Origin of the sequence: Pseudidiomarina atlantica (assembly GCF_000753735.1) — a bacterium.
Taxonomy (GTDB): Bacteria; Pseudomonadota; Gammaproteobacteria; order Enterobacterales; family Alteromonadaceae; genus Pseudidiomarina; species Pseudidiomarina atlantica.
Genome location: NZ_JPIN01000001.1, coordinates 514,321 through 568,556 on the forward strand (window position 1 = coordinate 514,321; position 54,236 = coordinate 568,556).

Genomic DNA, 54,236 nt, shown 5'->3' on the forward strand with positions numbered 1-54,236 from the left:
TCCCAATGCAGTAACCGATGGGCCGGCATATCGCTGGTGCCATCGTTCAACGCGGTCACCACAAAGTCACCGACATTCATACGATAAAAACCAGGCGCTTGGCCGAGTTGATGATCATCTGCTTGAGCTGTGCTAACGAGCACTGAACTCGCAGCCAATGCGCTTAGCAAAGCCGTTTTCGATAGTTTCATTGCATCCTCCAATCGTAAGTGCTGCTTTTGCAGCGTGCTGATTAGGTATGGTCGATCGCGCAAAAAAGTTCAAAGTTGCGGATAACGGGCTGCCACCTGAGCACGCAGTTGTTGCGCAAATACCTCGTCAGTCAACTGCGCTAACAGCTCAAAATAAAGATCGGCACTGTCCCGTCGCCCTTGGGTAGCGAGTTCATTCACGTAAGTAAACCAGAGAAAGTACAGGCCATGTGGATATTGCTGACGAATACGATCGTCAATTTGCTGTGCCCATAACAGGCCGCACGCATAATGAATCTCAATCGGGTCGCTGGTGCTTGCGCACTTCTCTTCAGCGCTACGCACGCGATGTTGCAAGTAGATGCCGTTGGCATAAATGGAGCGCAAATAACTGAGTGCCATAAACTCCGCCGCCCCCTCATGGATCCATGCTTGGTCGGTAGTGAACTGTCCACCTTGATACAGATGCGCAATTTCATGCGCTACGAACCATAGTGTATCTTCCACAAAATAAGGTGCCGTGGCTCGCTCCGCCATACTGTGCCCGTACCAGTGCAGCATCATTTGATTGCCAATCACCCCGCCTTGATAACCAAAGCGGCCGTTATCTGTCGGGCTAAAGGATGCCAATAACATGGGTTGCTGCTCCAATAACGGCAGGCGCTGATTAAAGAATGCTTTCATGGGTGGCACATCGCGCGCCAACCGCTGCTTTAGACTGTCTGGCAAGATCGGGTCGATAATGGTCTGCAAACCATCATCTAATGCCTCACGGGGCGCTTGGGGGCCAACATAGACCACCACTCCATCGCTCGCTTCTTCGCGCCATTGTAGTTCGCCACGCGCACTCTCGCCCGGCAACCGAATATAATCGCTCAACGGCGCCTGCATCGAGAAGTCATAAGTGAAGCGCAAGGCACTCGAACAGCTTTCTGGGCAGACTTTAAAACGCCCACTAAACCAGCCAACACCGCCGTCTGAAAACGGCGCAAAAGGTGCATAATCTTTACGTAACATGACGTAGCTAGGGGTGAGCTGAAACGCTACGCTGTTAAAGCTATTGCCGTCGACGCGTGCGATATATTCTTGATCCGTCTCGCTGTCGATCGCTAAGTAATAATCTGGCTCTAGCGGCTGCCAGCGTTTAATGCGGGAATGATCTGAATTGCGTACAAAAGTGGCGCGTTGCACCGGTTCGTCGAACTTGTACGAAACGAACCATTCGTTATCAGCGGTGCGACTCATCGCCACCACAACGTTCGCCACCGAGTTTTCTTTCAACCACGCGGCGGCCAACCAAATACCTATGGCGCAACCAAGCAGAATGAGTAACACAGGTTTTTTATGCATCTTCAACAACCTTTATCAGCACCCTTCAAGCATAGGTGTTCTGAGGTAGGTTGCCTAGTGCTTTTGCCGGTCAATTTTGCTCAACAGGAAAATCTTGCTCGCACGGAATACCGTTATCATTATCGTCGAGATGAGTCTCAGGACAGTTGGAGAGAAAGAACATGGCTTCTTCTTTTGATTTCATCTGATAGCAGTATTGACGACCATCACAGCGAAAATTGGGGTCGCGCTTATAAACTGCACCCTGCACCCCTTGAACAATTTCTTTGATCAAACCGCGCTCTTCGCCGCGTTTCTCAGCTTCTTGATTGAGGTGATAATTCCAAGCAGCAAGCGCCAAAATCGCTAGTAATATCCACTTTTTCATTAATGTGTCTCCGCGCGACAACTTTGATGTGGAATCCGACAGTGCGAATGCACTGCTTTTTAACTAGCCTAGCGTAAGTTAGCCAGATGTAAATCATTAATTCTATTAGGTGATAATGTTTTATTTTTGTTTATTTCTACTGCGAATCACTAAACTGATGGCAAATAAAATGATCGCGCTGGCAAGTATAAAACGTGAAGTTATCGGCTCATTCACGAATAACAAACCTCCGAGCGCAGCAATGAGCGGGACAGAAAGCTGTGCCACCGCAGCGGTACTGACACGTAACAGTGGTAAGGCGCGAAACCATAGAGCGTAGCCTACCGCTGAAGTCAGACTGCCGGATACGCCGGCCAGCAACCAACCGTAAATTCCGCCACTGGCAGTCCAGTCACCCCAAAATAACGACGGTACGGCCAACAGCAGCGCCCGTTGAAAATGGATCTGAGTATCTAAGAGCGGAGTGCTGGAGCCGCGTCCAACGGTACTGTAGGCTCCCCAAGCACTGCCCGCCAACAACATCATGGCGACCGCCACGGCGGATAAAGGGTCGGCAAACTGCGGCCAGACTAAATAGGTAAAACCGGCCAATGCCAAGGCGATGCCACCAAGCTCAATTACGGCAAAACGCTCACCACGCCAAGCCGCTATCAACAACATACTGAGCTGCACCGCGGTAAACAGAATCAGCGCGCCGACGCCAGTCGCTAGTTCGATGTAGGCAAAGGCGAATGCGTAGGCATAAAGCAACAACCACAATGCGCCCCACCAGGGCAGCTTTCGCCTTGCTAAGTATGGTTGTTCGGCCCTTGACTTACCTTGCTGCCAGCGCACCAATAACCACAATGTGATGGCCCCCGTAAGCAAGCGCACTAGGCTGAAATTGACTGGATCCATGGCATGGTCAGCCAGTGCCCAGCGACACAAGATCGAGTTGCCGGCGAAAGCAATCAGCGCTAACAGGGTAAAGCCGATAGTCTTTAGGAGTGGCGATTGCGGCATGGTGCACCTATTCAATTGCGGGCAATAAAAAACCCAGCAACTTCGCAGTTACTGGGTTTTTGTTATCACGTTTTAAACTCGCTGCTTACCAGCCAGTTTTCTCGCGTAATGCTTTACCGATGTCAGCTAGGCTGCGAACCGTTTTCACGCCAGCTGCTTCAAGTGCGGCGAATTTCTCGTCAGCAGTACCTTTACCGCCAGAGATGATCGCACCAGCGTGGCCCATACGCTTACCAGGAGGAGCTGTTACACCCGCAATGTAAGAAACCACTGGCTTGCTTACATTGTGCTTGATGTATTCTGCAGCTTCTTCTTCAGCAGTACCACCGATTTCACCGATCATAACGATAGCTTCGGTTTCTGGATCTTTTTCGAACAACTCAAGGATGTCGATAAAGTTTGAACCAGGAATTGGGTCACCACCGATACCGACACAAGTCGATTGACCGAAGCCTTCGTCAGTGGTTTGCTTAACCGCTTCATAAGTCAAAGTACCTGAACGCGACACGATACCCACTTTACCTTTCTTGTGGATGTGACCTGGCATGATACCGATCTTGCACTCGTCTGGGGTGATAACGCCCGGGCAGTTTGGACCGATCATACGCACGCCTTTGTGCGTTAAGTATTCTTTCACGTAAAGCATATCCAAAGTTGGAATGCCTTCAGTGATACATACGATCAATTCGATACCAGCGTCCGCCGCTTCGACAATTGAATCTTTGCAGAAAGGTGCAGGTACGTAGATAACAGATGCAGTTGCACCAGTCGCTTCAACCGCTTCACGCACAGTGTTGAAAACTGGCAAGCCTAGGTGCGTTTGACCACCTTTACCTGGCGTCACACCGCCTACCATTTGCGTACCGTAAGCGATCGCTTGCTCAGAGTGGAAAGTACCCTGACCACCAGTGAAACCCTGGCAGATAACTTTGGTGTTTTTATCGATCAAGATAGACATTATTGACCTCCTGCCGCAGCAACCACTTTATCAGCAGCGTCAGACAAGCTTTCTGCTGCGATAATGTTCAGGCCACTTTCTGCTAATTTCTGACGACCTAACTCTGCGTTGTTACCTTCAAGGCGTACAACTACAGGTACTTTCACGCCAACTTCTTCAACCGCGCCCATGATGCCCTCGGCAATCATGTCACAACGGACGATACCGCCGAAGATGTTCACTAGAACCGCTTTTACTGCATCGTCAGAAAGGATGATTTTGAATGCTTCGGTCACACGCTCTTTAGTCGCGCCGCCACCAACATCCAAGAAGTTCGCTGGCTCGCCGCCGGCAAGCTTAACGATGTCCATGGTACCCATCGCTAGACCAGCACCATTGACCATACAGCCGATGTTACCGTCAAGTGCAACGTAGTTCAGTTCCCACTTCGCCGCTTGTGCTTCACGCTCGTCTTCTTGCGAAGGATCGTGCATTTCACGGATTTTTGGCTGACGATAAAGGGCGTTGCTGTCGATGTTGATTTTGCCGTCCAAGCAGTGCAGGTTGCCTTGCTCGGTGATCACCAACGGGTTGATTTCAAGCAAAGCGAAGTCGTACTGTTCGAACATTTTCGCCAGACCCAAGAAGATCTTGGTGAACTGCTTCACTTGCTCTGGGTTAAGACCCAATTTGAAACCAAGTTCGCGACCTTGGAAAGGCTGTGCCCCGACGGTTGGGTCGATCACGGCTTTCAAGATTTTTTCAGGTGTTTCTTCAGCAACTTTCTCGATTTCAACACCACCTTCGGTTGACGCCATGAACACGATTTTACGTGTCGCACGGTCAACAACTGCGCCTAAGTACAGTTCTGAAGCGATATCAGTGAGGCTCTCAACCAAGATTTTCGCAACTGGCTGACCATTCGCGTCTGTTTGATACGTCACTAGGTTTTTACCTAGCCAGTTGTCGGCAAACGCGTGCACTTCGTCAAGGCTAGAAACAAGTTTTACACCGCCCGCTTTACCGCGGCCACCGGCGTGGACTTGCGCTTTGACAACCCAACGCTCACCGCCAATTTTTTTAGCGGCTTCAACGGCTTCGTCTGCAGTGTCAACTGCGAAGCCTTCAGATACTGGCAAACCGAACTCTCTAAAGAGTTGTTTAGCCTGATACTCATGCAAATTCATGATGATCTTCCGATTCGTTTGAACAACAAAAGCAGCGTCGCGCTGCTTACCCGAAAATTCGCGCGTATTTTACAGTTTTGCGCGCAAAAAAGACAGCCGCATGTGCAATTGTCATGACATCGCAACATGCGGCTTCAGTCTATTTAGATGTCCAACAACAAGCGTTGTGGATCTTCTAACAGTTCTTTGATGGTAACCAAGAAGCCGACTGACTCCTTACCATCGATAATGCGGTGGTCGTATGACAACGCCAAATACATCATTGGCAAGATCTCGACTTTACCATCCACTGCCATTGGGCGGTCTTGGATTTTATGCATGCCTAAGATCGCACTTTGTGGTGGGTTCAAAATTGGCGTTGATAGCAGTGAACCGAACACACCACCATTGGTGATAGTAAAGTTACCGCCTTGCATATCTTCCATCGTCAACTTGCCGTCACGACCTTTAATCGCAAGGTCACGGATGCCATTTTCGATTTCCGCGATGCTCATTTTGTCGGTATCACGCAACACTGGGGTCACCAGGCCACGCGGCGTCGACACAGCAATGCTGATATCGAAATAGTTGTGGTACACGATATCGTCGCCATCAATTGACGCGTTCACTTCTGGGAAACGCTTAAGAGCTTCTGTCACAGCCTTCACGTAGAAGCCCATGAAACCTAACCGGGTGTCGTGACGCTTCTCAAATTCGTCTTTGTACTTCGAACGCAAGTCCATGATTGGCTTCATGTTAACTTCGTTAAAGGTAGTCAGCATTGCGGTCGCGTTCTTCGCTTCAAGCAAACGCTTGGCGATGGTCTTACGCAGACGTGTCATAGGCACACGCTTCTGCTCGCGATCACCGGCAACGGCTGGAGCTGAGCTCTCGCTCTTGGCTGCTGCAGGCGCCTCTTTCTTGCCACCGTCTTTGACGTGCTTCTCAACGTCTTCTTTGGTGACTCGTCCGCCTTTACCAGTGCCCTTAACGTCAGATGCTTTAAGGTCGTGCTCTGCGAGTAAACGACGTACGGCAGGACCTGCGACTTCGCTATCACCGTCGTCATCCTTGCTATCGTCATTCGAAGACGCAGCAGATTTGTCAGCAGTGTCGGTGTCGTCGGCAGCTGCGCCGGCTTCAACAATACCGATAACGTCATCAGCGCCCACGGTTGCGCCCTCTTCCTGCTTAATTTCAGCAAGCACACCATCTGCTGGAGCCACAACTTCAAGCACGACTTTATCGGTTTCAATGTCGACTAGGTTTTGGTCACGGGTGACTTTCTCGCCCGCTTTCACGTGCCAAGTAGCGATAGTTGCGTCGGCAACTGATTCTGGTAACTGTGGTACTTTAACTTCAAGCTTTTCGCCGCTACCCGATTTTGCTGCTGGCTTGTCGTCAGCTTTTTTGTCGTCTGACTTTTTCTCTGCAGATTTCTCTGACGCTTCAGATTTTTTGTCATCTGATTTAGCTGCGCCGTCACCTTTCTCGAGCTTACCGATAACTTCATCAGCGCCAACAGTTGCGCCTTCTTCAGCGATAATTTCGCCAATCACACCATCTTCAGGTGCAACCACTTCGAGGACAACTTTGTCGGTTTCAATATCGACCAGATTTTGATCGCGCGATACTTTATCACCTGGCTTAACGTGCCAAGTAGCGACTGTCGCGTCAGCAACAGATTCAGGTAGTTGTGGAACTTTAATATCAATAGCCATGGTCAATTATCACCTATTTAATGGTTAGCGCGTCATCGACTAATTTTTGCTGCTGTTTGTTGTGCTCAGACAAATAACCTACTGCTGGTGCAGCCGATGCTTCACGGCCAGCATAAGTTAAGTCTGCGCCCTTCGGAATTGCCGCTCTAAAGTGATGCTGGCTGCTATACCAGGCACCTTGGTTTTGCGGCTCTTCTTGGCACCAAACAAAATCTTTCACATGCTTGTATTCTTTCAAAATCTCAGCCACTTCTTCAGCTGGGAACGGATACAACTGCTCGATACGAATAATAGCAACATCTGTTTGCTCGCGCTCACGACGCTCCTTCAACAGATCGTAGTACACTTTGCCGGAGCAGAAGATGACCCGCTTCACTTTTTTCGCATCTAAGCTGTCAATTTCGCCAATCGCATTCTGGAACACGCCATCGGTCATTTCATCTAAATCAGAAACTGCCAATGGATGACGCAACAACGACTTCGGAGTCATCACGATAAGCGGACGACGCACCGGGCGTAATTGCTGACGGCGTAACATATGGAACACCTGAGCTGGTGTCGTTGGTACACACACCGACCAGTTGTGATCCGCAGACAGCTGCAAGAACCGCTCTAAACGCGCTGAGCTGTGCTCTGGACCTTGTCCCTCGTAGCCATGTGGTAACAACATGGTCAAGCCGCACAAACGACCCCATTTTTGTTCACCTGAGCTAAGGAACTGGTCAATTACCACTTGCGCGCCATTCACGAAGTCACCAAACTGCGCTTCCCAAAGCACGAGAGCTTTTGGCTCAGCTGTTGCATAACCATATTCGAACGCAACGACGGCGGCTTCCGACAACACCGAATCATAAATTTCGATCGGCCCTTGGCCTTCGCGAATGTTATTCAGCGGCATATAAGTCGATGCATCTTTTTGATTATGCAACACCGCATGGCGATGGAAGAATGTACCGCGTCCACTGTCTTGACCGGTCATACGAATATGAATGCCTTGGTCAACCAAACTGGCGTAGGCCAAAGTTTCGGCAAAGCCCCAGTCGGCTTTCTTCTCACCTTTTGCCATTTTCAGGCGCTCGTCATAAACTTTTTTCACCCGCGAGTGCAGTTTATAACCTTCAGGCACGGTGCTCATGGCAATACCAAGCTCTTCGAGCTGGGCCTTGCTAATTTTCGCATCGTACTCAACATCCCATTCGTTACCAATGTACTTCGACCAGTCGCTCGAGTGAGCCTTCATTTCACGCCACTCGTCGACCACGATTTCGCCTTTATCGAGCTGGTCACGATACGCGCTAACGAGCAACTCTTCTTGGTCGCTGTTAATAACGCCAGCTTCAGCAAGACGCTGCGCATAAATGCTGCGCGCAACCGGATGCTTCTTCACTTTCGCGTACATGAGCGGCTGCGTGGCGCTTGGCTCGTCGGCTTCGTTATGGCCGTGGCGGCGATAACAAACTAAATCGATCATCACGTCACGCTTGAATTCGTTACGGAAATCAATCGCTAACTGCGTGACAAATACCACCGCCTCTGGGTCATCCGCATTGACGTGAAAAATCGGCGCCTGAACCATTTTAGCGATGTCCGTACAGTACTGCGTCGAACGCGTGTCTTCACGCTTTGAAGTGGTGAAACCAACTTGGTTGTTGACGACGATGCGAATCGAACCACCGCACTGGAACGCGCGTGTTTGCGACATGTTGAAGGTTTCTTGCACGATACCTTGACCCGCAATCGCTGAGTCACCGTGAATGGTAATTGGCAATACTTTCGAGCCGTCTTTGTCGCCCAAGCGATCCATCCGCGCGCGCACTGACCCCATCACTACCGGATTGACGATCTCTAGGTGCGACGGGTTGAATGCTAATGCTAAGTGAACATCACCGCCTGGCGTGGCAAAGTCAGATGAGAAGCCCATATGGTACTTTACGTCACCTGACCCTTTGTTAGTGGCATGCTTACCGGCAAACTCGTCAAACAAATCTTGTGGTTTTTTACCGAGCACGTTTACCAATACGTTCAAGCGACCACGGTGCGCCATACCAATAACAGCTTCTTTCGTACCTTGTTCGCCGGCACGACTAATCAGCGCTTTCAGCATTGGAATCAAGCTATCGCCACCTTCCAACGAGAAGCGCTTGGCACCTGGGAATTTCGAGCCAAGGTATTTTTCCAGACCATCGGCAGCGATCAACTCTTTGAGGATCTTCTGCTGATGCTCCTTACTGAATTCTGGACGCCCGCGCACACCTTCGAGTCGTTGTTGAATCCAACGCTTCTCTTCGGTCGAAACAATGTGCATATATTCGGCACCGACCGAACCACAATAGATTTGCTCGAGCAATTTATGGATCTCACCAAGCTTCATGGTTTCTTGCCCTACGGCAAGTGATCCGACATTAAATTCTTTGTCGTAATCATCTTTTGAAAGCTCATGGTGCTCAAGTGACAAGTCAGGAACTTGCTCTTGCTTCCACAAATCGAGTGGATCAAGGTTCGCGTGCTGATGACCGCGGAAGCGGTAAGCATTGATCAGCTGCAGCACTCGCACTTGTTTCTGATCGGGGGCACCGGCAACTACCGTTCCTGCTTGCTTTAGCTTGTTCTTAGCAAGGGTTCGGAATTGCTCACGAATTTCACTGTGCTTGGTGTCTTGGCCGCTACCTTCACGCGGCAACTGGTCGAAAAACTTTCGCCATTCATCACCAACAGCAGTAGGGTCATCGAGGTACACTTCGAAAAGCTCCTCGACATAGGCCATATTACCACCCGCCAGGTGGGAAGATTCTAGCCAGGCTTGCATTACGCCGTCTTGCATCGCTGTTCCTTCACACTCGTTTCATAAAAAAATAGCCATCCAAGCTGGATGGCTATTTCGATACAGCTTGGCCATTACTATAGCAAATCAACGCGATAGTATTAAATCGCGCGACTCAATAGCATGGATTTGATGTGTCCAATAGCCTTGGTTGGATTCAAACCTTTCGGGCAAACGTTCACACAGTTCATGATACCGTGGCAACGGAAGACACTAAAGGCATCATCCAAATCGTCTAAGCGTTGTTCGGTTGCAGTGTCGCGACTATCGATCAAGAAACGATAGGCATGCAACAAGCCTGCAGGACCGATGAACTTATCTGGGTTCCACCAGAACGACGGGCATGAGGTTGAACAACATGCACACAAAATGCACTCGTACAAACCATCAAGCTTCGCACGCTCTTCTGGCGACTGCAAACGCTCACGCGCAGGTGGCGTTTTGTCGTCGTTAATCAAAAACGGTTTGATCTTCTCGTACTGCTTGTAGAACTGAGTCATGTCTACAATCAAATCACGAATCACCGGCAAACCAGGCAACGGACGAATCACAACTTTGTTGCCTTTCAAGGCAGACAATGGCGTGATACAGGCCAAACCGTTCTTGCCGTTCATGTTCAAACCGTCAGAACCACACACACCTTCACGGCATGAGCGACGGAATGCTAACGTTGGATCTTGCTCTTTTAGTTTCAACAGCAAGTCCAGCACCATCATGTCCTGCTTCTCTTCGAGTTCGAGAGTGTAGTCCTTCATGTAGGGTGCGTTATCAACATCCGGGTTGTAACGATAAACTGATATGCTCAACTTCTTCATCGTTGTCACCTAACCTTAGTAAGTCCGCGCTTTCGGCGGGAATGCTTCACGCAGCTTCGGCTGCATATTCACTTCGCGCTTCACCACTGATTCGTCAACCGGACGATACACTGAGTGTACTAACCAATTTTCATCGTCACGATCGGGGTAGTCGGCACGGCTATGCGCACCACGACTCTCGGTACGGAAGTTCGCTGAAACGGCGGTCGAGTATGCGGTTTCCATCAAGTTATCAAGCTCTAAGCACTCGATACGTTGGGTGTTAAACTCAGCACTCGTATCGTCAAGGCGCGCGTTTTTCAGACGTTCACGGATTTCTTTCAGCTCCGCTAAGCCCTCTTTCATTGCTTCGCCTTCACGGAAGACCGAGAAGTTCAACTGCATACATTGCTGCAAATCTTTCTTGATTTGCACTGGATCTTCGCCTTTTTGCGTTGATTCCCAACGGTTGGTCCGCGCGAGAGCTGCATCGATATCGTCTTGACTTGCTTCACGTGCTTCGGTGTTCGCGGCCAGCGCTTCACCCAAGTGCAAACCAGTTGCACGGCCGAACACGACCAAGTCAAGCAACGAGTTGCCGCCTAAACGGTTAGCGCCGTGTACCGATACGCAAGCAATCTCACCACAGGCAAACAGACCTTGGATTGGTGTTGCTTTGCCGTCAGCATCGATTTGCAGGGCTTGTCCATTCACATCCGTTGGAATACCACCCATCATGTAGTGACAGGTTGGAATCACTGGAATTGGCTCTTCCGCTGGGTCGACGTGGGCAAAGGTCTTCGCCAAGTCACAAACGCCTGGCAGGCGACTTTCGAGAACGTCACGACCGAGGTGGTCAAGTTTCAATTTCAAGTGTGGTCCCCATGGGCCATCACAACCACGGCCTTCACGAATTTCCGTCATCATTGAACGGGCAACCACGTCACGTGATGCCAAATCTTTCGCGTTTGGCGCGTAACGCTCCATGAAGCGCTCGCCATCTTTATTCAATAGGTAACCACCTTCACCACGGCAACCTTCAGTTACCAAGGTACCGGCACCGGCGATACCGGTTGGGTGGAACTGCCACATTTCCATGTCTTGTACTGGCACACCAGCACGTAGCGCCATACCAACGCCGTCACCGGTGTTGATGTGGGCATTCGTGGTTGAAGCGTAGATACGCCCTGCACCACCAGTGGCAAGAACGACCGCCTTGGCTTTCACAAAGAACACTTCACCGGTTTCGATGTTCATGGTGGTTACACCCACCACAGCACCGTCTTGGTTCTTCACCAAGTCAAGCGCATACCATTCAGAAAATACCGTGGTTTTGTTTTTGACGTTTTGCTGGTAGAGCAAGTGCAACAACGCATGACCGGTACGGTCAGCTGCTGCAGCGGTACGTGCCGCCTGCTCGCCACCAAAGGCTTTTGACTGGCCACCAAATGGACGCTGATAAACTTTACCGTTCTCAAAACGTGAGAATGGCAAGCCCATGTTTTCCAGTTCCAAAATGGCTTCTGGACCGGTTTTACACATGTATTCAATCGCGTCTTGGTCACCGATGTAGTCCGAACCTTTAACGGTATCGAACATGTGCCATTCCCAATTGTCTTCGTGCGCATTACCTAAGGCTACAGTGATACCACCTTGCGCAGATACGGTGTGCGAACGGGTTGGGAAGACTTTTGACATCAGCGCACAGGTCATGCCTGACTGAGAAATTTGCAGTGCTGCGCGCATGCCCGCGCCACCAGCACCAATGACTACTGCATCATATTCGAGTGTTTGAACGCTCACTTACACACCCTCCACAGGCCACACTACGAGTAGGCCAGTTAGCCAGTACACGATAAGTGCAACACATACTACGAATTGAATGAAAGCTCGTAAGCCAGAATTTTTCACGTAATCCGTTAGCACTTGCCAGATACCAATCCAGCCGTGAATTAACACTGACGTTAGCGCCAACATGGTGAAAATTTTCATACCTAAGTGCGCGAACAAGTTGGTCCACACGGCATAGTTGATGGTTTCTGCTGAAACCAAAAAGCTCACCATGAAAATGGTATACAACGCCATGATAATGGCGCTTGCACGTAGCAGGATGAAGTCGTGCGTACCGCTACGGCCGAAAGTTGAAGCTACTTTTACCATAACCACACCCCTGCTAAGACTGACAGAATGATTGCTAACACGAAGACGATTTGTGCGCTAACACGGCCTGACTTCAACTCTTCGAAGTAGCCCATGTCCATAAACATGTGGCGCACGCCGGCCAATAAGTGATAGCCAAGTGCAGTTAAGATACCCCAAGCGATAAACTTAGCAATGAAGCTGGTGAATAACTCATGCACCATTGCAAAGCCTTCGTTCGACTGCAGTGACGTAGCTAACGCCCACACCAACAATCCGACTGAAATCAACATGATCACGCCAGAAATTCGATGCAGAATGGAACTAAGTCCCGCAGCGGGGAGACTAATGGTTGTAAGGTCTAAATTTACAGGTCTTTGTTTTTTCACGATTGTTGTGCCTTTTAGAAAAGCATTGTTAACATGCTCGGAACTTCAAACATCCTCGTCCTAGAACATTGGTGAGAGGACCCTGTGAGATCGCTGCCAAAGTATATAAGCCAGAGCCAAGGATTACAATTCTCTGACCGCGACTTTCCTAAGAAAAACGTGAATTTTTTCGCTTTAGATCAAGTAAATCGATTCAGCGTTTTTCCGCAACCCTACCTTAGTCGAATACCCAAAATTTGGATCTCCCCGTATAACGGTGGAACGAAATTTTTTTCTCGCGCGAGTGTCATCCAATCGCAACAACTTTGCGTAACAATGCCACGTTTACTTGATCGAGCGCAGCTTCGCTGGCTTATCTAAACGGCCGTTTGAATTGACAGTTGCGGTTAAGATCAAGTAAATTACAGCGCCTTAATTAAGTGATGAAGCAGACTAGAACAAGGAGATTTCCTTATGGCTGATCGTAAAGCCACCCTGCAGATTGACGGCCAATCCATTGAACTACCAGTGTTATCTGGTACAGCCGGCTATGATGTAATTGACGTGCGTACTTTAGGAAAACACGGGTACTTCACGTTTGATCCAGGTTTTTTAGCAACCGGTTCATGCGAATCTAAGATCACCTACATTGACGGTGAAAAAGGCATTCTACTGCACCGCGGATATCCTATTGATCAGCTAGCAACACAAGCCGATTACCTCGAAGTATGTTACATGCTGCTGCATGGCGAAGCGCCAACTGCGGAGCAATACGATAACTTCAAGAGCACCATTACCAAGCACACCATGGTGCACCAAGGTTTACACAATTTCTTTAATGGTTTCCGTCGTGATGCTCACCCAATGGCCATGTTATGTGCCGTTACCGGTGCGTTGTCGTCGTTCTATCATGACGACTTAGACATCCACGATGAAAAACAACGTCTGCGCAGCGCGTACCGTTTAATTGCCAAAATGCCAACCATCGCAGCGATGGCATACAAGTTCAGCATTGGTCAGCCGTTTGTTTATCCGAAAAATGATCTGTCGTACTCAGAAAACTTTTTGAACATGATGTTCTCGGTACCGGCTGAAGATTACAAAGTAAATCCGATTATCGCGAAAGCGATGGATCGTATCTTCACGCTGCATGCCGACCACGAACAGAACGCCTCAACTTCAACTGTGCGTTTGGCGGGCTCTTCAGGCGCCAACCCATATGCGTGTATCGCCGCAGGTGTTGCCTCATTGTGGGGTCCAGCACACGGTGGTGCGAACGAAGCATGTTTGCGTATGTTGAAACAAATCGGTTCGGTCGACAACATTCCTAAGTACATCGAGAAAGCCAAAGACAAGAACGATCCATTCCGTCTGATGGGCTTCGGTCACCGCGTCTATAAGAACTTTGACCCGCGTGCGACCGTGATGCGTGAGAGCGCGCACGAAGTACTGAAAGAACTGAAAATTCAAGATCCATTACTTGATGTCGCAATGGAACTTGAGCGCATTGCACTTGAAGATGAATACTTCGTTGAGAAGAAACTCTATCCAAACGTAGACTTCTACTCAGGTATCATTTTGAAAGCAATCGGTATTCCGACCAACATGTTTACCGTGATCTTTGCTTTATCACGTACCGTTGGTTGGATTTCACACTGGCACGAAATGATGGGCGAAGCGAACCAGAAGATCGGTCGTCCACGTCAGCTGTATACCGGCGAAGCGCAACGCGAATTTACGCCAATTAAACGTTAATTAGCGAATTTCGCTAAGGATTAGTAAAAAGCACGCTACGGCGTGCTTTTTTTGTGCTTATCAGCAACCTGAAGTTTGCGCTTTTTGAAACGCCCATGTCCCTTCCAAACCAATAAAATCAATTGGTTACCTGCTTATTTAAAAATATTTATCATTTTGGCACGGTCTCTGCATAAACCTTTACAACCGCTGCAACGTCTTAATCAGCAGCACGAACAAATAAAGTAAAAACAGGGCTTACTCACATGAATACTACACGTTATGTCGGCTTGGCCGCTTTAATTCTGACTTCAAGTCTGTTGCTAAACGGTTGCGGTCAAGCCGGCGCCTCAAATCAATCCGCAGCGCAAGAACCAGAGGTGGTGCGCATTCCTGTTGCTACTGAGCAAGTGCAACGGGGGGCCATCACCTCGAGTTTTCGCACTACGGCAACCCTCGAAGCGCGGGAAGAAACTGACGTCATCAGCAAGGCCAACGGTATCGTTGAACAGTTGTATGTTGAGGAAGGTGATTACGTCGAAGCTGGTCAGCTCCTCGCCAGCTTGCGCGATGACGAATATCGTATTCAGTTGGCGCAAGCCGAAGCAGAGTTGAACAGTATTCAGCAAGAATTACGGCGAGTAAAAGACATGGCCGAGCGTGACATGATCAGCGCCGATGCCTATGACAAACTACGGTTTCAAGCAGATTTATTAAAAGCACGCTATGACATGGCAAAGCTTAACCTTGCCGAAACTGAGATTCGTGCACCCATTGCTGGCTTTATCGCAACCCGCTACGCCAAAACTGGCAATATGATTAGCCAATACCAAGCGCAAAAGTTATTTCATATCGTTGCCCTTGATGAGCTACAAGGTAATGTGCATCTACCTGAACGCGAATTGCAGTTTGTTGCCGTTGGCCAGACGGCTGAACTACAAGTGAGCTCAATGCCCGGCAAAACCCTGACTGCTACAATCGATCGCATTAGCCCTGTGGTTGATACACAATCAGGTACATTTAAAGTGGTACTCAGTGTCGATAACAGCAATCACAGCTTAAAAGCTGGCATGTTTGCGCACGTCAAACTGCATTATGCCACCCACAATGATGCCATTCGGGTTCCGCGCTACGCAGTACAAAGTCTCGATGGTGCGCACAGCGTATTTACCGTTGATGCCGAAGGAGTGGCGCACAAGGTTGATGTGACACTGGGCTTTGAGGACGAAGCGCATGTGGAAATCTTGTCTGGTATCGATGCTGGTCAACAGCTGGTGGTGAGCGGTCAAGCGAACCTGAAAGATGCTGCTCTAGTTGAAGTCATCAAGAGCGAGCAGCAGTCATGAGTCTAGCCAAATTAGCGGTACGGCGGCCGGTCACGGTCGCCATGTTCACTCTGGCAGTACTGTTGTTTGGCATGGTTTCACTTGGTCGTATACCAGTCACCTTGCTACCTGATCTGTCGTATCCAACCTTAACGGTTCGCACTGACTACCCTGGCGGTGCACCCAGCGAAGTAGAACAACTGGTAAGCAAGCCGATTGAAGAAGCGCTCGGCACGGTAAAAGGCGTGCGTCGTATTGAATCTATTTCGCGCGCAGGACAAAGCGATGTGTTACTGGAATTCGCTTGGGGCTCAGACATGGACATGGCGAGCCTTGATGTGCGCGAAAAAATGGACCTGGTGCCGTTACCTTTGGATTTAGAAAAACCGACACTGTTACGGTTTAATCCAGCCGAAGAACCGATCTTCCGATTAGCGCTCGGTTATCAAGACCTAGCGGACCCGAACGTAGACGAATTAAAGCGCCTACGTACTTTTGCCGATGAGGAACTCAAGCGTCATCTCGAGAGTATTGAAGGCGTCGCTTCCGTGCGTCTCGGTGGCGGTTTAGAAGACGAAATTCAAGTCTTGGTTAATGAACAAAAAGCAACGCAGTTGCAAATTCCGATGAGTCTCATCATGCAACGCCTGAACGAGGAAAATATTAACTTATCTGGCGGTCGCCTCGAGGCCCAACGTGCTGAATATCTCGTGCGAACGCTTAACCAATTCGAAAATTTAGATGACATTCGCAACATATATATTGCCACCCGTAATGAACGTCCGATTCTCTTGAACGATATCGCGACCGTCACCAACAATTACAAAGAACGTGACTCAATCAGTCGCATTGCCGGTAGCGAAGCTGTCGAAGTTTCATTGTATAAAGAAGGTGATGCGAATACGGTGCAGGTTTCAAAAGCGATTCAAAGTCATTTAGCCTACCTGCAGCAACGCGAAGTCATTCCGGCGCAATACCAAATCACTCCTATTTCGGATCAAGCGGTATTTATTGAAGCCGCAATAGCGGAAGTGCGGGATGCGGCGATTTTTGGTGGCCTCTTGGCAATGGTGATCATTTATCTATTTCTACAGCGAGTGTGGCCTACGGTCATTATCTCGCTCGCCATTCCTATTTCGATTATCGCCACCTTTAACCTAATGCATGGCTATCAGATTTCACTCAATATGATGTCCTTAGGCGGTATTGCTTTAGCAGTTGGAATGTTGGTCGACAACGCCATCGTGGTGTTGGAAAATATTGCTCGCCACAATGAATCCAGTGACGCAGCCACCGCAGCCGAACGCGGCACCACTGAAGTCACCGGAGCGATTATTGCTTCAACCTTAACAACCATGGCGGTGTTCTTTCCATTAGTATTTGTCGAGGGCTTGGCCGGACAATTGTTTGCCGATCAGGCCTTAACCGTCACTTTCTCATTGTTGGCATCGCTCTTGGTTGCCTTGACCTTGATTCCGATGCTTTCAGCCAAGCAAAAAAGCGCTGATGCCGCCATTACTGCACAGCAGCATTTTGCGCCAGCAGCAGTGCGTTCGGGATGGCGTTTCTGGCTCGTCACGCCGTTGCTACTAGTGTTCCGTTGGTTGCCTCTTGCTATTGTGACCGCCATAACTTTTGTCTGGCGCGGACTTAGCAAAGCACTCGGATGGTTAGTGCGACCTTTGTTGCGTGGCTTCGACTGGCTTTATCAGCGTCTTGCCGGTGGCTACCAACGCTTGCTCAATGCCGCGTTAGCAAAGGCCAGACTCACCCTCGCCGTAATCGTGGCGGTCGCTGCCGGTTGTTATGCCCTAGTCCCCCTATTACCGGTAAGTTTGCTGCCGAGCATGGCACAGGGTGAATTCTACGTAGAAGTAGAGTTACAACCAGGGGCAACCATTACTGAAACCGATGCAGTCCTTAATGGTCTCGCAACCCACTTAGCAGCGAATGAAGAACTCAGCCAGAGCGTTAAACAGGCCTATAGCATCGCTGGGACCGGCAGCTTGCTTAATGCCGCACCAGGCCAGAATGGCAATCAATGGGGGCGCTTTAATGTGGTCATGGCCGATGCCAGCAATGTGTTTGCCGAGCAGCGTGTGCAAAATTACTTGCGCGAGTACGCCGCGCGCATTCCTGGTGTGAGCGTTAAACTCGGCCGCCCTGAATTATTTAATTTCAGCAGCCCGATTGCGATTGAAATCACTGGTTATGAGCTTGATCTCTTACAACAAGCAGCACGAAAGGTTGCGACTGAATTAGGCCAAGATGCGCGTTTTACCGATATCCAAACCAACATGAGTGATGGTCAGCCAGAAATCGCGATTCTCTTTGACCATGCGCGCTTGGCACAATACGGCTTAACCAGTGCCGCGGTGTCTGAGTTACTGGCGACCAAAATTGGTGGCCGCGTGGCAACCCAATTCAGTCTTGAAGATCGGAAAATTGATATCTTAGTGCGCAGCCAACAAGCTGATCGTGATTCGTTGCGCGACCTGCAACAAATGGTAGTGAATCCCGGTGCGGAACGCGAAATCCCTTTGCAAGCAGTTGCTGACATTCAACAGATCATGGGGCCTAGTGAGATCACACGTATCGACCAAGAGCGTACCGCTGTGGTGAGTGCTAACCTTGCCTATGGCGATCTTGGTGCAGCCGTCGCCGCAGTTGAACAAATACTTGACGAGGTACAACTCCCACTCACAGTCGATGCCAATATCGCCGGACAAAATGCCGAGATGCAGCAGTCATTTCGATCACTCCAAATGGCCTTAGCCTTGGCTGTGTTCTTAGTCTATTTGATTATGGCTTCGCAGTTTGAATCGCTGTTGCACCCGTTCTTCATTTTATTCAGCGTGCCGTTGGCGGGGGCCGGATCGGTACTCGGCTTGTATTTGCTAGGCACGGAACTCAGTGTGATCGTCTTTATTGGCTTGATCATGCTGGCGGGGGTAGTGGTCAACAACGCGATTGTCCTTGTCGACCGTATCAATCAACTGCGCCAGCAAGGTGCTGATCGCTTGACCGCCGTTTCCCAAGCAGCACAGCAGCGCTTACGCCCGATTTTGATGACCATGTTTACCACGGTACTCGGCTTATTGCCACTCGCCTTGGGGCTAGGTGAAGGTGCAGAGATCCGCGCACCGATGGCGATTAGCGTCATCGCTGGCTTGCTGTTCTCTACCCTACTTACCTTGCTGTTCATCCCTTGCCTGTACTTACTGGTTGATCGTAAGCAAGTGCGGACTGTGACAGAGGAGCAAGCCTAATGACTGCTGCTGAAATAGGCGCTAGCCTTGCCCGTCTTGCCTTGCGTCGCCCAGTCACTATTTGCATGCTGTTTGTCTCGATGCTACTGCTCGGCGCGATCAGTTCGCGTCTCCTGCCGCTGGAGAAGTTTCCGGGTATCGAAATACCCGAAATGGTAGTGACCGTGCCCTATCCTAATTCAACTCCAGCTGAAGTTGAGCGCCTGATCACGCGCCCATTAGAGGAAGCTTTGGCGACCATCAGCAACATCAAACGTATGCGTTCGTATTCCTCTGGCGATAACGCGCAAGTGGTGTTGCAATTCGAATGGGGTGAAGACATCAATGCCAAAAGCATTGAAGCTCGCGAAAAAGTCGATGCAGTCAAACACTTGTTGCCGGACGATATCGGACGCGTTCAGGTGATGCAGTTTAACACCGAAGATATGCCGGTATTTCAGTTACGGATATCCAGTCAGCGCGACCTTAACAACGCTTACGACTTGTTAGATCGCAGCTTAAGGCGGCCAATTGAACGGGTCGAAGGTGTATCACAAGTCACTTTGTACGGCGTTGAAAAACAGAACATTGTGATTCGTCTCGATCAACAACGGTTGCTGCAACATCAACTCGATGCCGCCGACATTACTGCGCGCTTGCGGGCGGCGAATTTCTCGTTGACCGCTGGCTATATCGAAAATGACAACGAGCGTATCTTGGTGAATCCAATTGGTGAGTTTCAGTCTGAGTATGAGATTCGGCAGTTCCCGATTACCTCCCAGCTTAAGCTCGGCGACATCGCCACAGTTCAGCGCGAAATGCCGCGTAAAACCGATGGCCGTCATTTAGACCAAACCTATGCGATTGGTATGGATGTGTTCAAGGAGTCGTCGCAAAACTTAGTCGAAGTGTCTGAACGGGTGCGTGCCGTAGTTGATGAGATACGTAACGACCCTCAATTCAATGGCATCAATCTGTATGTCATGGATGACACCGCGAAAAGTGTCAAAACTTCACTCCACGACCTCTTGATTGCGGGTCTCATTGGCGCCGGTTTATCCTTTATCGTGCTGTATTTGTTTTTGCGTAATCTGGTCACCACGCTAGTGGTCGTGTTGTCGGTGCCTATTGCTATTTGTATTGCATTGGGCGGAATGTACTTTCTAGGCTATTCATTGAATGTACTGTCGCTAATGGGCTTAATGCTCGCCGTGGGGATGTTGGTCGACAACGCAGTGGTTATCACTGAGAGTATCCAGTACGAAGTTGAACAAGGCTATCAAGCCGAGCAAGCAACCTTGCGCGGTGTCGGCAATGTGTCGTTGGCAGTGCTTGCCGGTACCCTCACCACAGCGATTGTCTTTTTACCTAATATTTTTGGCAAAAAGATCGACATCACGATATTTCTTGAGCACACCGCTGTCGCAATTTGTTTGTCGCTATTGGCTTCTTTATTGATTGCACAGACACTGATTCCGCTGTTGGCCAGTAAACTGACACGAGTGATGGGCTCACGTAAACCGCAAGAACGCCCGTCGCGCTATCGCAAGCTGTTGCAATGGAGCTGGCGTCACCCACGTTGGACTGGTTTTTTTGCCATCCTCGTGTTAGCCAGTATTGTGGTGCCTATGGGGGCTGTCACGGGCGATCAAGATCCTGAAGGATTCAATGACCGCCTATTTATCAATTACAACCTGCATCAACAGTACAGCCTCAAAGAGGTCGAAGATGAAGTCAGTCAATTTGAAGACTTTCTCTACGCCAACAAAGAGGCGTTCTACATTGATGCGGTGTACTCCTATTACACGCCTAATCACGCTATCTCGACGGTTTTATTACAGCCTGAGCGTCCGATCAAAATGGGCGAGTTAATGGAAACCATGCGCACACAATTTCCCAAAATGTTGCGCAGTGAACCGCAATTCGGTTGGGGCGGTGGTAATGAAGGGATTAGCATTACCCTCAATGGTCAATCAACCCAGGTACTACAAGACTTAACTGAGCGCTTTATTCCGCTGTTGGCAAGTATCGAGGGCTTGAGCGACTTACGCAGTGAGGCAGAGGCAGGTCAATTTGAATATGTCGTGAAAATCGACCGTGAACGCGCCCACCGCATTGGTTTGAGTAGCGCTGCTGTCGCCCAGCAAATTGCGACCGCATTGCGGGGCCAACGGTTGCGCTCATTCCGTGGTGACCCGAACGGCGAGATCCCATTGCGCATTGCCTTCGATGAAGATTTGGAAACTTCGCTGGAAGCACTACAAAATTTACCCGTCGTTCAACTCGATGGGCGCACGGTACCTTTGGCGGCTGTCGCTGATTTTCGCATTCAACCTCGGCTGGGTGGAATTCGCCGGCAAGATCGACGCACCTCGTTAGCGATTCAAGCAAACATTAACAACGAGGTGTTAACACTTGATCAAGCCCGTCAGGAGATCACTCAACTGCTCGATCAAGTGTCCCTGCCCGACGGCTATACTTGGTCATTAGATGGTAGCTTCCAGCGTCAACAAGAAGCTGAAAACGTGATGTTGGTCAATACCCTGCTCGCAGTCGTAATGATTTATATCGTAATGGCAGCGTTGTTTGAATCGGTATTGCTGCCGACCTCGGTCATCACTTCGTTGCTGTTTTCGATTGTGGGCGTATTCTGGGCTTTGATGCTTACCGGTCAAGGGATGTCGATTATGGCCATGATAGGTATCTTGATCTTGATGGGTATCGTGGTGAATAACGGCATTGTGCTGGTCGACCGGATTAATCAGTTACTTGCCGAAGGCCAGACGTTGGAACATGCCATTATTGAAGGCAGCGTTAGCCGCCTACGGCCGATTCTGATGACGGTAGCGACCACCGTTTTGGGCTTAGTTCCGTTAGCATTTGGTACCACGCAAATCGGTGGTGACGGCCCGCCCTATGCGCCAATGGCGATTGCTATCATCGGTGGTCTGTTGCTATCGACGCTGACCAGTTTGTTCTTGGTCCCGTATGTCTACGCACGGCTATTGTGGTGGCGGGAGCGTTGGCACGCGCTCAAAGCACGTGCCGGCGGCTATGTTAGTCGAGTAATTGCTGATTAGCACGATCAAGGTCGGCTGGCGTATCAATGCCAGCCGGCGGATTGGCAATAGCCTCGGCTACATGAATACGCTCGCCATACCAAAGAACCCGTAATTGTTCTAGCGATTCGATTTTCTCCAACGGACTCGGTTCCCACTCGATGTAACGCCAAACAAAACCAGCGCGGTAAGCGTAAATACCGATATGGCGTTGGTAATTCGCCAGTTCACCGATTTTGTCATGGGCCAGCGCGTCACGTTCGTACGGAATCGGCGCCCGCGAGAAATACAACGCATAGCCATTACTATCGGTCACCACCTTTACCGCATTCGGATTCAGCACTTCTTCAACGTTATGAATCGGCACCGCCAAGGTGGCCATTTGAGCGACCTTTTGATTGCGCAGGTTATCTGCCACTTGGCGGATAATTTCCGGTGGAATAAAAGGTTCATCACCTTGCACGTTGACCACGACTTGATCATCAGCAATCGCCAAGTAATCAATCACTTCAGCAATTCGCTCGGTACCTGACTGATGATGCGGGGCAGTCATCATAGCGCGCCCACCGAAGGCTTCAACGGCATCAACAATGCGTTGATCATCGGTCGCGACAATTACTTCGGCGGCACCAGCGGCGGTAGCGCGTTCATAGACACGCTGAATCATCGATTTGTTGCCGATCATGGCAAGTGGCTTGCCCGGTAATCGCGTCGATGCATAGCGGGCGGGTATGATGACAGTGAAACTCATTTCGGCAACTGCTCCAATTCGTCAGCGCTTACTTGCCGCGCTGCACTCTCTAGTAAATGGGGAATCTGGTTACGTACCGGATAGGCGAGTCGATCGCCACGGCAAATCAATTCTTGTGCTTCAGCTTGCCATATCAGCTTACCCTTGCACAGTGGGCATACTAATAATGCAAGGGTGCGTTCATCAAGCGTCATATCGTGCGTTCCTTAAAGCCTGCTGCAATTGCTGCCAAAATGCCTCGGGCAGCTGTGCTTTCACCGGCAAATAATAACAAGCTTGCGCGGGGTTGCCACGCCATTTTGTGGCATCCTTTTCGGTCATCAGCACTACATCATAGTTACTCACGGCAGCGTAGTCGGCATCGCTAAATGCATGGTGATCGGCAAATGCGCGGGTCGTAAAATCTCGTTTTTCTAAGGTTCCGACCGTAGCAAAAAAGCGTTCAGGATGACCAATGCCGGCAACCACCAAGGTCTTACCTTCAGGTAACTTATCCACGGGCATATCGTCACTCAGCCGCCGCCAACGCTGCGCTTGTAGTACCATTTGATAAGGCTGCACGGCGCATGGTAACGAGTTGTTTAGCTTGCCATTAGTTATGACCGCATCGACTGATTGCAGGCGCGCTGGTGCTTCGCGCAATGGTCCCATAGGTAAACGCCAACCGTTGCCAACACCGCGCTGGCCGTCGATAACCGCAATTTCAAACTGCCGTGGCAAAGCATAATGTTGCAGGCCGTCGTCACTGATAATCACTGTGGTACTAGGTGCTTGTTGTAGCAGCCATAAGGCCGCTTGATAACGATCAGGCGCCACCACCATCGGCACTTGAGTGCGACGTGCGAGTAACAAGGGTTCATCGCCACAACGTTGCGCATCGCTCTGCGCAGTTACACTATAAGGAAACGGCCCACGCCCACCATAACCACGCGAGATAATTCCTGGGCGTTCGCCCTGCGCTTTGAGGTAATCGACGAGCGCCAGTGTCACTGGCGTTTTGCCGGTACCACCGACGCTGATGTTGCCCACCACAATCACTGGTACAGGTAGTGGTTTCGCAGGAAAGTAACGGAAGCGCAACCGACGCAAACCGCTCAGCGCGACGAATAGCAGTTGCAACGGCCAAAGTAACCACAGCCAAAGCGGCGCCCGAGATTGATACCAGGCTCGCTGTAGACGCATTAATGCACCTCGCCACCGAATTGCAGGCTGTGTAGTTGGTAGTAAGCACCCTGCTGTTCGAGCAATTGTTTATGGCTGCCGCGCTCAACCACGGCACCATCTTCCAGCACGATGATCTCATCGGCCTTTTCGATGGTCGATAGGCGGTGCGCAATCACAATTGAGGTGCGGTTTTGCTGTAGATCCTGCAAGGCACTCTGAATGTGACGTTCAGATTCGGTATCCAATGCCGATGTTGCCTCATCCAGAATCAGAATTGGCGCATCGCGCAACAGAGCACGCGCAATGGCAATACGCTGCCGCTGACCACCAGAGAGCATCACGCCATTCTCGCCGACCATGGTATCCAAACCATTCGGCAAGTTATCGGTAAACTCAGTCACGTACGCACGTTCCGCCGCTTCGCGGATGCGTTCTGCAGTCACTTCGCCATGCGCACCGTAAGCAATATTGTTGGCTATCGAATCGTTGAACAAAGTGACATGCTGCGACACTAAGGCAAACTGGCGGCGCAGTGACTTCAATTTATAATCATAAATATCAGTGCCATCGAGCTTAATGACGCCTTGTTGCGGGCGATAAAAGCGCGTAATCAAATTCGAAATAGTCGATTTACCACTACCTGAACGACCGACCAAAGCGAGCGTTTTGCCCGGTTGCAAATGGAAGCTAACATCATCCAAGGCGGGTGCATCGGTGTCATCGTAATTAAAGGTGACGTGCTCAAACTCGATTTCTCCACGCGCTCGATCCATGACTTTACTGCCACTATCGACTTCTGGCTGCTCGTCGAGCACGGCGAAAATGCTCTGCGCAGCCGCAATACCTTTTTGAAAATCAGCATTGACCGTGGTCAGTTGTTTCAACGGTCTTAGCAACATCAACATTGCCGTCAGTAAAGTCGTAAAAGCACCAGCGGTTAACTGAGTCAGCATTTCTGGAAAACTTGCCAAGACTAAAACCATCGACAGACTAAATGAGGCAATCAATTGAATCATCGAGGTGCTGATGGTTTGTGAATTGATCAACTTCATATTCTGATTGCGCGTAACATTGACGACGTCATTAAAACGCTTCGATTCGCGTTTTTGACCTTCGTACATCACCACTACTTTATGCCCGTTAATCATCTGTTCAGCAGTGGTCGTAACGTCCCCCATCGCCGCTTGAATGCGACTTGAGACTTTGCGAAAGCGTTTGGAGACCACTGAGACAATTTTGGCAATCACCGGGCCGACAATAAGAAATACCAAGGATAATTGCCAGCTGTGATAAAACATTAGCGCCAATAGGCCAATAACGAAGGCGCCATCGCGGACTAAAATTAACACAGCACGGCTGGTCGCTTCGGCAACTTGCTGCGTGGTGTAGGTAATTTTAGAGATCAAATCACCGGTCGAGTGCTTGTCGTGAAACGACACCGGCAATTTCATCATATGGTCAAACAACTGCTGTCGAAGCGTGGTCACCACCCGAAAGCCGACCCAGTTTAAAAAGTAGGTCGAGATGAAATTAAAGAGCCCACGCAGCACAAAAATAATGGGTACAAAGGCAGCGCCATACAGCAATATCGTTGGATCGCTTTGCGTCAAACCATCATCGATCAGGGTTTGGATTTGCGAAAAGAAGAAAGTATCAACACCGGCATAACCGATCATGCCAAAAATCGAAAAGATAAACGCCGCACGATACGGTTTGATGTACGCCATTAAGCGGCGAAAGGTCTTTTGTTTTACTGTCTCTGCAGTCATGCATCAGATTCATATAGCAAATAATGCGTTCATTCTAACCGCTTTCAGGGGTAACTGGCTAGCTATTGCAATGGATCGCTGTCAAACCACGCGCCATTGGCGGCCGCAAACGGCTGCTCGACGCGCCACTGTTTACCATCAGTTATCACGCTCACTTGGCCACCGCGAGCGGTATCAAAGATCGGAATTCTATACTGTTGAAAACGTTCGGTAACTTCGCGGTGGATTTGTCCATAAGGGTTGTTGCGACCGCGGCTCACCAACGCCACTGACGGTTTAACGTGACGAATGAAATAGCCCTCGGATGAGCTCTTGCTACCATGGTGTGCAATGATCAGTACCTGTGCTTGTAACGGCGCGAGTTCTGCCAACAGTTGCCGTTCCGCACTGCGTTCGATGTCACCGGTCACGAGCAGGCGGAAATCATCGAACTCCAGCAACACCACACAAGAGTCATTATTCGAATGATTCCCGACTGCGCGGCTGCTACGCGGATGCAAGACGCGCCAGTTAACGTCATGCCAGCGGCCACTTTGGCCAGCCACACAAGGGCTTGGATTGGCCCCACCGAACCACGCAAGGTGCGGATAAGCCTCACGTAAATACTGCCAGCCACCTTGATGATCGTTGTCAGTATGCGTGATAAGGCCAAGCTCTGGTTGCAAGCGTTGCTGCCGCAAAAACGGCTGGATAACACGCTCCGCCATACTTAATCCGCCTTGCCACGCAGCGCCGGTATCGATAATGAATGCCTGCTGTTGGCGCTGTAAGACAATGGCCGAGCCCTGCTCGACATCGAGCATGTGCACGCGCAATTCGCGCTTAAACGGCAGCTGTTGCTGTATTGCGGACGCCAATAGCAACACCGCCATGGCTCCAAGCTTGTAGCGCAGGTTCAACGGCACTACCACCACGGCGCAACTCAAGAGCCACCATGGCCATGTCGGTAACTGTTCCGCGGCCAACCATTGCCAAGGCTGTTGCGCTAACCACTCAAGCAGTGGCCACAGCTGCTCCAATGGCCAAGTCGCTAGTGTAAAAATTGCTGCGGCAACCGCATAAGATCCAAGCACCGTCGGTAGTAAGCCAACTAAGGCCAGCGGTAACACCCAGAAGCTGACCAACGGCACGATCACTAGGTTGATCACAGCCGCAGCCGTCGATACGCCAGCGAAGCCAAGCAGCATCACAGGCACAAATAACCAAGTGATAAACCATTCAAAACGCCACAACTCTTTAACCGCTCGAATGCGGCCTTGGTAACGTTGCCAACGCCAATTGAGTAGCAAAATCACCGCTACCGCACTCACCGATAGCCAAAAACCCATTTGCAGCGGTGCCAAAGGTTCAACTAACACAACCAAACACACCGCACGCAAAAATTGCCGCGGCGCTGACACTTTCAGCCCAAGCCAGCGATGCAAAGCAAATACACTAAACATCAATAAAGCGCGCACAGTGGCAATGGCAAAGCCGGCCAACCAGGCGTACCCGACCGCCGCCACCAATGCGAATGCAGGCGCAAACCGCCACAGGTTAAGGCGCTCGCGGAGTTGGCGCTGGCGTGTGAGCGCTGCCAAGCCTTGCCAGCACAGCCACAAAGCCGCGCCAGCAACTAAAGATAGGTGTAAGCCAGAGATGGCAATCAGGTGGGCGAGTCCGGTTTGTTGCACGGTTTGCCAAGTTTCAGTTGCTATCGCAAAACGCTCTCCAAGTAACAGCGCTAACAGGATGTCTGCCTGCGGGTGATTGACTGTAGCGCGTTGTACGTCAGCGACTAAACTTTGTCGCCAAGTAACACTGCCTCCCACCCTTTGCCCTGACTTTATTGAGCCAAGCACCTGGATACCCTGGCCGACTAAATAGCGATGGTAAAAGCCGCTACCTTGATTGCGCGTACCTTGTGGATACTTTAAACGGGCCTGCAATCGCCATATTTCACCCGCCTGCGGTAACCGTTGCGGTCCGTCTGCGTGTGGCTGATACCAATTCAAACGCGCCGTTAAGCCGTCCGCTTGGGGGTCATTATCAATATGCGTTAAACTACCGGTCAACTGCCATGATTCGGGCCGAGTTGCGACTATCTCGGTAACCTTAAGGGCGATGGGCACAGTGCGCTGTACCCAATCAGTGGTAAGCGCATAACTTTGACTTAAATAGGCGTTGCCAGCGCCCCATAGAATACCGCACAATACGCACCCAATGAGGGTTACCACAGCGGTCAATGAGCGCACGCTGTGAGCTATAATGAAACAAAGCAAAGCGCTGCCAACTAGCAATAGAGCGACTTGCCAGGTGAGTACAGCGGTAAAGCTGAACGACAGCAAGTAGCCGCCGAAGAATGTGCACAACCACCGATCCATGGACGTTGTACCTGTAATGGAAAGTAAGAGTTAGTTATCCATGCCAAGAAAATTTATGCAGCGCATCATGCCCAATCATGAGGCGGTGAAAAACAGTCGTAGCCTGAAGGTGTTTGGTAAGCTATTGCACGACGCCAACTTGTGGCACTTGAACCGGCGCTCAGCTGCTGGTGCTTTTGCAATAGGGCTGTTCTTCGCCTTTATTCCGGTGCCCTTTCAAATGGTGCTGGCTGCTGCCGCTGCAATACCTTTTCGGGTCAATCTACCGCTTTCAGTAGCGCTGGTCTGGGTATCTAATCCAATCACCATGCCGCCGTTGTTTTACTTTTGCTATAAAGTGGGAACTTGGCTCATTGGCGCGCCGTCACAACCATTTTATTTTGAATTATCGTGGCAATGGCTTGGCGACAGTATTACCTCAATTGGTCCAGCTTTCTTACTTGGCTGCCTAATTGTTGGCACTGTTGTCAGTATCGCTGGCTACTTTGTGGTCAGTCTGATGTGGCGCCAGTCCGTGGTGAATGCGTGGCGCGCACGCACCCACCGCGCTCGCAAAAATCTTAAGCGTTAATGGCTTGCACCACATCAATACGGGCAGCCTGCCACGCTGGATATAAAGTTGCCAACAAGCTCATTAGCAAACCAACCGCAGCCACCACCAACACATCCCGCCAATCCAGTAGCACTGGGATTTGATTGACAAAATAAACATCGCTCGCTAACAAAGTACTGCCGCTCAAACGCTCCAGCGCGTTGAGTAGCAAAGGTAAATTAAGACTCAGCAACACTCCCGCTAACACCCCAGCAAACACGCCGAACACACCATTTTGCAGCCCCTGCAGCACAAAAACCTGCATCAAACTGCTGGTACGTAAGCCCATAGTACGCAAGATGCCGATGTGGCGTTGTTTCTCTTGCACCGTCATCACCAAGGTCGAAACGATATTAAAGCTCGCGACCGCCAGTACCAATATAAGTACTAAGTACATGACCATGCGCACCATTTGAATATCGCGATACAAATGGCCTTGTGAACGCATCCAGTGTTCTAAGTAAACATAATCGCGCAGCTGATAACCGATTTCATTGGCCACTCGTTCAGCACTAAATAGGTCATCAACGGCCAAGGCTACGGTGCTAAAGCCACTGTCTAAGCCAACGAAATCACGCGCCGTGGCAAGATTCACATAAGCTAGTTGATGATCAAATTGGCCACCAAACTCGAAAGTATCAATCACCGTTAACTGCATTCGTTTAGGTGCCTGAAAACCGCGTTCTGCGGCCACCACAAAGCGAATGCTATCACCGCGCGCAACCCCAAGCTTTTGCGCTAAGCCACTGCCTAAAATAACAGTGTTCGGTTGCGTCAAGGCTGACCATTGCTGCTCCTTTAAGTAATCCTTGATGGCGTGCTCCCGTTCCGGATCAAGCCCAGTAACCTGAACTCCGACAAAATCGCGCCCTTGCTGTACCAGTGCTTGAGTGTGAATCAACGGCCAGGCATCGGTCACCTCGGGATGATCCGTTGCCAACGCAAAAATCGTTTCAGGGTAGTCTAAACGCCCTTCTACAGCATTGAACTCAACGTGGGGCACCAGTTTCAAAAAGCGCTCCTGCAGCACTTCCGAGAAGCCATTCATCACGCTCAGGCCGGTAATAAAGACCATACAGCCGAGTGCGATACCCGACGTTGACGAGGCCGAGATAAACGATAGAAAGCGACTGCGTTCGCGTCCGCGGCGAAAGCGACGTGCAAGCTGCCAGGCAAGACGCCATTGACCTAGCATGCTGCGCTCTCAGTCTGATTTGGCGGCACCAACTGACCATGGTGTAACTGCACCCGATGCGGTAATTGCTGTGCCAGTTGCGTGTCATGCGTGACAATAACAAAGCAGGTTTGCAACTCACGGTTCAGCTCTAACATCAACGCCATCACTTGCCCCGCCGTTGTATCATCTAGGTTGCCAGTGGGTTCGTCAGCCAGCACTAAACGTGGCTTATTCACAAGTGCTCGCGCGATTGCCACGCGCTGCCGCTCACCGCCTGAGAGCTCGGCAGGTCGATGTTGTGCGCGCGCTGCTAACCCTACTCGCTCTAACAACTCTGCCGCCTGTTGCTCGGCTTGTGATTTGGCAACCCCCTGAATCAGTAACGGCATACTGACATTTTCGAGCGCGTTAAATTCAGGTAATAAGTGGTGAAACTGATAGATAAAACCCAGCTGACGATTGCGCCAATCAGCCAACGCCCGAGTCGACAACGAAGTGAGATCACGGCCTTGAAACAGTATCTGCCCAGAAGTAGGCCGATCGAGGCCGCCCATACAGTGCAGCAAAGTACTTTTACCTGAGCCAGAACTACCAACGATAGCCCATAACTCACCCGCACGAAGTTGTAAGTCGACACCTTGCAAAACATGCAAATCACGCTGACCATCACGGTAGGATTTGCTTACCTGCCGACATTCTAATAACACCTCGGTCGTCATGTTTATTCATACCTCAAAGCTTGTGCCGGTAAAATGCGACTGGCTTGCCACGCCGGGAATAAAGTTGCGATAAAGGTCAGGCCAAGCGCGGCCAACACAGTGCCTAAAATCTGCAACGGTGCCATCACCACAGGTAATCCAGTTGGTCCAGCAAAACTCATATCTACACCAAAGCCAGTCAGTAGTGGGTTCAAGAAATGCGTTGTCAGCACTCCCAACAGCAAACCTAGAACTGCGCCAAGGGTGCCAGTAAACATGCCCTGTAACACGACCATGCTGCGCACCCGCTGTGGTGCAAGTCCCATGGTCTGTAAAATCGCAATATCGGCGCGTTTGTCTTGCACCATCATCATCAACGATGACACGATATTAAAGGCTGCGACCGCAATAATAAGTCCCAGCATCAGATTGACCATGCGCTTTTCCATACTCACGGCATCAAATAAGTGTCCGTAGCTCTGCTGCCAACTGGTCACTTGCAAAGGTTCTGCCACTTCACTAGTCAACTCATCAGCTGCGGCTAGAGCTGCAAACGGGTCGTCAAAGTAATAGCGTAACCCAGATACTTGGCCTTCTGCCATCCGCAATATCCGTGCGAGATCGGCTCCATGCATGACCAATAAATGCTGATCGGCCTCTGATTGCATTCTCACCACTGCAGTCACTGTCACTAATCGTTGTGCGGGAACCAGGCCCAGTGGCGTGTAGATGCCACCACCTGCGGCGATCAAGCGCAGCTGTTGCCCCGGCCAAATATTCAATTGCTGCGCCAGTGCATACCCGAGCACTACGTTAAAAGTGCCAGCTTCGAGCTGCAATTGGCCCGCTTCCAAGTGCTGCTGTAACGGCTGTAATTGCACATCGCTGCCGTCCACGTCGGGAAAAATACCCTGCACTTGCACCGCTTGTAGCCGTTGCTCGCTTTGGATAACGCCGGCAGTGGTCACTTCTGGAACTAGGGCACGCGCCCCTGTCAACACTGGCAAACTATCTGCCACTTGCTGCCAATTATCTAACCCTTGCTCATCACTGACTTGTAACTGTGGCACAACCGTTAAAATGCGTTGTTTTAATTCGGCTTCAAAACCATTCATCACCGAACCAACAATGATCAAAGCCGCGACGCCGACCACAATCCCGACCAACGACACGCGCTGGATAAAACGCGTAAAGCGCTGACCATAACGGGCGCGGCTATAGCGATAACTCAAAAATAAAGTGACGGATTGCGACATAAGCTTGGTGTCTAGCGCTCAACTATTGGTTTGGGGTTGCGCTGCAAGCATAAAGAAATATGCGCACTGATCCAAGTAACAGTTTCAGGTATACTTTCAGCCACTTGAGTAGTTAACAAAGTGGACCTTATGAGCAAGGCATCGATTCTAACGCCACCACGCCCCACATCAGCAAAACAGGACCTTACCTGGCAAGGACTCGCCGGTAGTAGTGCAGCACTCGCGCTGGCACGGCTGATTGACCAACATGAACGGCCGTTACTGATTGTTATGCCCGACGCGCCGCAAGCCCATCGTTTAGAGCAAGAAATTAGGTATTTAAGCGCCAAAGGAGAGCGCGTAATGGTGTTTCCTGATTGGGAAACCCTGCCTTACGATAGCTTCTCGCCGCACCAAGATATTATTTCTGAGCGCTTGAGCGTATTGGCAAAACTACCCAGCATGCAAGATGGCGCATTGATTGTCTCAATCAATACCTTACTGCATCGTATCGCTCCCACCGACTATGTGAGTGGACAGGCGCTGCAAGTCGACAAAGGTCAACAATTAGATGGCCACCGTTTGCGTCAACGGCTGGAACGCGCCGGCTATCGCCATGTTGATCAGGTCATGGAGCATGGTGAGTTTTGCGCCCGTGGCTCGCTGCTTGATTTATTCCCGATGGGCAGTGAAGTGCCTTATCGCATTGACTTTTTCGACGATGAAGTGGACTCAATTCGCACCTTCGACGTTGATACGCAGCTCTCCGCAGGTGAAGTCGAACGTATAAACTTGCTGCCTGCTCATGAGTTTCCGATCACCCCTACCGCGATTGAAGGTTTTCGTGGCCGTTATCGAGAACTCTTTGAAGCTGCTAACGAACGCGACTCGATTTATTACCAAGTCTCACAAGGCCAGTTACCTGGCGGTATCGAGTACTACTTGCCGCTGTTTTTCGAGCACACCGCAAGCTTATTCGATTACTTACCCGATGATGCCTTACTTGTTACTTTTGGCGACTTACAAGGTAGTCTCGACCATTTGTGGCACGATATTGAACAACGTTACGAGCAACGCCGTTACGACCGTCTCCGGCCCTTATTGCCACCAACGCAGCTATTCTTGCCAGTCGATCAGATTCATCACCACTTCAAGCAATTGCCACGCGTGCGCGCCTTCGTTCCAGACGATAAAGCTCAGCCAGGGCCGCGCGTCTTCAACACCGAAGTTATTGGTGAAATTGCCCTTAATCATCAATTAAAAGACCCGTTGCAGGCATTACGACAACGTCTAGCAGCCTTACATCAAGCCAAGTATCGCGTGTTGTTCGTCGCTGAAACTGCCGGGCGCCGTGAATCATTACGTGACACCCTAGCGCCACTCAAACTCGATTTGCATGAGCTGCAGCACTTCAGTGACATCGACAACTTTACCGGCAGCAACGCGCTGATTGTCGCGCCGTTGGTGAACTCGTTTGTTGCCATCGATGCCAAACTAGCGGTCATCACCGAAACTGAGCTGCTTGGCAATCGTATTCAACAGCGCCGTCGACGTGATCAAAAGGCGACGGTTTCAACCGAAAATATGGTGCGCAATCTAGCCGAACTGCGCATTGGCCAGCCAGTGGTACACATTGACCATGGCGTGGGCCGCTATCAAGGATTACAAACCCTAGAAGCTGGCGGCATGACTACCGAGTTTGTCACCATTGAATACGCTAATGAGAGTAAACTGTACGTTCCCGTAGCATCGCTGCACTTGCTATCACGTTACAGTGGCGGTGAAGAAGCGCATGCGCCGCTGCACAAGCTCGGCAACGATACTTGGGAACGCGCCAAACGCAAAGCCGCCGAGAAGATCCGCGATGTCGCGGCCGAACTTCTTGATGTATATGCCCGTCGGGAAGCCAAGCCAGGCTATGCCTTCAAACTTGATCAAGAGGATTACCAACGCTTTGCCAATAGTTTTCCGTTCGAAGAAACCGATGACCAGTTACAAGCCATCGATGCGGTCTTGAGCGATATGCAAGTAGCCAGTGCCATGGACCGATTGGTGTGTGGTGACGTTGGCTTTGGTAAAACTGAAGTAGCAATGCGCGCCGCTTTTGTTGCGGTCAACGACAACAAGCAAGTTGCAGTATTAGTGCCAACAACCCTGCTCGCACAGCAACATTACGAAAACTTTAAAGACCGTTTTGCCGACTGGCCAGTGCGGATTGAGGTGCTTTCACGCTTTAACACCAGTAAACAAACCACGCAGATTTTGGCCGACATCAAAGCCGGTAAGGTCGACATCGTCGTAGGTACGCACAAACTCTTACAAGGCACCGTTAAATTTGCCGATCTCGGCCTGTTGATCGTTGATGAAGAGCACCGTTTTGGCGTGCGGCAAAAAGAAGCGATTAAACGCTTGCGCAGTGACGTTGATATTTTGACGCTGACCGCCACCCCGATTCCGCGAACGTTGAATATGGCCATGCACGGCGTGCGCGACTTATCGATTATTGCCACGCCTCCAGCGCGTCGGTTGGCGGTGAAGACCTTCGTCCGTGAATACGATAAGCCGACCATTCGTGAGGCGGTCCTGCGTGAAATTTTACGCGGTGGCCAAGTGTATTTCTTGCACAATAATGTCGAAACGATTGAAAAAACCGCACGTGAGCTTACCGAACTGGTGCCAGAGGCGCGGGTAACCGTAGCCCACGGACAAATGCGTGAACGTGAACTCGAACGCATTATGTCCGATTTCTATCATCAACGTTTTAACGTGCTGGTGTGCACCACTATTATCGAAACCGGTATCGATGTACCGACCGCCAATACCATCATCATGGACCGTGCCGATCATCTTGGCCTCGCCCAAATGCACCAGTTGCGTGGGCGCGTCGGCCGCTCACATCACCAAGCCTATGCTTATCTGCTGACACCGCACCCAAAGCGCATGACCAAAGATGCCTTGAAGCGACTCGAAGCGATATCCCAGCTCGAAGATTTGGGTGCTGGCTTTATGCTGGCCACCCATGACCTTGAAATCCGTGGCGCCGGTGAACTGCTGGGTGAAGAACAAAGTGGTCAAATTGAAACTATCGGCTTTACCTTGTACATGGACATGCTTGAACAAGCAGTTACCGCCTTGCGCGAAGGTAAAGAACCGGCCCTTGATAGCTTGCTACAGCAACGCTGTGAGATTGATTTACGGGTACCTGCGCTGTTGCCGGAGACCTACATCGCTGATGTTACGCTGCGCCTGAGCCTCTACAAACGGATTGCCAGCTCGGAGAACAGCGAGGAAATTCGTGCCCTCAAGGTGGAAATGATCGACCGCTTTGGGCTGCTGCCCGATGCCGCACAAAATCTGATGCTAGTCACGGAATTGCGTAACCGTGCTGAGCAATTAGGCATTCGCAAAATCGACGGTGGCCCGCAGGGGATCACCATCGAATTTGGTGAGAAAACCAAAGTCAGTCCGGTTTATTTGATTCAATTGATACAATCGGCACCGAACCAATACAAACTTGAAGGGCCTAACCGTTTACGAATTCTTACCAAAATCAACGATACTCAAGGTCGTTTGAAACTGGTAGAGTCACTTATTGATGAATTCGCCGAGCGAAAGGATGAGAAATGACGCAGGGCTGGTACCGAAAACCTATAGCAACAGCAGCACTAGCTGGTTGGCTTGCCGTTAGCAGTTTTACCCAAGTCGCCAAGGCGCAACAGTTACCGGAGCAGGATCTATGGCGTTGGTTTGAAGTCGAAGTTTTAGTGTTTGCCCACCGCGATGCTGGCGACACCGTTGAGTCTTTCCCGTGGCAAGGGCCGCAACGCTATCAGGACTATGTTTACAATCCGTTGCCTAGCGTATTCGTACCTGACATCACCGCACTCTTGGCTGATCTACCAGAGTGCGCAACGCCCACCGTTATCCCAGAGTTCAATCGCGAACGCTTATTGTGCGCCGCGCCCTGGGAACTGGATCCCTGGTTACCGATGAACTGGCAACGGCAAGAACGCATGCTGAGAGAATTGGCAGCAGCACCAGCCGATGTTATCAATGGTCCTGGTGGCGAGGTTAAGAATGCTGCGGCGCCGTTTCTTGCGCCGGCATCGCAACTCGAATTGAGCGAAACACGCCAGCAATTAGTGCGCCGCGGAACCGGCACCCCACTTTTGCATTTAAGCTGGTATCAACCGGTATTTGGCGCCGATGATGAATACAAAGTTCGACTTTTCGGTGGGCGCAATTTTGCCGATGAATTTTCACTTGCAGGTTATGCCCTTCCCGATGAACAAGCCAAGCTGACTGCACTTAGTACCAGCGAGGAAAAGCCAGAGCTAGGTCTCGCGGAACGCCTGCAACAATTGGCCGAACTGCAACGCACCGCACAATTCAATTTCAGTGCGGCGGCAAAAGATGAACCCTTAGCGGCGCCCAGCGCCAGTCAACTTGAAACGCCAACAACTCCCCTTTGGCAGCTCGATGGCACTATGCATATTTACCTTGTCGGAAATTACCTGCATATCGACAGTGATCTTGAGTTACGTGAGCCTACAGCGGTTGATTGGCAACCTGCAGATTTGACTGCACAAGCAGATCTTGCGCTCGAGCCACTCACCAACAAACGCTTTTTACGTAGCTTTAAGCTGGACCAGTTGCGCCGCGTGATCAGTCACGAAACCCATTATTTTGATCATCCAAAATTGGGTGTCGTGGTGCAAATACGCCGCACTGATTTGTCCGCGCGACGCTATTAGGAACCATTGGGGAATTATTATGGAAAAGTACGAGGAGTTGTTGCTGGCCTTACGCAAAGTCATCCGCGCAACCGATCTCTATTCCAAACAGCTGAATAAATTAACTGGACTTACCGCGCCGCAATTGCTGATTCTACGCGAGGTTGCCGCAGCGCCAGAAGGTATTACCGCTAGTGCGGTAGCGCAGAATATTACGCTCAGCCCTGCCACCGTGAGTAATGTTATTGATCGATTGGAGCATCGCGAGCTAATTCATCGCGAACGTAGCACTGAAGATCGACGTCGCGTGGTACTGTCGCTCACTCCGCGGGGGGCAGAACGGCTCGCCGCCGCGCCGAAACCATTGCAAGAAGACTTTATTCGAAAATTTCAGGGGCTGGCCGATTGGGAACAATCTCAGTTGCTAGCTGCTATGCAGCGTATTGCTGCGATGATGGACGCGGAACACATTGACGCCGCCGATGTATTAGAAGTAGGAAGCTATGCACAACAACAACTCCACCGTGATTCATAAAGGTTATTGGTTAAGCTTGAGCGCGATCGCGCTCGCCTTAACTGCTTGTTCGCAACAAGCTGACATCGATGCGCCGCTCGCTAATTCAAATTGCGTCGCTGAACAGACTATTGGTCAAATACAAGGCAGTTCAGATAGCTCACCGTTAGTAGGGCAAAGAGTCAGTATTAGTGGTGTCGTCACCGCGAGTTGGCAAGCCGATGGTGAACTCGGTGGTTTCTTTGTGCAAGACAACGCTGCCGGTTTATTCGTGCAAGCCACAGCGCCCGTTGTTGCAATTGGTGATCAAGTGCGCGTCAGTGGCGTGGTCAGTGAAGCTCAGCAATTGACCCAACTAGATCAGGTGACGGAAATTATTGATTGTGGCACAGCTGAGCTGCCGAAAGCGCAAGAATTGACGTTACCTGTAGCATCGGTGAATACGTTCGAACAATTAGAAGGACAATACGTCAGCATCCCGCAAACACTCATCGTCAACGGCAATTACCTACTTGATCGCCATGGTAGTTTTGATGTTGCTGCAGAGCGACTCTATACTCCGACACAAGTCACGCAGCCTGGTAGCAGTGCTCGGCAACTCGCCGCAAGCTACGAGTTACAGCGCTTAGTGATTGACGATAATCGCGCGCCCAACCCAAGCCTAGTGCCCTTTCCGGCACCGCAACTCAGTGCCGATAATAGTCTGCGCGCCGGCGACAGTGTTAGTAATGTGCAAGGCATTTTAAGTGAATTTAACGGTCGTTACCGCATTCAACCAACCGCTGAATTGCAGTTCACCGTCACCAACCCGCGCCCGCCAGCACCGAGTAAGTCAGCCGATCCACGTGTGATTCGCGTCGCCACTTTTAATGTCTTGAACTACTTCAACGGTAATGGCGTCGAGCAAAGTTTCCCAACTGACCGTGGCGCTGAAACTGCCGCTGATTTCAGCCGCCAGGAAGCTAAAATCATTGCCGCCATGGTAGCGCTTGAAGCGGATGTTATTGGTCTGATGGAAATTGAAAACGACGGCTACGCTGACCATAGTGCTATTGTGCGTTTGGTTGCGCAACTCAAACAAGCCAGCGGCCAACCGTGGCGCTACGTCGCCGCAGCAGAGGGGCAGTTCGGCGGCGCCTCTATTACCAACGGTTTAATTTATCGCAGCGACAGAGTCGAAGCAGTTGGCGCAGTATCGACTGTTACTGAGGGCGTCTTTAGCAACCGCAGTCGCTATCCTTTGATCCAACGCATGCGCCCGTTGCATAGCCAAGAGACTTTTGTGGTAGCGGTCAATCACTTTAAATCGAAAGGCTCGTGTCCGCGCGATAGTAGTGACCCAAATGCTAATCAGAACGATGGTCAAGCGTGCTGGAATGCGGCTCGTGTTGAATCAGCCGAGCGCCTGATTGCGGCCCTGCAACAACCTTTGTTGGCAAAAACTAGCGCACAAATTGTCCTCGGTGACTTTAACGCCTACGCGCAAGAAGATCCGATGCAAACCTTCTACGCAGCGAGCTACCATAACCGCGCTGAACACTTTGAGCCCAAGGGCTATTCCTATGTGTTCAACGCGCAAGCCGGCAGTCTTGACCATCTGCTGGTCAGTGATGCCCTGCACGGCCGCGTGATTAACCAACAGCATTGGCTCATTAATGCCGATGAACCGCCGGCGCTGAGCTATGAAGGTTATTCACAAAACCCCGATTGGTATGCTCCCGACGCTTACCGATCATCGGACCATGACCCCATCATTGCCGATATTCAGTTTTAACTCTTGTCACACATCGCTGTCCTGTTGCATCTTATCAACATAATGAATGCAGCAGGACACGCATGACCCAGAACGCTCTAACAGGATTCGCGCAACAGCTAGACGCCGAAGTGATTAAAGGCGCTCAGGCCGGTCGTCGCGATTGTCAGCGGCAGCTGTTTGAAACCTATCAGCGCCCGGTACAACGCCTGATTCAAGGCATGTGCCGCGATCATGAATTAGCGCGCGATCTGACCCAAGACGTGTTTCTCGTTGCTTTTGAAAAAGTCGCACAATTACGGGATCCGAAGGCGCTTGGCGGTTGGTTAAAGCAGTTAACAGTGAACACCGCGCTGTCGCATTTTCGCAGGCCACAACAGCAAACCAATAGTGACGATAGCGCAGCACAACTCGATGCCGACGACTGGCTGAGTCAAACCGATTGGCTACAACAGCTTGATGATATCGACACGCTGCTAAGCGTTTTGGACGAACATGAATATCAACTGATTTGGCTGTACTTGGTCGAAGGCTACAGTCACGAAGAACTTGCTGAGCTGCTCAATGAGCAAGCCGCGACCGTACGCCAGCGCTACCATCGCGCACTCAAGAAATTACGACAGAGGAGTTCCAGATGAACCCATCAGGTCCACAGAAGCAATCACTCAGCCCTAGCGAAGAGTTGCTGCGTGAGCGGCTTAAAGCGCAAGCGGAGCCGCTGCAACCGGTCACTTGGCAAGAGCTAACAGCACGCCAAGCCACCGCTGTAAAGCAGGCGCAGCCAGCACGCTCGAAAGCTGTTGCACTGTGGCTGACGCCCTTCGCGGTAGCTGCTGCAGTGGCATGGTTGATGGTGGTGCAGCCGCTGTCAACGAACGGCCAAGCGAGACCACAAACGCCGATGTTGCTCGCGGGCAATTACCAGCTCGAAAGTATCGACCGCCAAATTCAGCAGGCTTACCTGCGTGGTGCGGACGATGCTACGATCACCGCCTTGTGGCAACAACGTGAAGTGCTAACAGCACAGGAGACGTTTTAATGAAACTCAGCGCACTTGGACTCAGCACCCTATTGCTAACCCTGTTAAGCACTCCGCTTAACGCAGCGACGCAAGAAGAGCAGCTGGCACGAGAGCATGCCCGCGCCGCAGCGATTGCCGCTGCCAAAAGCCAGGGCAAAGCTGCAACAGTTACCATGGAAGAACCAACGCGCAGCTATTTTGACTGGGGCGCAGTGGTGCACCCCAACGGCGAAGTTTTATCGGTGCGAAATGCTTCTGTGGCAGCAGAAATGGGACTCACAGCAGGTGATCGGCTACTGCAGGTTGATGACATCGATTTTAGTGAAGCAGGACTCGACACTATTGTCAGCCATCTGCAAGGGCTCGAGCATGACTCAACCTTCAACGTAACGGTTGCGCGCGATACGCAGACACTGACTTTAGGTGGCCGCGTGAAAGCAACCGTGATTCCGGGGTGGCGTCTTGAAGTCGATGTCGCGCAAGCGCAAGTGGATAAAACCGACGACGGTAGTTGCGGACGCGTCAGTGTGTTTGTGACACCACCAGAAGCGCGCGATTTATTTCCCGCATACTTCGTTAAAATTGATGATGATAACGTGCTCAGACGGCGATCAATTTACAAGCTAGATCCAGGCGTACATGTCATTGAGTTGCATGAGCTCATTACCGATCCATGGGTGCGTCGTTCAAGCAGTATGAGTAATGCCAAGCAGTTAGAAATTGATGTCAAAGCAGATACAACTTACTACATTGCAGCGAAGTTTAATCGCAACAAACGTTTGAGCACCGTGCGTGAGGAATATTGGGAGCCAGTGGTGTGGCGTGAAGTGGAACAAAAATGTGAGGGCGACTAACCGCCCTCACCTTTTATCACAGGGTTATTTGCTACCTTCGAGCAAATTGAGTGAGTTACCGATTTCAATTTTCTTCGGCTTCATCGCTTCTGGGATGATTTTTTCCAGACCAATGGTCAATAAGCCGTTTTCCATTTTCGCGCCTTTTACTTCAACGTGATCTGCTAAATTAAATTTGCGCTCAAAGCTGCGGAAAGCGATACCTTTATGCAGGTATTGCCGTTCTTCGTCCTGCTCTTCTTTACGTCCTTGAATCTTCAAAATACCGTTTTCAACTTCGATGCTCAGCTCATCGTCGGCAAATCCCGCGACAGCTAGGGTAATCGCGTAACGATTGTCGCCAATCACTTCGATGTTGTACGGAGGGTAACCGCCAGCGGCATTGCTATCGGTGCGCATTGCGGCATCCAATAAGCGGGCCATACGGTCAAAACCGATACTGCTGCGATAAAGTGGTGATAGATCAATAGTAGCCATGTTCATTCTCCTAAGAAGCAATGTTATGTGAATGTCGCGACTCTCTCAGAGACATCGCGTACACCTTAAAAATGGGACTGAGAAAATTGCTTTCAAGGCTTAATCGCAAAATTTTTTGCATTCAACGATCGTCATACAGCTGTCACTTGCGCTGTGGTATTATCGCCGCTACATGTAAAACGCTTAGGAGCCCCATTGTGAAATTTCGCCGCACTCTTTTACTCTCAGGAATCGCACTTGCTCTCGCGGGCTGCACGCAGAGCAACGCCAACGATGACGCTAATGCTAACGCTGCCGCAACTACTGAACAGGCACCGAATATCATCTTCTTGATTGGCGATGGCATGGGCTTTGAGTTTATCTCAGCATATCGTTACGCGATGAGTGAGCGTGGCGCTAACGCACTGGCACCGACGCCGTTTGATGACATGTTGGTGGGCGCCTCAACCACTTATCCAGATGACGATACTTGGGTCACCGATTCAGCTTCAAGCGCGACCGCACTCGCAACTGGAGTGAAAAGTTACAACGGCGCAATTGGCGTAGATGCCGATAAACATCCACAACAAACCATTATGGAAAAAGCCCGTGAATTAGGCTGGCACACTGGTGCTGTTGCCACTTCACAAGTGAATCATGCCACGCCAGCATCGTTTTTTACCCATCATCCGTCGCGCCAGATGTACAACGAAATCGCCGATTCTTACGCAACCACCAAATTTGGCGATAGCTGGTCATTTGACGTTTTGCTTGGCGGCGGCACCAGCTATTTTGACCGTGACGACAAGAATTGGTTACCTGAGTTAAGTGCACAAGGCATGAACGTTGTGACTGACATGGCCGAGCTTGAGCAAGCGCAAGCACCCGTTTTGGGATTGTTCGCGCCAGTGGGGCTCCCCTTTGCGCTCGATTCTGAACCTTATTTAGCCGAGCTTACCCGCAATGCACTGCGCATCCTTGATGCTGAACAAGCGCAAAGTGGTAAACCCTTTGCGCTGATGATCGAAGGTTCGAAAATCGACTGGTGTGGGCATGCTAACGATATCGCCTGTGCGGTGCACGAAATGCATGACTTTGCGCAAGCGTTACAAGTCGCAAAAGATTATCAAGCGGCAAACCCTAACACCATTATCGTGGTCACCGCTGACCATTCCACCGGCGGCTTGACCCTTGGGCAAGGGGGCGAATATCAGTGGTATTCAGAGCGCGTGATGGACATTAAAGCGACCATTGGCACCATGGTTAAAGGTCTTTTGGAGCGCCCTCGTGACCAGTGGCGTGCGTACCTCGAACCGCTATTGAATTTACCCGTGAGCGAAGCGCAATGGAGCGAACTGGTTGCCATTGAATTGAGCGCTACGAACGACCGCGGTGACGATGCTGACCTGCTGCAAGATGCATTGGTCAAATTAACCGGTGAACTCACTCGCACCGGCTGGACCACCAGCGGACACACCGCAGTAGATGTGCCTGTGATGGCCTCTGGTCCTTATGCCGAGCGCTTACGCGGCTACCAAGACAACACCGACATTGCGAAGGTATTGCTGGAAATCGTGCGCTAGCACGATTTCCACCCCAGCTCTTTCGCTCGCTGCGCCGCAAGTGCTGGTACATCGGTCTTGATAAAATGATGGTGCAAAATCTGCACCCCTAACATGTGATTAATCACCGCATCGAGTTGCACTTTTTCCTCGATTGCGGTGTTTTCATCTTCATGCTTGGCAAAGGTTTCCTGCACTGCTGCAAAATCCAATAGTCCCGCCTCTTGCACGGCTTCTTCCGACAAGAACTGATCGGCTAATTTCACCACTGCTTGCCACTTTTTCGGATCGGTATGCGCTGGCGGTGCCATAAAAGCGAACTTCTCGCGCTTGTACAACACTTCTGGTAATAAGCCTTTCATTGCTTCACGCAGCACGTACTTCTCTTTGTTGCCCTTGATGCGCAAATGCGGCGGTACGGTAAAGGCATACTCAGCCAAATGATGATCCAAGAAAGCTGGACGCGCTTCCATTGAGTTCGCCATATCCACGCGGTCACCACCCCAAGTCAAAATCTGTCCTTCGAGCATGGTCTTAATCCAGACATATTGTGCACGATCGAGCGGATGCCGCCCCCGCAGCATGGTCTCGTCCAGCGTGTCAGCAATAGCTTTACCCGGGTCATATTCCGCCACCTCGGCACGCCGATCAGCAGCGATCAGCGGTAGCGCAACATCGGCGCACGACAACCATGGCTGCACGCAACTCGGCGTGAAGCCCATTTTGGCATTGAAAGCGGGGCTGACAAACTCTTCGCGCGCCAACATGGCGCCTTTGAATAATTTATTGTTTTTCTCGAGCAATTCTTGCCACGATTTGCGTTCGCTCTCGGGCAGATGGTCCAAGCCATGTAAGAACATGTCTTTACGAAACGCCGGATAGCCGGCAAATAACTCGTCGGAACCCTCGCCCGTCAGCACCACTTTATAATTGGCCGCGTGTACCTGTTGACTCATTAAGTATTTGGCCACGCCAAGGGTGTTATAAATGGTGCGCTCGGTGTGCCAAATGGTTTTGACAAAGTGATCGTACAGGTCGTCCGCATTTAAGCGCATAATATGGTGATCGGCACCGGTGGCAGCGGCCATTTCTTCGGCAATGGGTGTTTCATCGTATTCGGCAGAGTCAAAGCCAATGGTAAAGGCTTTCACTGAGGTTTGCGTTGCCGCTGCAGATAGCCCCAGAATGGCACAGGAATCAATCCCGCCAGAGAGGTAGCAGCCTACGGGTACATCGGCCGTTAGACGCAGTTGTACAGCCTCTAGCAGGTGTTTACGTACGCCATCAATGTAACTTTGTTCGTCGACGTCATCACCTGGATACTCTTGCTCCAATGGAAAGTTCACGTCCCAATATTGGTGTTCACTGATCTGCAATTGGCCGTCGCGCCGCTCAATTTTTACCACTTGCCCTGGAGCGACTTGGCGGATCCCCGCAAAGGCGGTCGAGCCCGGCACCATAACTTGAATCAACTGATGGTAAAGCCCTTCTGAAGAGAACTCACGTTTGACCTTAGGGTGCGCAAACAATACTTTTAGCTCTGATCCAAACACCACACCATCATCGGTTTCAGTGTAATACAACGGCTTGATGCCGAAGCGATCGCGCACCAAATACATGGCGTCGTCCTGTTGGTCATAAAGCGCAAACGCAAACTCGCCACGCAATTGCGTTAACGTTGCGTCGAGTCCTTCGCGCTCGAACAGGTGCAAAACGATTTCTGAGTCACTTTTACTACGAAAGCGTGCACCACGCGCGGTTAAATCGGCGCGAATCCGTTTAAAGTCGTAAAATTCACCGTTATGCGCCAACAACAAGCGCTGGTCAGCGGAAACAAACGGCTGCCGCGCACGGTCTTCGTTCAAGTCGATAATCGACAAACGCGCGTGACTAAAACCAACGCCGGTGTCAGGCATCACTTCATAGCCAAAGCCGTCTGGCCCGCGGTGATGCATAATTGCCGCCATATTGACGAGGGTTTGCGCGTCCGGTGTTTGATCGGCGCGCTGATTAAAAATTCCTGCAATACCACACATGTTTGCTACTTCCTCGTAAGTTATCCGTTATCACACCACGTCAATGACGCGTTCCGCCCGCTCCACCATACATGTGAGCAACGCCATGCGTAAAAACACGGCGCCACGTGCTTGGCTGAAATACCAGTTGTGCGGAGTGTTATCGAGATCCATTGCCAGTTCTTCGCCACGTGCCAGCGGATGCAAAATAATGGCATCGTGTTTTAGCGGCGACTTGGCGCTCAAACTAAAGCTATTGCCATAGGTATTAAAGGTGTCGCCTTCCCATGAGATGGCATTGATGTACACCACATCGAGCTCGGGTAACACGGCATTTAAATCGGTAGTGATGCGAATCTTTATGCCGCGCAGTTCCAGTTCTTCACGCTGATCAGCGCCAAACAATTCAGCGGCACTGGCTTCATCGTGAATGATCACCAGCTCTTCGACGGCATGAGGAAACACTGACAGACTCTTCAACAAACTGCGCACCGTGCGCATTTTGTTCGGCACGCCAATCACGCCAATTTTTATCTTCTCGTTGTTGCTGGCATCAAGTAGCGCCGGGCGCCACTTAAATATTGCATACATGTCAGCTAAGGCTTGCGTGGGGTGTTCATCGGTGCCGTTGCCGGCGTTGATAATCGGAATCCGCAGTGCATCCATCATCTCAAACAACGACGATTCATTGGTGTCGCGCAGTACCACGCAATCACCGTAGTTGTTAAACATTTCCGCGACATCGGCGAGGCTTTCGCCTTTGGCAATACCGGTGGTCGAACGGTCGGTAATCGACATAATATCGCCACCCAAGCGATGCCAAGCGCTCTCAAACGACAGCCGTGTACGAGTACTCGGTTCGTAAAACGCGCTGATCAAAATCTTGTTCTGCAGTGGCGAATGAAAGCGTTTCGGATTGCTTTCTATTTTCGCCGCCAAGCGAAATAACTGCTTCATGGTCGCTTGATCGAATTGATCACCTGACACAATATGCTGATTCGCTAACTGCACCAAATAATCGCCGTCCTCTTGAATGGCTCTCAGTAATGCTTTGGGGTGCGCATCACCATAGACATCCGGACGTTCACGCTCAAACGAGACGTCATTTACGTTCATATTGAATTACCATAATTGTTTAGAAAGGAAATCTTTAAGCCACAACGCTAGCAAAATGAGCGGTGCGCAAGCAGTTAACGCTAAGCAGACCCACACCAGTGTACTAAACGCAGTTAATTCTACGATCATGACTGCTGCTCCTCTGCTTCATTTAAATCGTCCCAGTTGAATTCACTACGACTAAAACTTAACCCTAGCCCACAAATAGTCGCCGAGACAATGCACGACACCAGTGCAGCCACATAAAAGCCGATCACGAAGTAACCAGTGAGACCTAAAACTGTGCCAAAGAACATGGCAGCAGCTGCCCAACGCCCTGGCAGGCGACGGGTATAAAGACCGAGCACAATAGGGAAAATAGTGCTGGCGACAAAGGCTCCGGCAAAGTTCAATAAGGCGCCAAGCGTCGCAATTTGCGGCAAACACAGTAACCAAGTGAGTACCCCTAAGCCCAGAATACTGTAGCGGTTAAAGCGCAGCAGATGCGCATCGCTGGCCTCTGGCCGAAGTTTTTTATGATAAATATCGCGCGTCACCAGATCGGAGGTTGCCGCCAGCAAGGAGTCGAGGCTTGAGGCTAAGGCCGAGAACACCACGATAAATACGACCACAGCGCCTACCTTGCCAAGCACCTCGGCTGCCACCATCGGGCCAACCATGTCGGCGCTCGGCGGAAAAATACCTAGTTGCGGTGCCGCCAGTGCAATAAAACCGGTAACGATGGGAATCGGCAGCCACAACAGGCCTCCCAGCAAAAACGCTTTGAACGCAACTTTGCCTTTAAAGGCGAGCGCGCGCGACCACCAAACATTAGAATGAAAAATTTCGCCCAAACCGAAGAAAATATTATTAAACAGAAACATCATCGCGGCGGGGAACAACACATCAAGCAATTGCGGATGATTGCTTTGCACCTCGCTGTGAATCGACTCAAGACTCACGGTATCGATGAGGAACCAGGCAATCAGCACCACCCCGATGATAATAATCAGTGCCTGAATAAAGTCAGTGGCAATGACCGCACGCAACCCACCAAATAAGGTGTAACCCACGCAAATAATGAGAATGGCAGTCATGCCAATGTGGTAATCGAGGCCGCTAAGTGCTTCGAGCAAAATGCCGCCAGCCATGCCTAAGCTAACCAACCAGCCGAATGCGTAAACCACCGAAATCGCGATAAACACGTACCAAGCTAAACGACCATAACGGAGTCGGATAAAATCGCCAGAAGTATAGCCATGGGGCATCAATCGCTTAATTCGAGCCGCTAATGGCGCAAAAAGAATCAGTCCCAACGCAGCAAACGAATACCCCACCATGCCCCATACGCCGAGTTGGTAGGTAAGCTGCGGCGCCACCAGCGTAGTGTTGCTGGTGACCCAAGTGGCCATTGCCGTGGCCGCCGCCAATGCAAAGCCAACATTACGCCCCGCTAAGGCAAAATCTTCGTGGGTTTTATTGGCGCGCCCCAGATACCAGCCAAACAAGACCCAAGCCACGCCAAACAGCACAACAAGCGTTAGCCCTAGACTACTGGACAAGGCGAAACCGCTGGCTTCGTTCATACCCGCCTCCGCAATATCAGTAAGCTAGCAACCAACAAGATAAACAACGCAAGTCCAATAAAAAACAAGCTGTAGGCTTGCCAACGCGGATAGTGATTCACCGTCACCTTTACCACGTTGCTTGATGCCTCAGCGGCGTCTGCTGCTGGCTGTAAACGAAAAAAGTACTCGCCGTCGGTAAAGCCAGTCAGGGTGATTTGCTCGAAGTCGCCAAACCATCTAAATTCCGCATCAATAGTGTCAAATGTGGCTGATTGGCTTTGCTGCAACACCAGTTGTTGTTGTGGTGCGGGAGTGATCGATAAAGTGAAGTAGCCTTCGCGACTCGGCGCGTCAGGACCACTGAGTTGGTAACTATCGTTATACGCAAGGGCGGGTCGCGCAAGCAGCGTGATGAGTAACAACAGGGCAATGTGAATAAAGCTATATGAACTACCGCCGCTGGTTTTCGGCACGATTCCTTCCCTTGGCTCTGTTGCTTACAGGCTAGCAAGCCACAGAAATCAATGCAACTTTCAGGGATCTGACTTTCGAGTCATTGCGTATCAGGTTATGCTTAACACTTATTACGAGGAAGGTTGTTACCATGAGTTATGTGTTTTTATGCAGTATGGGAGCCAATTTAGCGCCCGAGCAGAACTTCGCCAAGGCGCGTGAACAGCTCAGCCGGCTTGGACACACGACCTATTCCCGTTCGGCCTACACCCAGCCGGTCGCGATTGACACCGACAAGCAATTTTTAAATGCGTTATTTTTAATTGAAACTGAACTTGATGCGGTAGCGCTAAAAGCTGCGTTCAACCAAATCGAAGAAAACTTGGGCCGCGATCGCTCAGATCCGCTTTGTAGCCAAAAAGATCGGCCGATGGACATTGATATTCTGGGCGAGTTGAACGCCGAGGATAACGCCAGCGCTTGGCAGCAAGTACCTGATTATTTGCAAGCGATGAGTGCCAGTCTCAAGCGCGTTGCCGAGCAAATGGAGGCGATTGCATGAGTCACACGCAAACAGCCCTCATCACCGGTGCCGGACGCCGTTTCGGTTTTGAACTTGCGAAAGCACTACTGGCGGAAAACTATCGCGTGTTCGCCCACTACAATACTTCGCGGGCGGGCATCGATGAGCTAGAGCAATTGGGCGCTGTTGGTGTGCAGGCCGACCTCACCGATCATCAGGCGGTGCTCAAACTGATTGCTCAAGTACAAGCGAAAACCGAGCGTTTAGATTTACTCGTCAATAACGCTTCAGTTTTTGTGCAAAACCCAGCAGTCGATGCCGATCCGGCTATGCTTGCAGCTATGTTTCAGGTGCACGTGCAAGCGCCTTACACATTGATCACGCAACTGCGCCCGCAACTCGAAGCGAGCGACAATGCCTTAGTCGTGAACATTACCGATATTTACACCGACAGCCCTTCCACCGACTACATCGCCTACTGCGCCGCCAAGTCTGGATTGGCGAATTTGACCTTAAGCTTCGCTAAAGAGCTCGCGCCGAAGATTCGCGTTAACGGTATTCAACCGGGACCGATTCTGTTTTTGCCTGAACACGACAGCGAGCACCGCCAAAAAGTACTGGCTGAGACACCGCTTGAAGTCGAAGGCGGCTTACAACCGATGATCCAAACGGTGCGCTTTTTACGTGACAACCCATTTGTCACCGGTGAATTTATTAAAATCGATGGTGGCCGCGCGCTGAACATCTAAAAGCTGTGACACATGACGTTACACACAAAAAAGCCAGGCTTGCGTAACAAGCCTGGCTTTTCTTTTTAAGCAAGCTCTCTGCTTAGGCAGCGAGCATCTGACGCAATACGTAATGCAAAATACCACCGTTTTTGTAGTACTGCATTTCGTTATTGGTGTCGATACGGCACTTCACATCAAAGCTGACTTTTGAACCGTCATCTTTGGTCGCTGTGACCGTTACCATTTGACCTGGCTTAAGATCTGCATCGATGCCGGTAATATCGATTTGTTCATGACCGGTCAGACCATGGGCTTGCACGCCTTGCCCTTCTTCAAACTGCAACGGCAACACGCCCATACCGATAAGATTTGAGCGGTGAATACGCTCAAAACTCTCAGCGATAACAGCTTTCACCCCAAGCAAAATGGTGCCCTTGGCAGCCCAGTCACGGCTCGAACCGGTACCGTACTCTTTACCTGCAAGCACAACCAACGGTGTATTGTCTTGCTGATACTTCATGGCTGCATCATAAATCGACATCTGCTCGCCCGAAGGCACGTGCACGGTGTAACCACCCTCGACGTCATCAAGCATTTGGTTCTTAATGCGAATGTTAGCGAAGGTACCGCGCATCATGACTTCGTGATTACCACGACGCGAACCATAGGAGTTGAAGTCTTTCACCGCCACCCCATTGGCCTGCAAGTATTTACCCGCTGGCGAATCTGGCTTGATTGAACCCGCTGGTGAAATATGGTCCGTAGTGATCGAGTCGGCAAACAAGGCCAACACGCGCGCACCTTTAATGTCGCCAATCGGCGCGAGTGGCTTATCGATCTCGGTAAAATAAGGCGGATTTTTCACGTAGGTCGAATCATCGCTCCAATCGTAGGTTTTACCCTCACCGATTGGAATGCCTTGCCACTCTTCATCACCGTCAAAAACTTCAGCGTATTCTTTGCGGAACATTTCGCCATCAACAAAGTTGACCGCTTCGGCAATTTCTTTACTGCTTGGCCAAATATCCTTCAGATACACCGGATGACCGTCTTGGTCTTCACCCAACGGCTCCGAGCTCAAATCGATGCGCGTGGTACCGGCAAGCGCATAAGCCACCACTAAGGGCGGCGATGCCAACCAGTTGGCTTTTACTTCAGGATGCACGCGGCCTTCAAAGTTGCGGTTACCGGACAATACCGATGAAACCGTGAGATCACCGGCATTAATGGCCTTGCTAATTTCGTCCGGTAGCGGACCTGAGTTACCGATACAGGTCGTACAGCCGTAGCCCACCAAATTGAAACCAAGTTTGTTCAAGTGCTCCGTGAGTCCTGCTTTGGCAAGGTAGTCGGTGACCACTTTCGAACCAGGGGCGAGTGACGTTTTCACCCAAGGCTTACGCGAGAGACCTTTTTCGACCGCTTTTTTCGCGACTAAACCTGCCGCCATCAATACGCTCGGGTTGGAAGTGTTGGTACACGAAGTAATCGCAGCAATCACCACATCACCATGCGATAAGGTGTAATCCTTGCCTGGGACTTCAATTTGTTTGTCTTTTTCATTGGCACGGCCGGCCTGCTCGAGAATCAAATCAAAGTTCGATTTTAACTGCGTCAGCGCTACCCGATCTTGCGGACGCTTCGGACCCGCTAATGACGCGACGACCGTACTCAAGTCCAATTCAAGTGAATCGGTAAAGGCTGGCTCATCGCCAGATTCACGCCACATACCCTGCGCTTTGCTGTAGGCTTCAACCAGCGCGATGGTATCTTCATCACGGCCTGATAATTCAAGATAACGCAAGGTTTCGTTGTCGACTGGGAAGAAGCCACAGGTCGCCCCATATTCCGGCGCCATATTGGCAATGGTAGCGCGATCGGCCAGTGGCAAGTTATCCAAACCAGGACCGTAAAATTCAACAAACTTACCTACCACGCCTTGCTTACGCAGCATTTGCGTCACTGTTAGCACCAGGTCGGTCGCAGTCACGCCTTCAGGCAATTTGCCATGCATCCGGAAACCGACAACTTCAGGAATCAGCATAGATACAGGCTGCCCCAACATTGCGGCTTCAGCTTCGATACCACCGACGCCCCAACCCAAAATACCTAAGCCATTAATCATGGTGGTATGCGAATCGGTTCCGACCAAGGTATCTGGCATCACCATGGTCTTATCGCCTTCTTGGCGAGTCCACGCGACTTTACCTAAGTACTCAAGGTTTACTTGGTGACAAATCCCTGTGCCCGGCGGCACCACGCGGAAATTTTCAAAGGCACTTTGACCCCAGCGTAAAAACTGATAGCGCTCGAAATTACGTTCCATTTCGATCCGCACGTTTTCTTTAAAAGCTTCAGGTGTTGCGAATTTGTCCACCATGACCGAGTGGTCAATGACCAAATCCACTGCCGACAAGGGGTTAATTTGTTCAGGATCTTGTCCCGCTTTCGCCACCGCATCGCGCATCGCGGCTAAATCAACAATCGCTGGGACCCCGGTAAAATCTTGCATCAACACGCGCGCTGGGCGGTACTGAATTTCGCGGTCTGACTTACGCTCATGCAGCCATTTGGCGATGGCCTCAACATCATCGACCGTCACCGTGTCGCCGTCTTCGTTGCGTAACATGTTTTCGAGCAACACTTTCATCGAATTTGGCAGCTTATCAACATCGGCAATGTGCTTCAGTTGTTCTGCCGCTTTCGGCAGGCTGTGATAATGATAGGTCTTACCGTTTACTTCTAACGTACTTAACGTTTTCAAGCTGTCGTGGCTCGACATAGCTTACTCCTTTTTGAAACGATACATCCTCTAAGCTTAGCCGTATTTTTGCGGTTCAGCCATAACACATAATTATGTTCACTATGGGATCATCCACCGTAAAGATCAACTGTCTAAGCCGCTGAAAGCATGAAAGATTGCGATTCAACTCGCTTTATCTAGCGTGCTTGCGCTACCATGCTATAACTTAATCACAACTACTCCGATAACGGAAACCTACTGCTGATGCCTCACGCCAAACTTGCACTGTTTGAAAGCCTTGGTCAGTACATGGACTTGTTAATGGACGCTATCTGTGTGGTCAACGCTGAGGGTGAGTTCATTTACATTAGTGCTGGCGGCGAGCGCGTGTTTGGCTATACACCACAACAGATGCTCGGGCACTCCATGTTCGAGTTTATGCACCCTGATGACCACGAGCGCACTCGCGCTGCTGCACATGAGATAATGCAAGGCGTCAGTAAGTACGACTTTGAAAACCGCTATATTCGCAAAGATGGTAGCGTGGCATGCATTGTCTGGTCCGCTCGCTATGCCGCCGAAGACAACTTACGCATCGCCGTCGCCCGCGACGTGACCGAGCAGCGCCGCATCGAACAAGAACGTGAGCAATTGTTGCGCCGACTCGAACGACAAGCGCACTATGATCCGCTCACCGGGCTGCCGAATCGTAGCTATTTTTATCAACATGCCGAACATGTACTCGCGCGCTCTACCGATGTTGCCGTGGCCTATATTGATCTTGACCGTTTTAAGCACATTAACGATGAATGGGGCCATGCCATGGGTGACCAAGTGCTGCATGCCATTGCCCAGCGCTTAATGCATAATGTGCGTAGTCACGACACTATTGCACGCATTGGCGGTGATGAGTTTGTGATTCTATTTGAGCGCGTGCAGCAACGCGAAGCGGTCGAACGGGTCGCACAGAAACTTATCGAACAGTTGCGCAAGCCGATTGCCGTCGCCGACCATATATTTCACTTAGATGCTAGCATCGGCGTGGCGATGGCAGCGCCAGATTTGACGCTCGAACAATTGTTGCAGCGCGCAGACGCTGCCATGTATCAAGCAAAACGTGACCCCAAGGTCGCAATTGTTATAGAATAATTAGCCTTACGAAAGAGCACACAGGAACCTTTATGAGCCAAGTTTTGCACGACCTACTTGACCTGCTTTCACTTGAAACTATCGAAAACGGAATTTACCGCGGTCAAAGCCAAGACTTAGGATTCGGCGCCGTATTCGGCGGACAAGTGATAGGACAAGCCTTGTCTGCAGCAAAGGAAACCCTGCCTGAAGGTCGCAAAGTGCACTCACTACATTCCTATTTTCTGCGTCCTGGTGATGCCCATAAACCCATCGTCTACGATGTCGAAAACGTACGCGATGGCAAAAGCTTCTCAACCCGCAGAGTGAAAGCAATTCAGTATGGCAAACCGATTTTCTATATGACCGCCTCGTTCCAAGTTGACGAGCCGGGCTTTGAACATCAAGACTCCATGCCTGACGTTCCGGGACCGGAAGGCTTAGTCTCAGATATCGATATCTACCGTGAACATGCCGAGCTGATCCCAGAGAAGATTCGCAATAAGTTTATTTCAGAAAAACCCATCGAAATGCGCTTTGTGACCGCCAACAACCCGTTTAAGCCACAAGTCGACGCACCACGCCGCTTCGTTTGGATTAAAGCTAACGGCGCGATGCCTGATGACCCGCGCATTCACAAGTACCTTTTGGCCTACGCATCAGATTTCAATTTTCTGCCCACAGCACTGCAGCCACATGGCGCAAGTTTTGCCCAGCCCGACATCCAAATGGCGACCATCGACCATTCGATGTGGTTCCACAAAGACTTTCGCCTAGATGATTGGATTCTATATGCCATTGACAGCCCCGTCGCTTGCGGCGCCCGTGGCTTGGTTAGAGGTCAATTCTTCACTCGCGACGGCGTACTCGTTGCCTCTACCGCGCAAGAAGGCGTCATGCGCAAGCATGCCAAGAAGTAGGCATTGGACGCGTAACTCCTCAGATTTTTTGGGGTAGTTACAAAGCCCCGCGAGGGTGAGGCTTTGGATTCAAATGCTACTTAGCTAGCATGTAGATCAAAGAAAACACCACTAACAAGCTAATACAAACAACTCTTAAAGATGTGCAAGCCCAGGGCAACCGCATAAATGCTCATTAATCAACCATGCTACTGAA

General features: G+C 50.7%; 43 protein-coding genes (1 of these 43 running past the window's edge). 17 read left to right on the forward strand and 26 right to left on the reverse strand.

What is annotated here, in order from left to right; all coding sequences use genetic code 11:
* From IDAT_RS02560 to sdhC, 12 genes are all read right to left on the reverse strand, one after another.
* On the reverse strand, nucleotides 1-191 hold the 5' end (the start) of the coding sequence (locus IDAT_RS02560) for an MBL fold metallo-hydrolase (protein ID WP_034730034.1). Its footprint begins 718 nt before the window's first position; the window shows 191 of its 909 coding nt (coding positions 1-191); the start codon lies at nucleotides 189-191; its stop codon lies off the left edge, out of view.
* A gap of 69 nt (nucleotides 192-260) precedes the next feature.
* Entirely contained in the window at nucleotides 261-1,541 is a 1,281-nt protein-coding gene (locus tag IDAT_RS02565; protein ID WP_034730037.1) for a hypothetical protein, read from the reverse strand.
* A 70-nt stretch (nucleotides 1,542-1,611) separates the two neighbouring features.
* On the reverse strand, nucleotides 1,612-1,908 hold the full coding sequence (locus IDAT_RS02570) for an excalibur calcium-binding domain-containing protein (RefSeq protein WP_034730040.1): 297 nt from the start codon (nucleotides 1,906-1,908) through the stop codon (nucleotides 1,612-1,614).
* 120 nt (nucleotides 1,909-2,028) lie between these two features.
* Nucleotides 2,029-2,910: a DMT family transporter gene (locus tag IDAT_RS02575; protein WP_034730044.1), complete on the reverse strand. Its 882-nt coding sequence runs from the start codon at nucleotides 2,908-2,910 to the stop codon at nucleotides 2,029-2,031.
* A gap of 85 nt (nucleotides 2,911-2,995) precedes the next feature.
* Complete coding sequence (gene sucD, locus IDAT_RS02580) at nucleotides 2,996-3,868, reverse strand: succinate--CoA ligase subunit alpha (RefSeq protein ID WP_034730047.1); 873 nt, start codon at nucleotides 3,866-3,868, stop codon at nucleotides 2,996-2,998.
* Entirely contained in the window at nucleotides 3,868-5,034 is a 1,167-nt protein-coding gene (gene sucC, locus IDAT_RS02585; RefSeq protein WP_034730050.1) for an ADP-forming succinate--CoA ligase subunit beta, read from the reverse strand. The genes sucD and sucC overlap by 1 nt, the downstream gene beginning before the upstream one ends.
* Nucleotides 5,035-5,177: 143 nt before the next feature.
* On the reverse strand, nucleotides 5,178-6,734 hold the full coding sequence (odhB, locus tag IDAT_RS02590) for a 2-oxoglutarate dehydrogenase complex dihydrolipoyllysine-residue succinyltransferase (RefSeq protein ID WP_034730052.1): 1,557 nt from the start codon (nucleotides 6,732-6,734) through the stop codon (nucleotides 5,178-5,180).
* A 13-nt stretch (nucleotides 6,735-6,747) separates the two neighbouring features.
* Complete coding sequence (locus IDAT_RS02595; RefSeq protein ID WP_034730054.1) at nucleotides 6,748-9,555, reverse strand: 2-oxoglutarate dehydrogenase E1 component; 2,808 nt, start codon at nucleotides 9,553-9,555, stop codon at nucleotides 6,748-6,750.
* 101 nt (nucleotides 9,556-9,656) lie between these two features.
* Nucleotides 9,657-10,370 carry a succinate dehydrogenase iron-sulfur subunit gene (locus IDAT_RS02600; protein ID WP_034730056.1) on the reverse strand — a complete coding sequence of 238 codons (714 nt, stop codon included), beginning with the start codon at nucleotides 10,368-10,370 and terminating at the stop codon, nucleotides 9,657-9,659.
* A 15-nt stretch (nucleotides 10,371-10,385) separates the two neighbouring features.
* On the reverse strand, nucleotides 10,386-12,152 hold the full coding sequence (gene sdhA / locus IDAT_RS02605; RefSeq protein ID WP_034730058.1) for a succinate dehydrogenase flavoprotein subunit: 1,767 nt from the start codon (nucleotides 12,150-12,152) through the stop codon (nucleotides 10,386-10,388).
* Nucleotides 12,153-12,509 (reverse strand): succinate dehydrogenase, hydrophobic membrane anchor protein, encoded by a 357-nt coding sequence (gene sdhD, locus IDAT_RS02610; protein ID WP_034730061.1) that lies wholly within the window; start codon nucleotides 12,507-12,509, stop codon nucleotides 12,153-12,155.
* Nucleotides 12,503-12,877 (reverse strand): succinate dehydrogenase, cytochrome b556 subunit, encoded by a 375-nt coding sequence (sdhC, locus tag IDAT_RS02615; RefSeq protein WP_034730064.1) that lies wholly within the window; start codon nucleotides 12,875-12,877, stop codon nucleotides 12,503-12,505. The genes sdhD and sdhC overlap by 7 nt, the downstream gene beginning before the upstream one ends.
* A gap of 453 nt (nucleotides 12,878-13,330) precedes the next feature.
* On the opposite strand from sdhC, the gene IDAT_RS02620 reads away from it, so the two are divergent.
* The 4 genes from IDAT_RS02620 (at nucleotide 13,331) to IDAT_RS02635 (ending at nucleotide 22,243) form a co-directional block, all read left to right on the forward strand.
* Entirely contained in the window at nucleotides 13,331-14,611 is a 1,281-nt protein-coding gene (locus tag IDAT_RS02620; RefSeq protein WP_034730066.1) for a citrate synthase, read from the forward strand.
* A gap of 245 nt (nucleotides 14,612-14,856) precedes the next feature.
* Complete coding sequence (locus IDAT_RS02625) at nucleotides 14,857-15,936, forward strand: efflux RND transporter periplasmic adaptor subunit (RefSeq protein WP_034730068.1); 1,080 nt, start codon at nucleotides 14,857-14,859, stop codon at nucleotides 15,934-15,936.
* Nucleotides 15,933-19,184 carry an efflux RND transporter permease subunit gene (locus IDAT_RS02630; RefSeq protein WP_034730070.1) on the forward strand — a complete coding sequence of 1,084 codons (3,252 nt, stop codon included), beginning with the start codon at nucleotides 15,933-15,935 and terminating at the stop codon, nucleotides 19,182-19,184. The genes IDAT_RS02625 and IDAT_RS02630 overlap by 4 nt, the downstream gene beginning before the upstream one ends.
* The gene (locus IDAT_RS02635; RefSeq protein WP_034730072.1) at nucleotides 19,184-22,243 is read left to right on the forward strand and encodes an efflux RND transporter permease subunit; all 3,060 of its coding nucleotides are present in this window, start codon (nucleotides 19,184-19,186) and stop codon (nucleotides 22,241-22,243) included. The genes IDAT_RS02630 and IDAT_RS02635 overlap by 1 nt, the downstream gene beginning before the upstream one ends.
* Here IDAT_RS02635 and kdsB read toward each other — a convergent pair.
* From kdsB to IDAT_RS02660, 5 genes are all read right to left on the reverse strand, one after another.
* On the reverse strand, nucleotides 22,221-22,973 hold the full coding sequence (gene kdsB, locus IDAT_RS02640; protein WP_034730074.1) for a 3-deoxy-manno-octulosonate cytidylyltransferase: 753 nt from the start codon (nucleotides 22,971-22,973) through the stop codon (nucleotides 22,221-22,223). The genes IDAT_RS02635 and kdsB overlap by 23 nt on opposite strands.
* Nucleotides 22,970-23,167 carry a Trm112 family protein gene (locus tag IDAT_RS02645; protein ID WP_034730077.1) on the reverse strand — a complete coding sequence of 66 codons (198 nt, stop codon included), beginning with the start codon at nucleotides 23,165-23,167 and terminating at the stop codon, nucleotides 22,970-22,972. The genes kdsB and IDAT_RS02645 overlap by 4 nt, the downstream gene beginning before the upstream one ends.
* Nucleotides 23,157-24,155 carry a tetraacyldisaccharide 4'-kinase gene (gene lpxK / locus IDAT_RS02650; protein ID WP_034730080.1) on the reverse strand — a complete coding sequence of 333 codons (999 nt, stop codon included), beginning with the start codon at nucleotides 24,153-24,155 and terminating at the stop codon, nucleotides 23,157-23,159. Before lpxK ends, IDAT_RS02645 begins: the two co-directional genes overlap by 11 nt.
* Entirely contained in the window at nucleotides 24,155-25,906 is a 1,752-nt protein-coding gene (gene msbA / locus IDAT_RS02655; RefSeq protein WP_034730081.1) for a lipid A export permease/ATP-binding protein MsbA, read from the reverse strand. Before msbA ends, lpxK begins: the two co-directional genes overlap by 1 nt.
* 62 nt (nucleotides 25,907-25,968) lie before the next feature.
* Nucleotides 25,969-28,269 carry a DNA internalization-related competence protein ComEC/Rec2 gene (locus IDAT_RS02660; protein ID WP_034730084.1) on the reverse strand — a complete coding sequence of 767 codons (2,301 nt, stop codon included), beginning with the start codon at nucleotides 28,267-28,269 and terminating at the stop codon, nucleotides 25,969-25,971.
* Nucleotides 28,270-28,309: 40 nt separating this feature from the next.
* Here IDAT_RS02660 and IDAT_RS02665 point away from each other — a divergent pair, with 40 nt between their 5' ends.
* The gene (locus tag IDAT_RS02665) at nucleotides 28,310-28,840 is read left to right on the forward strand and encodes a DUF2062 domain-containing protein (RefSeq protein WP_034730086.1); all 531 of its coding nucleotides are present in this window, start codon (nucleotides 28,310-28,312) and stop codon (nucleotides 28,838-28,840) included.
* Here IDAT_RS02665 and IDAT_RS02670 read toward each other — a convergent pair.
* Genes IDAT_RS02670 through IDAT_RS02680 form a run of 3 tightly spaced genes read right to left on the reverse strand, consistent with a single transcriptional unit; the run spans nucleotide 28,830 to nucleotide 31,992 of the window.
* Nucleotides 28,830-30,056 (reverse strand): lipoprotein-releasing ABC transporter permease subunit, encoded by a 1,227-nt coding sequence (locus tag IDAT_RS02670; protein ID WP_034730089.1) that lies wholly within the window; start codon nucleotides 30,054-30,056, stop codon nucleotides 28,830-28,832. The two genes, IDAT_RS02665 and IDAT_RS02670, sit on opposite strands and share 11 nt — an antisense overlap.
* The gene (gene lolD, locus IDAT_RS02675) at nucleotides 30,050-30,757 is read right to left on the reverse strand and encodes a lipoprotein-releasing ABC transporter ATP-binding protein LolD (protein WP_034730091.1); all 708 of its coding nucleotides are present in this window, start codon (nucleotides 30,755-30,757) and stop codon (nucleotides 30,050-30,052) included. Before lolD ends, IDAT_RS02670 begins: the two co-directional genes overlap by 7 nt.
* Before the next feature lie 2 nt (nucleotides 30,758-30,759).
* A complete protein-coding gene (locus IDAT_RS02680; protein ID WP_034730094.1) occupies nucleotides 30,760-31,992 on the reverse strand; it encodes a lipoprotein-releasing ABC transporter permease subunit in 1,233 nt (410 codons plus the stop codon).
* A gap of 129 nt (nucleotides 31,993-32,121) precedes the next feature.
* Here IDAT_RS02680 and mfd point away from each other — a divergent pair, with 129 nt between their 5' ends.
* The 7 genes from mfd to IDAT_RS02715 all read left to right on the forward strand — a co-directional run bounded on the left by mfd (nucleotide 32,122) and on the right by IDAT_RS02715 (nucleotide 40,846).
* Nucleotides 32,122-35,598: a transcription-repair coupling factor gene (gene mfd / locus IDAT_RS02685; RefSeq protein WP_034730096.1), complete on the forward strand. Its 3,477-nt coding sequence runs from the start codon at nucleotides 32,122-32,124 to the stop codon at nucleotides 35,596-35,598.
* Nucleotides 35,595-36,725 (forward strand): CsiV family protein, encoded by a 1,131-nt coding sequence (locus IDAT_RS02690; protein ID WP_034730099.1) that lies wholly within the window; start codon nucleotides 35,595-35,597, stop codon nucleotides 36,723-36,725. Before mfd ends, IDAT_RS02690 begins: the two co-directional genes overlap by 4 nt.
* Before the next feature lie 19 nt (nucleotides 36,726-36,744).
* Complete coding sequence (locus IDAT_RS02695) at nucleotides 36,745-37,239, forward strand: MarR family winged helix-turn-helix transcriptional regulator (RefSeq protein ID WP_034730102.1); 495 nt, start codon at nucleotides 36,745-36,747, stop codon at nucleotides 37,237-37,239.
* A complete protein-coding gene (locus tag IDAT_RS02700) occupies nucleotides 37,208-38,992 on the forward strand; it encodes an ExeM/NucH family extracellular endonuclease (protein WP_051986515.1) in 1,785 nt (594 codons plus the stop codon). Before IDAT_RS02695 ends, IDAT_RS02700 begins: the two co-directional genes overlap by 32 nt.
* Nucleotides 38,993-39,054: 62 nt before the next feature.
* Nucleotides 39,055-39,609, forward strand: a complete 555-nt coding sequence (locus IDAT_RS02705; protein WP_034730105.1) for an RNA polymerase sigma factor — start codon at nucleotides 39,055-39,057, stop codon at nucleotides 39,607-39,609.
* Nucleotides 39,606-40,010 carry a hypothetical protein gene (locus tag IDAT_RS02710; RefSeq protein WP_034730108.1) on the forward strand — a complete coding sequence of 135 codons (405 nt, stop codon included), beginning with the start codon at nucleotides 39,606-39,608 and terminating at the stop codon, nucleotides 40,008-40,010. The genes IDAT_RS02705 and IDAT_RS02710 overlap by 4 nt, the downstream gene beginning before the upstream one ends.
* Nucleotides 40,010-40,846: a PDZ domain-containing protein gene (locus IDAT_RS02715; RefSeq protein ID WP_034730111.1), complete on the forward strand. Its 837-nt coding sequence runs from the start codon at nucleotides 40,010-40,012 to the stop codon at nucleotides 40,844-40,846. Before IDAT_RS02710 ends, IDAT_RS02715 begins: the two co-directional genes overlap by 1 nt.
* Before the next feature lie 24 nt (nucleotides 40,847-40,870).
* Here IDAT_RS02715 and IDAT_RS02720 read toward each other — a convergent pair whose 3' ends face one another.
* Entirely contained in the window at nucleotides 40,871-41,323 is a 453-nt protein-coding gene (locus IDAT_RS02720) for an Hsp20 family protein (RefSeq protein ID WP_034730114.1), read from the reverse strand.
* A gap of 197 nt (nucleotides 41,324-41,520) precedes the next feature.
* On the opposite strand from IDAT_RS02720, the gene IDAT_RS02725 reads away from it, so the two are divergent.
* Nucleotides 41,521-42,885 (forward strand): alkaline phosphatase, encoded by a 1,365-nt coding sequence (locus tag IDAT_RS02725; protein ID WP_034730117.1) that lies wholly within the window; start codon nucleotides 41,521-41,523, stop codon nucleotides 42,883-42,885.
* Here the strand turns inward: IDAT_RS02725 and asnB are convergent.
* The 4 genes from asnB to IDAT_RS02745 all read right to left on the reverse strand — a co-directional run bounded on the left by asnB (nucleotide 42,882) and on the right by IDAT_RS02745 (nucleotide 48,015).
* Nucleotides 42,882-44,900, reverse strand: coding sequence for an asparagine synthase (glutamine-hydrolyzing) (gene asnB / locus IDAT_RS02730; RefSeq protein WP_034730120.1), 2,019 nt, complete (start codon nucleotides 44,898-44,900; stop codon nucleotides 42,882-42,884). The genes IDAT_RS02725 and asnB overlap by 4 nt on opposite strands.
* 30 nt (nucleotides 44,901-44,930) lie before the next feature.
* The gene (locus IDAT_RS02735) at nucleotides 44,931-45,995 is read right to left on the reverse strand and encodes an aspartate/ornithine carbamoyltransferase family protein (RefSeq protein ID WP_034730123.1); all 1,065 of its coding nucleotides are present in this window, start codon (nucleotides 45,993-45,995) and stop codon (nucleotides 44,931-44,933) included.
* 125 nt (nucleotides 45,996-46,120) lie between these two features.
* Complete coding sequence (locus IDAT_RS02740) at nucleotides 46,121-47,560, reverse strand: sodium:solute symporter family protein (protein ID WP_034730127.1); 1,440 nt, start codon at nucleotides 47,558-47,560, stop codon at nucleotides 46,121-46,123.
* Complete coding sequence (locus IDAT_RS02745) at nucleotides 47,557-48,015, reverse strand: hypothetical protein (RefSeq protein ID WP_034730129.1); 459 nt, start codon at nucleotides 48,013-48,015, stop codon at nucleotides 47,557-47,559. Before IDAT_RS02745 ends, IDAT_RS02740 begins: the two co-directional genes overlap by 4 nt.
* Before the next feature lie 131 nt (nucleotides 48,016-48,146).
* On the opposite strand from IDAT_RS02745, the gene IDAT_RS02750 reads away from it, so the two are divergent.
* Together IDAT_RS02750 and IDAT_RS02755 are read left to right on the forward strand one after the other, a co-directional pair.
* On the forward strand, nucleotides 48,147-48,557 hold the full coding sequence (locus IDAT_RS02750; RefSeq protein ID WP_034730131.1) for a 2-amino-4-hydroxy-6-hydroxymethyldihydropteridine diphosphokinase: 411 nt from the start codon (nucleotides 48,147-48,149) through the stop codon (nucleotides 48,555-48,557).
* Nucleotides 48,554-49,267 carry an SDR family NAD(P)-dependent oxidoreductase gene (locus IDAT_RS02755; RefSeq protein ID WP_034730133.1) on the forward strand — a complete coding sequence of 238 codons (714 nt, stop codon included), beginning with the start codon at nucleotides 48,554-48,556 and terminating at the stop codon, nucleotides 49,265-49,267. Before IDAT_RS02750 ends, IDAT_RS02755 begins: the two co-directional genes overlap by 4 nt.
* 82 nt (nucleotides 49,268-49,349) lie before the next feature.
* On the opposite strand, the gene acnA is transcribed toward IDAT_RS02755, so the two are convergent.
* A complete protein-coding gene (gene acnA, locus IDAT_RS02760) occupies nucleotides 49,350-52,031 on the reverse strand; it encodes an aconitate hydratase AcnA (protein WP_034730136.1) in 2,682 nt (893 codons plus the stop codon).
* A 225-nt stretch (nucleotides 52,032-52,256) separates the two neighbouring features.
* Here acnA and IDAT_RS02765 point away from each other — a divergent pair, with 225 nt between their 5' ends.
* Together IDAT_RS02765 and tesB are read left to right on the forward strand one after the other, a co-directional pair.
* Nucleotides 52,257-53,141, forward strand: a complete 885-nt coding sequence (locus IDAT_RS02765) for a sensor domain-containing diguanylate cyclase (RefSeq protein WP_034730138.1) — start codon at nucleotides 52,257-52,259, stop codon at nucleotides 53,139-53,141.
* A gap of 32 nt (nucleotides 53,142-53,173) precedes the next feature.
* Nucleotides 53,174-54,040: an acyl-CoA thioesterase II gene (gene tesB, locus IDAT_RS02770; RefSeq protein ID WP_034730140.1), complete on the forward strand. Its 867-nt coding sequence runs from the start codon at nucleotides 53,174-53,176 to the stop codon at nucleotides 54,038-54,040.
* Nucleotides 54,041-54,236 lie beyond the last annotated feature (196 nt).

Excerpts from the sequence above, each read along its gene's own strand:
- odhB (WP_034730052.1), bottom strand. The coding sequence starts at position 6,734 with ATGGCTATTGATATTAAAGTTCCACAACTACCTGAATCTGTTGCTGAC.
- asnB (WP_034730120.1), bottom strand. The coding sequence starts at position 44,900 with ATGTGTGGTATTGCAGGAATTTTTAATCAGCGCGCCGATCAAACACCG.
- IDAT_RS02565 (WP_034730037.1), bottom strand. The coding sequence starts at position 1,541 with ATGCATAAAAAACCTGTGTTACTCATTCTGCTTGGTTGCGCCATAGGT.
- IDAT_RS02710 (WP_034730108.1), top strand. The coding sequence starts at position 39,606 with ATGAACCCATCAGGTCCACAGAAGCAATCACTCAGCCCTAGCGAAGAG.
- kdsB (WP_034730074.1), bottom strand. The coding sequence starts at position 22,973 with ATGAGTTTCACTGTCATCATACCCGCCCGCTATGCATCGACGCGATTA.
- acnA (WP_034730136.1), bottom strand. The coding sequence starts at position 52,031 with ATGTCGAGCCACGACAGCTTGAAAACGTTAAGTACGTTAGAAGTAAAC.
- IDAT_RS02660 (WP_034730084.1), bottom strand. The coding sequence starts at position 28,269 with ATGGATCGGTGGTTGTGCACATTCTTCGGCGGCTACTTGCTGTCGTTC.
- IDAT_RS02630 (WP_034730070.1), top strand. The coding sequence starts at position 15,933 with ATGAGTCTAGCCAAATTAGCGGTACGGCGGCCGGTCACGGTCGCCATG.
- IDAT_RS02720 (WP_034730114.1), bottom strand. The coding sequence starts at position 41,323 with ATGGCTACTATTGATCTATCACCACTTTATCGCAGCAGTATCGGTTTT.
- IDAT_RS02690 (WP_034730099.1), top strand. The coding sequence starts at position 35,595 with ATGACGCAGGGCTGGTACCGAAAACCTATAGCAACAGCAGCACTAGCT.
- lolD (WP_034730091.1), bottom strand. The coding sequence starts at position 30,757 with ATGACGACCGAGGTGTTATTAGAATGTCGGCAGGTAAGCAAATCCTAC.
- sucC (WP_034730050.1), bottom strand. The coding sequence starts at position 5,034 with ATGAATTTGCATGAGTATCAGGCTAAACAACTCTTTAGAGAGTTCGGT.
- IDAT_RS02680 (WP_034730094.1), bottom strand. The coding sequence starts at position 31,992 with ATGTCGCAATCCGTCACTTTATTTTTGAGTTATCGCTATAGCCGCGCC.
- sdhD (WP_034730061.1), bottom strand. The coding sequence starts at position 12,509 with ATGGTAAAAGTAGCTTCAACTTTCGGCCGTAGCGGTACGCACGACTTC.
- IDAT_RS02570 (WP_034730040.1), bottom strand. The coding sequence starts at position 1,908 with ATGAAAAAGTGGATATTACTAGCGATTTTGGCGCTTGCTGCTTGGAAT.
- IDAT_RS02695 (WP_034730102.1), top strand. The coding sequence starts at position 36,745 with ATGGAAAAGTACGAGGAGTTGTTGCTGGCCTTACGCAAAGTCATCCGC.
- IDAT_RS02755 (WP_034730133.1), top strand. The coding sequence starts at position 48,554 with ATGAGTCACACGCAAACAGCCCTCATCACCGGTGCCGGACGCCGTTTC.
- IDAT_RS02705 (WP_034730105.1), top strand. The coding sequence starts at position 39,055 with ATGACCCAGAACGCTCTAACAGGATTCGCGCAACAGCTAGACGCCGAA.
- IDAT_RS02635 (WP_034730072.1), top strand. The coding sequence starts at position 19,184 with ATGACTGCTGCTGAAATAGGCGCTAGCCTTGCCCGTCTTGCCTTGCGT.
- IDAT_RS02740 (WP_034730127.1), bottom strand. The coding sequence starts at position 47,560 with ATGAACGAAGCCAGCGGTTTCGCCTTGTCCAGTAGTCTAGGGCTAACG.
- IDAT_RS02575 (WP_034730044.1), bottom strand. The coding sequence starts at position 2,910 with ATGCCGCAATCGCCACTCCTAAAGACTATCGGCTTTACCCTGTTAGCG.
- IDAT_RS02625 (WP_034730068.1), top strand. The coding sequence starts at position 14,857 with ATGAATACTACACGTTATGTCGGCTTGGCCGCTTTAATTCTGACTTCA.
- IDAT_RS02600 (WP_034730056.1), bottom strand. The coding sequence starts at position 10,370 with ATGAAGAAGTTGAGCATATCAGTTTATCGTTACAACCCGGATGTTGAT.
- IDAT_RS02670 (WP_034730089.1), bottom strand. The coding sequence starts at position 30,056 with ATGCTAGGTCAATGGCGTCTTGCCTGGCAGCTTGCACGTCGCTTTCGC.
- IDAT_RS02645 (WP_034730077.1), bottom strand. The coding sequence starts at position 23,167 with ATGACGCTTGATGAACGCACCCTTGCATTATTAGTATGCCCACTGTGC.
- IDAT_RS02595 (WP_034730054.1), bottom strand. The coding sequence starts at position 9,555 with ATGCAAGACGGCGTAATGCAAGCCTGGCTAGAATCTTCCCACCTGGCG.
- IDAT_RS02620 (WP_034730066.1), top strand. The coding sequence starts at position 13,331 with ATGGCTGATCGTAAAGCCACCCTGCAGATTGACGGCCAATCCATTGAA.
- IDAT_RS02665 (WP_034730086.1), top strand. The coding sequence starts at position 28,310 with ATGCCAAGAAAATTTATGCAGCGCATCATGCCCAATCATGAGGCGGTG.
- IDAT_RS02700 (WP_051986515.1), top strand. The coding sequence starts at position 37,208 with ATGCACAACAACAACTCCACCGTGATTCATAAAGGTTATTGGTTAAGC.
- lpxK (WP_034730080.1), bottom strand. The coding sequence starts at position 24,155 with ATGCGTCTACAGCGAGCCTGGTATCAATCTCGGGCGCCGCTTTGGCTG.
- IDAT_RS02750 (WP_034730131.1), top strand. The coding sequence starts at position 48,147 with ATGAGTTATGTGTTTTTATGCAGTATGGGAGCCAATTTAGCGCCCGAG.
- IDAT_RS02735 (WP_034730123.1), bottom strand. The coding sequence starts at position 45,995 with ATGAACGTAAATGACGTCTCGTTTGAGCGTGAACGTCCGGATGTCTAT.
- mfd (WP_034730096.1), top strand. The coding sequence starts at position 32,122 with ATGAGCAAGGCATCGATTCTAACGCCACCACGCCCCACATCAGCAAAA.
- tesB (WP_034730140.1), top strand. The coding sequence starts at position 53,174 with ATGAGCCAAGTTTTGCACGACCTACTTGACCTGCTTTCACTTGAAACT.
- msbA (WP_034730081.1), bottom strand. The coding sequence starts at position 25,906 with ATGACTGCAGAGACAGTAAAACAAAAGACCTTTCGCCGCTTAATGGCG.
- IDAT_RS02715 (WP_034730111.1), top strand. The coding sequence starts at position 40,010 with ATGAAACTCAGCGCACTTGGACTCAGCACCCTATTGCTAACCCTGTTA.
- sucD (WP_034730047.1), bottom strand. The coding sequence starts at position 3,868 with ATGTCTATCTTGATCGATAAAAACACCAAAGTTATCTGCCAGGGTTTC.
- IDAT_RS02765 (WP_034730138.1), top strand. The coding sequence starts at position 52,257 with ATGCCTCACGCCAAACTTGCACTGTTTGAAAGCCTTGGTCAGTACATG.